The sequence below is a fragment of the Candidatus Omnitrophota bacterium genome, from assembly GCA_026387175.1.
Taxonomy (GTDB): Bacteria; Omnitrophota; Gorgyraeia; order 2-01-FULL-45-10; family 2-01-FULL-45-10; genus CAIMPC01.
Genome location: JAPLME010000010.1, coordinates 115,343 through 173,013, shown reverse-complemented (window position 1 = coordinate 173,013; position 57,671 = coordinate 115,343). Strand labels below are relative to the sequence as shown.

General features: G+C 48.1%; 55 protein-coding genes and 4 tRNA genes (2 of these 59 running past the window's edge). 4 read left to right on the top strand and 55 right to left on the bottom strand.

All coding sequences use genetic code 11. The features are described from left to right. The 16 genes from NTY76_06025 to NTY76_05950 all read right to left on the bottom strand — a co-directional run. On the bottom strand, positions 1-416 hold the 5' portion of the coding sequence (locus tag NTY76_06025; protein MCX5678648.1) for an aminotransferase class III-fold pyridoxal phosphate-dependent enzyme. 940 nt of this gene lie to the left of the window's left edge; only the first 416 of its 1,356 coding nucleotides appear in the window; its start codon is at positions 414-416; the stop codon falls past the left edge of the window. An 83-nt stretch (positions 417-499) separates the two neighbouring features. Beyond that, complete coding sequence (locus NTY76_06020; GenBank protein MCX5678647.1) at positions 500-1,168, bottom strand: MtnX-like HAD-IB family phosphatase; 669 nt, start codon at positions 1,166-1,168, stop codon at positions 500-502. Continuing rightward, positions 1,165-2,991, bottom strand: a complete 1,827-nt coding sequence (malQ, locus tag NTY76_06015) for a 4-alpha-glucanotransferase (protein MCX5678646.1) — start codon at positions 2,989-2,991, stop codon at positions 1,165-1,167. Before malQ ends, NTY76_06020 begins: the two co-directional genes overlap by 4 nt. Before the next feature lie 95 nt (positions 2,992-3,086). Further along, positions 3,087-3,668 (bottom strand): hypothetical protein, encoded by a 582-nt coding sequence (locus NTY76_06010; protein MCX5678645.1) that lies wholly within the window; start codon positions 3,666-3,668, stop codon positions 3,087-3,089. Between the two features lie 19 nt (positions 3,669-3,687). Next, the gene (locus NTY76_06005) at positions 3,688-4,281 is read right to left on the bottom strand and encodes a methyl-accepting chemotaxis protein (GenBank protein MCX5678644.1); all 594 of its coding nucleotides are present in this window, start codon (positions 4,279-4,281) and stop codon (positions 3,688-3,690) included. A 10-nt stretch (positions 4,282-4,291) separates the two neighbouring features. After that, a complete protein-coding gene (locus NTY76_06000) occupies positions 4,292-4,858 on the bottom strand; it encodes a SurA N-terminal domain-containing protein (protein ID MCX5678643.1) in 567 nt (188 codons plus the stop codon). A gap of 178 nt (positions 4,859-5,036) precedes the next feature. Beyond that, the gene (locus NTY76_05995; protein MCX5678642.1) at positions 5,037-5,693 is read right to left on the bottom strand and encodes a nucleotidyl transferase AbiEii/AbiGii toxin family protein; all 657 of its coding nucleotides are present in this window, start codon (positions 5,691-5,693) and stop codon (positions 5,037-5,039) included. After that, positions 5,671-6,264, bottom strand: a complete 594-nt coding sequence (locus tag NTY76_05990; protein ID MCX5678641.1) for a hypothetical protein — start codon at positions 6,262-6,264, stop codon at positions 5,671-5,673. Before NTY76_05990 ends, NTY76_05995 begins: the two co-directional genes overlap by 23 nt. Before the next feature lie 223 nt (positions 6,265-6,487). Further along, the gene (locus tag NTY76_05985; GenBank protein MCX5678640.1) at positions 6,488-6,889 is read right to left on the bottom strand and encodes a putative toxin-antitoxin system toxin component, PIN family; all 402 of its coding nucleotides are present in this window, start codon (positions 6,887-6,889) and stop codon (positions 6,488-6,490) included. Next, positions 6,886-7,176, bottom strand: coding sequence for a type II toxin-antitoxin system Phd/YefM family antitoxin (locus NTY76_05980; protein MCX5678639.1), 291 nt, complete (start codon positions 7,174-7,176; stop codon positions 6,886-6,888). The genes NTY76_05985 and NTY76_05980 overlap by 4 nt, the downstream gene beginning before the upstream one ends. Before the next feature lie 88 nt (positions 7,177-7,264). Continuing rightward, positions 7,265-8,302 carry a PDDEXK nuclease domain-containing protein gene (locus tag NTY76_05975; GenBank protein ID MCX5678638.1) on the bottom strand — a complete coding sequence of 346 codons (1,038 nt, stop codon included), beginning with the start codon at positions 8,300-8,302 and terminating at the stop codon, positions 7,265-7,267. 199 nt (positions 8,303-8,501) lie between these two features. Further along, positions 8,502-9,227, bottom strand: coding sequence for a hypothetical protein (locus NTY76_05970; protein MCX5678637.1), 726 nt, complete (start codon positions 9,225-9,227; stop codon positions 8,502-8,504). A gap of 25 nt (positions 9,228-9,252) precedes the next feature. Then, positions 9,253-15,264, bottom strand: coding sequence for an autotransporter-associated beta strand repeat-containing protein (locus NTY76_05965; protein MCX5678636.1), 6,012 nt, complete (start codon positions 15,262-15,264; stop codon positions 9,253-9,255). Between the two features lie 89 nt (positions 15,265-15,353). Continuing rightward, on the bottom strand, positions 15,354-17,075 hold the full coding sequence (locus tag NTY76_05960; GenBank protein MCX5678635.1) for a hypothetical protein: 1,722 nt from the start codon (positions 17,073-17,075) through the stop codon (positions 15,354-15,356). A 106-nt stretch (positions 17,076-17,181) separates the two neighbouring features. Then, on the bottom strand, positions 17,182-17,823 hold the full coding sequence (locus NTY76_05955; protein MCX5678634.1) for a hypothetical protein: 642 nt from the start codon (positions 17,821-17,823) through the stop codon (positions 17,182-17,184). Continuing rightward, entirely contained in the window at positions 17,816-18,601 is a 786-nt protein-coding gene (locus tag NTY76_05950; GenBank protein MCX5678633.1) for a nucleotidyl transferase AbiEii/AbiGii toxin family protein, read from the bottom strand. Before NTY76_05950 ends, NTY76_05955 begins: the two co-directional genes overlap by 8 nt. 145 nt (positions 18,602-18,746) lie before the next feature. Between NTY76_05950 and NTY76_05945 the strand changes: the two genes are divergently transcribed. Together NTY76_05945 and NTY76_05940 are read left to right on the top strand one after the other, a co-directional pair. Next, a complete protein-coding gene (locus NTY76_05945; protein MCX5678632.1) occupies positions 18,747-19,478 on the top strand; it encodes a ComF family protein in 732 nt (243 codons plus the stop codon). Continuing rightward, complete coding sequence (locus NTY76_05940; protein MCX5678631.1) at positions 19,479-20,570, top strand: LptF/LptG family permease; 1,092 nt, start codon at positions 19,479-19,481, stop codon at positions 20,568-20,570. A gap of 63 nt (positions 20,571-20,633) precedes the next feature. Here the strand turns inward: NTY76_05940 and NTY76_05935 are convergent, their stop codons facing one another. The 14 genes from NTY76_05935 to NTY76_05870 all read right to left on the bottom strand — a co-directional run bounded on the left by NTY76_05935 (position 20,634) and on the right by NTY76_05870 (position 33,033). Then, positions 20,634-21,962, bottom strand: coding sequence for a class II fructose-bisphosphate aldolase (locus NTY76_05935; protein ID MCX5678630.1), 1,329 nt, complete (start codon positions 21,960-21,962; stop codon positions 20,634-20,636). Between the two features lie 25 nt (positions 21,963-21,987). Continuing rightward, positions 21,988-23,244, bottom strand: a complete 1,257-nt coding sequence (gene ahcY / locus NTY76_05930) for an adenosylhomocysteinase (protein ID MCX5678629.1) — start codon at positions 23,242-23,244, stop codon at positions 21,988-21,990. A 24-nt stretch (positions 23,245-23,268) separates the two neighbouring features. After that, a complete protein-coding gene (gene metK, locus NTY76_05925) occupies positions 23,269-24,441 on the bottom strand; it encodes a methionine adenosyltransferase (protein MCX5678628.1) in 1,173 nt (390 codons plus the stop codon). Between the two features lie 3 nt (positions 24,442-24,444). Next, entirely contained in the window at positions 24,445-25,188 is a 744-nt protein-coding gene (locus NTY76_05920) for a nucleotidyltransferase family protein (protein MCX5678627.1), read from the bottom strand. After that, positions 25,185-26,255 carry a bifunctional phosphoglucose/phosphomannose isomerase gene (locus NTY76_05915; protein ID MCX5678626.1) on the bottom strand — a complete coding sequence of 357 codons (1,071 nt, stop codon included), beginning with the start codon at positions 26,253-26,255 and terminating at the stop codon, positions 25,185-25,187. Before NTY76_05915 ends, NTY76_05920 begins: the two co-directional genes overlap by 4 nt. Positions 26,256-26,260: 5 nt before the next feature. Next, entirely contained in the window at positions 26,261-28,006 is a 1,746-nt protein-coding gene (ptsP, locus tag NTY76_05910) for a phosphoenolpyruvate--protein phosphotransferase (protein MCX5678625.1), read from the bottom strand. A gap of 25 nt (positions 28,007-28,031) precedes the next feature. Further along, complete coding sequence (locus tag NTY76_05905; GenBank protein ID MCX5678624.1) at positions 28,032-28,310, bottom strand: HPr family phosphocarrier protein; 279 nt, start codon at positions 28,308-28,310, stop codon at positions 28,032-28,034. Positions 28,311-28,327: 17 nt separating this feature from the next. Further along, complete coding sequence (locus NTY76_05900; protein ID MCX5678623.1) at positions 28,328-29,572, bottom strand: YvcK family protein; 1,245 nt, start codon at positions 29,570-29,572, stop codon at positions 28,328-28,330. A 75-nt stretch (positions 29,573-29,647) separates the two neighbouring features. Beyond that, entirely contained in the window at positions 29,648-30,112 is a 465-nt protein-coding gene (locus tag NTY76_05895; GenBank protein MCX5678622.1) for a PTS sugar transporter subunit IIA, read from the bottom strand. A gap of 64 nt (positions 30,113-30,176) precedes the next feature. Beyond that, positions 30,177-30,251: transfer RNA gene (locus tag NTY76_05890), tRNA-Gly, on the bottom strand. Positions 30,252-30,281: 30 nt separating this feature from the next. Continuing rightward, positions 30,282-30,357, bottom strand: a tRNA-Lys gene (locus tag NTY76_05885). 107 nt (positions 30,358-30,464) lie between these two features. Further along, complete coding sequence (locus tag NTY76_05880; GenBank protein MCX5678621.1) at positions 30,465-32,627, bottom strand: hypothetical protein; 2,163 nt, start codon at positions 32,625-32,627, stop codon at positions 30,465-30,467. Positions 32,628-32,848: 221 nt separating this feature from the next. Beyond that, positions 32,849-32,933: transfer RNA gene (locus tag NTY76_05875), tRNA-Leu, on the bottom strand. Positions 32,934-32,956: 23 nt separating this feature from the next. Continuing rightward, positions 32,957-33,033: transfer RNA gene (locus tag NTY76_05870), tRNA-Arg, on the bottom strand. Between the two features lie 186 nt (positions 33,034-33,219). Between NTY76_05870 and NTY76_05865 the strand changes: the two genes are divergently transcribed. Beyond that, a complete protein-coding gene (locus NTY76_05865; protein MCX5678620.1) occupies positions 33,220-33,420 on the top strand; it encodes a cold-shock protein in 201 nt (66 codons plus the stop codon). Between the two features lie 85 nt (positions 33,421-33,505). Here NTY76_05865 and NTY76_05860 read toward each other — a convergent pair whose 3' ends face one another. From NTY76_05860 to NTY76_05755, 22 genes are all read right to left on the bottom strand, one after another. Further along, positions 33,506-33,667, bottom strand: coding sequence for a hypothetical protein (locus NTY76_05860; protein ID MCX5678619.1), 162 nt, complete (start codon positions 33,665-33,667; stop codon positions 33,506-33,508). A gap of 44 nt (positions 33,668-33,711) precedes the next feature. Beyond that, positions 33,712-34,200: a DUF2062 domain-containing protein gene (locus NTY76_05855; protein ID MCX5678618.1), complete on the bottom strand. Its 489-nt coding sequence runs from the start codon at positions 34,198-34,200 to the stop codon at positions 33,712-33,714. Then, the gene (gene phoU / locus NTY76_05850; GenBank protein ID MCX5678617.1) at positions 34,201-34,866 is read right to left on the bottom strand and encodes a phosphate signaling complex protein PhoU; all 666 of its coding nucleotides are present in this window, start codon (positions 34,864-34,866) and stop codon (positions 34,201-34,203) included. Positions 34,867-34,880: 14 nt separating this feature from the next. Then, positions 34,881-35,636, bottom strand: a complete 756-nt coding sequence (gene pstB / locus NTY76_05845; protein ID MCX5678616.1) for a phosphate ABC transporter ATP-binding protein PstB — start codon at positions 35,634-35,636, stop codon at positions 34,881-34,883. Beyond that, positions 35,636-36,382: a phosphate ABC transporter ATP-binding protein gene (locus NTY76_05840; GenBank protein MCX5678615.1), complete on the bottom strand. Its 747-nt coding sequence runs from the start codon at positions 36,380-36,382 to the stop codon at positions 35,636-35,638. The genes pstB and NTY76_05840 overlap by 1 nt, the downstream gene beginning before the upstream one ends. After that, the gene (pstA, locus tag NTY76_05835; GenBank protein MCX5678614.1) at positions 36,376-37,224 is read right to left on the bottom strand and encodes a phosphate ABC transporter permease PstA; all 849 of its coding nucleotides are present in this window, start codon (positions 37,222-37,224) and stop codon (positions 36,376-36,378) included. The genes NTY76_05840 and pstA overlap by 7 nt, the downstream gene beginning before the upstream one ends. 64 nt (positions 37,225-37,288) lie before the next feature. Then, positions 37,289-38,152, bottom strand: coding sequence for a phosphate ABC transporter permease subunit PstC (gene pstC / locus NTY76_05830; GenBank protein ID MCX5678613.1), 864 nt, complete (start codon positions 38,150-38,152; stop codon positions 37,289-37,291). A gap of 5 nt (positions 38,153-38,157) precedes the next feature. Next, positions 38,158-39,012, bottom strand: coding sequence for a phosphate ABC transporter substrate-binding protein (locus NTY76_05825; GenBank protein ID MCX5678612.1), 855 nt, complete (start codon positions 39,010-39,012; stop codon positions 38,158-38,160). A gap of 21 nt (positions 39,013-39,033) precedes the next feature. Further along, positions 39,034-39,690, bottom strand: coding sequence for a DUF2490 domain-containing protein (locus NTY76_05820; GenBank protein MCX5678611.1), 657 nt, complete (start codon positions 39,688-39,690; stop codon positions 39,034-39,036). Between the two features lie 107 nt (positions 39,691-39,797). Further along, positions 39,798-41,561 (bottom strand): ATP-binding protein, encoded by a 1,764-nt coding sequence (locus NTY76_05815; protein MCX5678610.1) that lies wholly within the window; start codon positions 41,559-41,561, stop codon positions 39,798-39,800. Positions 41,562-41,564: 3 nt separating this feature from the next. Next, on the bottom strand, positions 41,565-42,257 hold the full coding sequence (locus tag NTY76_05810; GenBank protein ID MCX5678609.1) for a response regulator transcription factor: 693 nt from the start codon (positions 42,255-42,257) through the stop codon (positions 41,565-41,567). 44 nt (positions 42,258-42,301) lie between these two features. Next, positions 42,302-42,811, bottom strand: a complete 510-nt coding sequence (locus NTY76_05805) for an NADH-quinone oxidoreductase subunit B family protein (protein MCX5678608.1) — start codon at positions 42,809-42,811, stop codon at positions 42,302-42,304. Between the two features lie 22 nt (positions 42,812-42,833). Then, positions 42,834-44,411, bottom strand: a complete 1,578-nt coding sequence (locus NTY76_05800; GenBank protein ID MCX5678607.1) for an NADH-quinone oxidoreductase subunit C — start codon at positions 44,409-44,411, stop codon at positions 42,834-42,836. Beyond that, positions 44,381-45,838 carry a hydrogenase 4 subunit F gene (locus tag NTY76_05795; GenBank protein ID MCX5678606.1) on the bottom strand — a complete coding sequence of 486 codons (1,458 nt, stop codon included), beginning with the start codon at positions 45,836-45,838 and terminating at the stop codon, positions 44,381-44,383. Before NTY76_05795 ends, NTY76_05800 begins: the two co-directional genes overlap by 31 nt. A gap of 8 nt (positions 45,839-45,846) precedes the next feature. Continuing rightward, positions 45,847-46,482: a hypothetical protein gene (locus NTY76_05790; GenBank protein MCX5678605.1), complete on the bottom strand. Its 636-nt coding sequence runs from the start codon at positions 46,480-46,482 to the stop codon at positions 45,847-45,849. 1 nt (position 46,483) lies between these two features. Continuing rightward, positions 46,484-47,404 carry an NADH-quinone oxidoreductase subunit H gene (locus NTY76_05785; GenBank protein MCX5678604.1) on the bottom strand — a complete coding sequence of 307 codons (921 nt, stop codon included), beginning with the start codon at positions 47,402-47,404 and terminating at the stop codon, positions 46,484-46,486. A gap of 1 nt (position 47,405) precedes the next feature. Beyond that, positions 47,406-49,229: a proton-conducting transporter membrane subunit gene (locus NTY76_05780; GenBank protein MCX5678603.1), complete on the bottom strand. Its 1,824-nt coding sequence runs from the start codon at positions 49,227-49,229 to the stop codon at positions 47,406-47,408. Between the two features lie 5 nt (positions 49,230-49,234). Beyond that, positions 49,235-49,528: a metalloregulator ArsR/SmtB family transcription factor gene (locus NTY76_05775; protein MCX5678602.1), complete on the bottom strand. Its 294-nt coding sequence runs from the start codon at positions 49,526-49,528 to the stop codon at positions 49,235-49,237. Positions 49,529-49,604: 76 nt separating this feature from the next. Continuing rightward, positions 49,605-49,874, bottom strand: a complete 270-nt coding sequence (locus NTY76_05770; GenBank protein MCX5678601.1) for a hypothetical protein — start codon at positions 49,872-49,874, stop codon at positions 49,605-49,607. Between the two features lie 88 nt (positions 49,875-49,962). After that, positions 49,963-51,180 carry a patatin-like phospholipase family protein gene (locus NTY76_05765; protein MCX5678600.1) on the bottom strand — a complete coding sequence of 406 codons (1,218 nt, stop codon included), beginning with the start codon at positions 51,178-51,180 and terminating at the stop codon, positions 49,963-49,965. Further along, positions 51,177-51,443, bottom strand: a complete 267-nt coding sequence (locus NTY76_05760) for a hypothetical protein (protein ID MCX5678599.1) — start codon at positions 51,441-51,443, stop codon at positions 51,177-51,179. Before NTY76_05760 ends, NTY76_05765 begins: the two co-directional genes overlap by 4 nt. Positions 51,444-51,453: 10 nt before the next feature. Then, positions 51,454-52,689, bottom strand: a complete 1,236-nt coding sequence (locus NTY76_05755) for a patatin-like phospholipase family protein (GenBank protein ID MCX5678598.1) — start codon at positions 52,687-52,689, stop codon at positions 51,454-51,456. A gap of 167 nt (positions 52,690-52,856) precedes the next feature. Between NTY76_05755 and NTY76_05750 the strand changes: the two genes are divergently transcribed. Then, a complete protein-coding gene (locus NTY76_05750) occupies positions 52,857-53,057 on the top strand; it encodes a cold-shock protein (GenBank protein ID MCX5678597.1) in 201 nt (66 codons plus the stop codon). 136 nt (positions 53,058-53,193) lie between these two features. On the opposite strand, the gene NTY76_05745 is transcribed toward NTY76_05750, so the two are convergent. The 3 genes in view from NTY76_05745 to NTY76_05735 are tightly spaced (at most 60 nt apart) and all read right to left on the bottom strand, a layout consistent with a single transcriptional unit that may run on beyond the window. Next, entirely contained in the window at positions 53,194-53,841 is a 648-nt protein-coding gene (locus NTY76_05745; GenBank protein ID MCX5678596.1) for a hypothetical protein, read from the bottom strand. Beyond that, the gene (locus tag NTY76_05740; GenBank protein MCX5678595.1) at positions 53,838-54,614 is read right to left on the bottom strand and encodes a prolipoprotein diacylglyceryl transferase; all 777 of its coding nucleotides are present in this window, start codon (positions 54,612-54,614) and stop codon (positions 53,838-53,840) included. Before NTY76_05740 ends, NTY76_05745 begins: the two co-directional genes overlap by 4 nt. 60 nt (positions 54,615-54,674) lie before the next feature. Then, positions 54,675-57,671 carry the 3' end of a hypothetical protein gene (locus tag NTY76_05735; GenBank protein ID MCX5678594.1) on the bottom strand. The gene runs 62,592 nt beyond the window's last position, so the window shows 2,997 of its 65,589 coding nt (coding positions 62,593-65,589); its start codon lies beyond the right edge, outside the window; it ends in the stop codon at positions 54,675-54,677.

Here is a 57,671-nt window from a genome sequence, read left to right as displayed (position 1 = left end):
GTCCTGCCGTGGTAGCCTCCCATAAAAGCGAATACGAGATTTTTCCCCGTATGGTTACGGACAAGTTTCAGTGAGTCCTCTACCGCGGATGCCCCTCCGACATTGAAATGGATACGCCCGTCTTCTCCGAACGTCTTCTCGGCCCTCCGGGCAAGCTTAGTCGCCAGCAGGATCTTCTCCTCATGCAGGTATTGGCACGCCAGGTGCGGCAACGCGTCTATCTGGCGCTTCAGAGCGTTACTGACGCGCCCATTGCTGTACCCGAAGTTAACGGCGGAATAGAGCATCTGGAGGTCCAGAAATTCCACTCCCTCTCTGTCGTATAGAAACGAGCCGTGGCAGCTTTTAAATATATTGGGCTCATGGACATAATGGACCGTGTCGCCCCATGAACAATATTTGCTTTCCAGCTTCATCAGCTCCTGGTGGGTGAGCCGGCTGCTGAGGTCTTTAACATCTCTCTTCTCTTTGCTTTTCGTCATAACCTTTACTTTCTGGTTCACGCTAGTCTCCTTTTAAGATATTCGTAAACATCCTTCATATCGTCAAACGGAACGTGAGGCACCTTCTCCGCTTTCAGGTGTTCCTTAAGCGAGCTCTTCGCGAATACCAGCTTCGCTTTTCTGGAAGGACATAGATCGGATAAACCATCCCCTATATATATCGATGTGAAGCCGGCTTTGACATTAGCCAGCATATTCTTACTCTTGCAATGGGCGCACCCGCCGCACTTCTTATCGCTATGCGGAAATGACGGGATCATCACATCCTCAAGCATCTTTAACGAGTTGCAATAAACGTCCAGGCCTTCTATATCGTTATTCTTCAGTATGCCCTTCAGTATGTACTCGAAATTATCGCTTAATATCACCGTCTTTATCTTCTTGGAGCCGCATAATTTTAAGATTTTCTTAAAAAAAGGGTCTATCTTTATCGTAGTGAGATACTTATCGAGCCGTTCACGGGCCAGGCGAATGCCCCTCATCTGACCGTCCAGGCACTCTCTGGAGCCTATCTTGCCGAGCCTCCACTCCTCCTCAAGCTGCATCCATTTATCGTCGCGCGAGAAACGTTCCAGCATGTCGTCCAACACGTCGATCTCGGTGATCGTATTGTCGAAATCGAAGAATACAACGCAGTTTTTTATCTTCTTATCGTTTTTACTCATAATGCTTTTCTGCCGGAGGCATCCACCAGTTCCTTTATATCATCGACTACCCCGTGCTTCAGCAGCTCTTCGAGCGCAAGGGGTATCGTCAGGGACCAGTTGGTCTTTGCGATCGTGCCCGGCACATTTATCCTGTACTGGTAAGGGTCTCCGATAAATATGCCGCCAACGTAGAGGTAATCTATAAGAAGCTCTATCGAGAATACCGCGCGCGAGCTTAAAGTTATATTGAGAGCCGAGCGCATGATCCGGGCATCGCACTTTTCCTTCATTGCGCCATTAAGCTTAAACCGCGCCCATAGCTTTTCCTTCTCCATGTACGTATTTTCGTACATATCGAGAAAGTCCTTCAGCTCTTCCTCGCGCTTACCCAGAATTCCAATGTAAATCTCTTTCGTCTTTACCTCATCGTTCCAGCGCAGGCGCCCGCGCCCGGAACGTTCGGGATCGAAGAGCTCTCCCTTAACGCGTTCGTAATTTATGCCCCGTTCGCCGCACTTCCTGATGAATAACGCCTCGTCAACGGTGCCGGCCTCATTCTCCCACCATGCCGCCCAGTTAGTCGTATCGTGCGTGGAGAGCATCGCGACCGCTGCGGCGCGGTATTCCTTAGGCGCGAGGAAATCGTGGCTCACCGACCAGTCCTTTACCCATCTCTGAACCTCATTTCCCGGTATGCCGAACTCCTTCAACATCTCCGGGCAGGCCTTCGGTATCATACCGAGATCCTCCGCCGAGAGCAGCATCTTAGTATTGTCCGTCAGGACCGACAATATCCGTCTGCCGTGATCGCTCCATACATTTTCATCCGCCGGGTCGAAAGATCCTTTTAGCCCCTCGTTCTCGAGCGGCTCATTATAAGGTATGCTCCATATACGGAACAAGCCGACGACGTGATCGATCCTCAGGATGTCGTAAAAGTTCTCTGCATATTTTAATTTCTCCTTAAAATATTTATACTTATCGGCGGCTATCTTTTCCCAGTCGTATGTGGGCATGCCCCATCTCTGCCCTTTGGAGCAATACATATCAGGCGGAGCCCCTGCCGCGAAATCGAGCTTGAAGTATTCGGGATGTGCCCAGACATCGGCGCTGTCGCGCGATATCAATATCGGCAGGTCCCCCTTTATCAGGACATGCTTCGAAACGGCGTATTCTTTTGCCGCCTTGAATTGTTTATACAGCACCCATTGGATCCACTTCTGGAATGTGATATCTTTTTTATGGTCTTCTTCAAAGAGCGAGAGCGCATCCTCGTCGCGGTATGCATATCCTTCTTCCCAGTCATACCACGGCTTCCCCAAGTGGCGGTTCTTAAGGACCTTATAGAGGGCCAGATCGTCCAGCCAGTATTTATTTGCTCCTGTAAATTTCTTGAATTCAGGCGAGGCGACGGCCTCCGCGGCAAATATATCCCATAGCATCTGGCGCTTCTCTTCCCGTATGGCATAATCGACATGTCCGCTTCCCGCGGGAAAGAACTTCCGTATCCTGTCTATCTTCGTTTTTATCGCCTTGTTACAGGTTAAAGGGGCCGCGTTGAAAGATATATAAGACGGCTCAAGAGCAAACGAGCTTATGGCGTCGTAGGGACAAAATGTCACCCCTATCTCGTTCATCGGCAAGAGCTGCAGGATAGAGACTCCTGTCTTTTCGCATAGGTCCACCAGAAGTTTCAGATCGTCCAGGTCGCCTATTCCCGCGCTATTCTTCGAATATACCGAAAATAACGGGACCAAGAGGCCCGCGCGCTTGTGGGTCCCTATCGCCTTCCACTTATCGGATGAGAGCGTCTTAAGCAGATCTACTTTTTCCTGAGCCATAAATTGCCTTTATTTATCCTAATATACTATATAATAGCCCTTATCAGGTCAATAAAAATAGTGAGCGAAAACGGGAAATGACGGCTATTTCACATCTACTGTTCTGCTCTGCGAAGATTATACTCGACATACATCGCAAGGACTTCCTGGATCTTAATCGGGGCGGGCACCACAAAATAATGGCTTATAATGGCATGGGCCATTTCGTGGCCCACGATCTCGCGCTTAAATCCCTCTTCGGATGTATAAATGGTATTTAAACTGTAAAAATAAAAAGACTGCTTATCCTGAAGATCCGCATTAAACATACGCTTATAGACATCTTTCAGGAGGCCGTTATTCCGGCATATCTTGATATTTATCTTAAGGCTATAGATATGCATATCGAGAACATCGGAGACCTGGCCGAATAGAGCGTCGATCATAAGCCCGAGTTCATCCTCATATGAAGAGGCGCCGCCCAGTGTCAGGCCGGACAGCACCTTATCCGCCTGCCGCACATTAAGACTTCGGATAAGGTTTGTAACATCGGCTTCCGGCGGGTAATAAAGTACGGCGTATTTGCTCTCGATCTTCTTCGCTGAGCCGAAACCATCGTCAAACGCATATGCGGCGCCGGCGCTCAAAAATAGAGCGATCAGCACGATATATACGCGGATTATTTTATGACGACGCATTGTCAGGGTCATTGAAGCTCTAAAATTTAAAATGGTGCAACGCCTCGTCAAGTTCCGAGGCTTCCTTCTTCAGCTCTCTCAGCTCCGAGTCGTCCACGCTTTTACTCTTTTGCACATCCCCAAGCTTATTTTTCAATTTGGTGAGCGAGCTATTGACCGCTGTAAGGCCCTTACGCACATTGGACATCATATCGTTGAGGGCTTTCGCGACATCCTGCAGTGAATCTTTTCTGCGCAGATGGCAATTTTCGGAGAAATTCCCGCCGCTCAGATCGGCGAGCGTCTTCTTAAACCTGTAGGCCGGGCCCGCTATGCGGTGTGAAATAAATAGAGTAATAAATATGGTAGCGATACCTACAAATACCGTGGCGATGACAAATGTCTGTATGAGCAGCGGGAAGAGAAAGTCGGCCGTGGTCTGGACGACTACACGAGAATTAATGAAAGAGACTGTGGTGGCCTTATTCGACAATGAATACAATACCACCATTATGAACAGGCCCGTGGCGGCCACAAGCATACAGAATTTAAGGATGAAGGTCCCCTGGAACTTCTTATCGATAAAATAATTCTTTCGCCTTATCCGGCGAGGAGGCGTTCCGGCGTTTGTCATATATGCTCCCTTATTTTTTCTCTTTCAGGATATCGTTATTTACGGTTATATGCGACTTTTTCCGCATTCCGGCGATCCAGTCGTTAATGATCTTTGTCTCTTTCGACCTGGCAAGGTCCCATTTTATGCGTTTATAAGCGTTCGCGTACGATTCACTTATGTTGCCTTCCTTCAGTATGTTATCGTATGCCCTTCTGACCTCATCATCGGTCACGAATGACGACTCCTTTATCTTCTTTGTCTCTTGATCCAGCGCTATCTTTAACAGGGACTGCTCCCAGAATTTTTCGATCATCCTTAAGAAACCCTTCTCCTTATCGAGCCCCTCCTTCTGCGCATATTGCAGTATCAGTTTTCGGTCGATCAGGGTGGTCAGGAAATTCTGGCGGGACTCAAGGCTGTCTATCTTGCCATAGGCGGAATCCTTAAATTCCTGCTCGAACTCGTCGCGTGTAATGGTGTAGCTGTTTATCTTTACAACCGTGTCTTTGTCAGCAACTTTGCATGGCTTCTGACAGCAGCCGCTTACGAAGAAAAATGCCAATAATAAGAATAATAGATATCTTTTCCTTATCATATAACCCTCCTGGTCGCTAATTGTAAGTAACGATCTTTTCTAGTATTATACCTTCTAAAAAAAGAAAGGGCAAGTTATTCACTTACCCTTCACTACCTTAGAATTATGAGCTCCATCCTGCTCCCAGGGTGTCCCCTTCCAGGATGGCCCCGGGCTCTAGTGAGGATGGCCCCGGGCTCTAGGAGGCGGCTATCTTTTCCTGCAGATAAGTGAACTTGTGTGTTATGTAATATTCCCTGACATCCTTCTTTACCAGTGAACCTAGGGCAACCCTGAAGTCGCTTTCTTTAAACCTGTTTGACACGCGCAATAACCCATTTAAATCTTCCCGGGACGCTTTTAGCGCTATCCCCTTTCTGAGTAAAAACTCTATGTCATAGAAATCCCTTATCTCATGGCGCTCCAAAGCCGCCTCGATCTTATTCTTCATCATCTGCTCTAAAGACATGACCTTTAAGATAACCTGCTTTGAGCTAAAGGTAGAGAACGCTATCCGCTCCTCAAAATCGCACTTTTTTACCTCTTTGCGTATTTCAAGTTTAAGCCTTTTGGGATAGCCTTTGGCGCGCAACTCCAGCAAAATCGTATAATGTTTTATCCAGGCGTCGGTCAATTCATATTGTTCGGCAAGGTATTTTTTTAATTTAGTAAAATATAATTCAGGGTCGGTCTTTTTCACAAACCAAAAGTCGAGATCTACAGAGTACCTGTTCAGCTCGTAACACAGCCTGAGCATTGTGCCGCCGCCAAATACCAGCGGTTCAAGGAATCTGCCGCTATTCATCCTTTCCAGGGCTTCGATCTCCAGTACTTCATGTCTTTCGAATGTATCCATATTCCTTTAAAACCTCTTTTGTTTTTTCAGGAAATTTTTCGGAGATCGCCTTGATCTCGCCTATATTTAATTTACCGCGGTCTATTGAACTTAAATCGAGATTATATCGTTTAATGCTCATAAAGTACACGGCGTCAAGAAACGCTTTTTCGGGAGTCGCTATAAAAAAACCTTTCTTTTTCGCAAATCCAAAATACAGGCCTTTGTTTATCTTAGTAAAATTAAAGGCCGTGTCCGATACATCCGCCTTTTTCGTGCGTTTTACAGCTACGGACTCTATAAAATCTCTCTGCATTTGCGTCGTTATCTCATAATAGTCCAGAGCGGTCATTAAAGATATATAGGAAGGCACCTGAATAATATTGGCTATCGTGAACTTTTCTTCTTTTGTCAAGGCATCCCACCTGTCTCTCAGGACATAGGTATTCCTCTTAACCCTTAACAATATCCCCTGATTTACATACCTGTTGGCTGAAACCATAGCGGATCCTGGGGTTATACCTAGAGTCTTAGATATCTCCTCATATCCGAAATAAAGCTTCTCTATACTCTTCAATTTTGTGTAATTCATGAAATACACCTAATTAACATATTTGTTAATTAAGTATACTTGATAAAAGTGGGTTTGTCAAGTGGCGCAAAAACAAAAAAAATCCCCGACCATATAGCTATGTCCGGGGATAAAAAGAAAAGGCAAGCTAATCGCTTGCCCTTAACGGCCTTAGAATTATAAGCTCCACCCTGCACCCTTCCAGGATGGCTCCGGAGTATTGCTTCGCCGTTTTGGCAAATAACTAGAAAAACCTGTTGAGGAACTGACGCGGCGTGAGGACTTTGAGCTTACGTCTTGCCCTGGCAGGATAATGGGCCACATTGCCGGTGATCAGGCATTCTGCCTTTCCGGAAATAGCGACTTCCAGAAACGGCTCATCATCCAGATCCGGTAAATGTCTTGAAAGCGGCAGGGATGCTACCGGAACACCGAAATGCGTAATAAAGTCGATCAATTGCTCAATTCGGGTTTTATCAAAAGAAAATTTCGGTCGCAGTAATACTTCCTCATACTCTGAAACTATGCGCGCGTCATATAACAGATCAAACGCTCCGGAGGCAACCATTCTTATTATCTCCGCGCTCACGCCATAAGGCGATAATAGGCCCGATACGAGAACATTGGTATCGATGACAACCTTCATCCCTTAACTCTTCTGCTGCGGACGATCCCGATTTCAGAGTCGATTTCGCTATCTTTTATCATGAATTTTTTGGATTTCGCCCCCTGAAGCTGAAGAGCGGTAACAGCGCTTATCGCGCGCGCTCTCCTTATAGCGGCAAGCGAATCCTCCAGCGACTCTTCCGAGATCGCGGTCATGATGGCGATAGGCTTTCCGTTCGACGTCAAAACCATCTCCATACACTTCGGAAGCTCGACCTGTATCTGGTGCGATTTAGACCTGAGATCTCTTATTGTGACAAATTTCATACATCCCTCCTGTCACCCATAAGTATACACTATTGTGACACTATTGTCAATCTACATTTAAAAGAAAGGGCAAGCTATTCACTCGCCCTTAATAGTTATCCATATTGCCGTGGTATTTGTTGTTGGTATGAGTGCCATCCTGCAGCTCGCTTTTAAGCTCTTGCTTGGAAGGTAAGTATAGTTTATATTTCGATGCGAACATCTGTTTGCTTCCGGAAAGAAGGGTATATTTGACCATGGTATTGTTCTTATTAGAACACAGGATCAGGCCTATCGTAGGGTTGTCTCCCTGTTTCTTTTCCTCTCCCTCGAAATACCGCATATAAAAGTCCATCTGCCCGATGTCACCGTGAGTAAGCTTACCTATTTTGAGATCGATCAAAACAAAGCATTTCAGTAAATAGTTGTAAAATACAAGGTCAATATAGAAATGGTCTCCATCAACAGTGATACGCTTCTGTCTCGCTATAAAAGCAAACCCCCGGCCAAGCTCAAGAAGAAATTTATGAAGCTTATTGATAAGATTGCTTTCAAGGTCCTTCTCCAAAAGAGACGTATTCTCTTTGATATTAAGAAATTCCAGAACATATGGATCTTTAATAAGGTCTCTAGGGTCTGAAACAGCCTGCCCCTCCCTGGCCATCCTTAAGATCTGTTTCTTGTCTTTACTTAAAGCCAGTCGTTCAAATAATAGAGAATTTATCTGCCGATCCAGCTCACGGGAACTCCACCGGCTCTTAATGGATTCAACCTCATAAAATCCGCGGGCCTCTATATTTTCAACCTTAAGAAGCAAGCGATAATGAGTCCAACCCAAAAGTGAACGCAGCGCGTTCACTTTTGGAAAAGCGAGATAAAAATTCTTCATATACCACAAATTTCTAGGGGTAAACCCTTTCCCGAAATCTACGGTCAACCTTTCGGATAATCCCTTTATAAGAAAATCGCCATAGCCGGCTCGAGTTTTGCCTTTCTGTTCGTGCTCAACGATCAAGCGGCCGATCTCCCAGTAAGCTCGCACCATAGTTGAATTGACTGTTTGTAAAACACGGCTTCGCGCCTCATTTAATATTAAGGCGACCCGCTTATACAAAGCTTCCGTAGATTGTTTTGATATTTTACTCATCTTATCAGCTCCTTTTAAGACTAATGGTTTTTGGCATATGCATCCCCTACATATAAAGACGCTAAAAAGGCCAAAATTGTTGCAGATTATTTTAAAATAAATGCAAAAAATCCCCGGACACAGTTATGTGGCCGGGGATAAAAAGAAAGGGCAAGTTATTCACTTGCCCTTCACTGTATCTACGTTGCGGTAGTATTTGTTATCGGGAGAGCCCCTGATTTCCGGAGTTCTCGAACAACGACCTGAGTCCTTCATGGCCTACCAGGTTTATCGAGCCATTCAAGAAGCTGTAAGAGTTCGCGTCAAGGATCATCGCGTTAAAGGCCGCCATATCGTAAGACGTCAGCGGCTGGTAGAAGTACACCCCGCCCACGCTCGGATTGACTATATTTATCTGATATGTGGTCATCTGCCCCATATCCGGAGACGGGTATCTGGGGTTTTCCAGGGTCGAGAGCTGGGTGGTTATAGTCGTTGTATTTGTAAGCGTAGGAGAAGGAGGCGGTGGATTTGTTGCCCAACCTATACAATTAAAGAATACACTATTCGCATTATATATGGCCGGGCCTACATTATTAGAATCGTGCACCTCAAGGAAATCCACAGCTACAGTTCCTTGCGGATCTATCTTCCACTGCGTGGGAGAAGCGCTACTCTGTAATATAAGGCGGTTTATGATAGACGTACCTTTCAAAGTGAGGGTGCCTGTTATTGTCTGGGTCGAGCCCGCTGTAAATTGTAGAGTCTTTCCGGCAATATCGCAATAGAGGTTATTAAAGGTGGTATCGCCTGATATGTTTGATTGGCCGGCGCCTGTAAATTTAACGGTTCCCGTGCCGGGAGTGAATGTTCCATTGTTAGTCCAGTTACCGGAGATAGTAATAGTTTTATTACTGCAATTTAATGTGCTACCCACACCTATCATTAAATCACCTGTTATAGTAAGGTCGCTATCTAATGTGTATGTGCCTGTCTGTGCCGGAGAACGTGAGGTTCGTGTAAGAGTTGCCGGCCTTCAGCGCTGTGCCTGTGCCCGTATATTCTACACTGCCTGCTATATTAGGCACTGACTGTGTGGAGAGACCTTGTAATTTTACGAGACCGTTATTCGTGACGCTTGCACCACCTGTTAAGTTATAGCTTACCAGGTCCAATATGTCATTTACCCCGACTATGACCGAACTTGATACTGACAGGTTGCTGGCGAGGGTGTATGTGCCTGTGCCGGAGAACGTGAGGTTCGTGTAAGAGTTGCCGGCCTTCAGCGCTGTGCCTGTGCCCGTATATTCTACTGTGCCGGAGAACGTGAGGTTCGTGTAAGAGTTGCCGGCCTTCAGCGCTGTGCCTGTGCCCGTATATTCTACACTGCCTGCTATATTAGGCACTGACTGTGTGGAGAGACCTTGTAATTTTACGAGACCGTTATTCGTGAAACTAGTTCCACCGGCGGAAAAATTATAGCCAACTATGTCGAGTGTTGCTCCTGAAGATACCATAACAGTGGATGAAGAGAAAGCATTATTAACACCGCAAGTTATGGTGCCAGCATTCACCGTAGTGGTGCCGGTATATAGGTTGGTCCCCGACAGTGTCAGGGTGCCGGATCCTACCTTAGTGAGAGCGCCCGTCGTGTTAGTGCTAGCTCCCGAGATCGTAAGATCAGTCCCGGCGGTTGTGATATCGATGGTGGAAGTGGTGCCTGTCGTTAAGGTGAAGTTCCGATTAGTCGATGCTGTTGCACCAGTATACTGCAAAGTACCGCCGCCCAGCACCAAGTTGGCCGCGGCATTAGTAGCTTGACCAAGGTTGCCCGCTACGCCTCCGTCTCCAATGGTCGCTACGCTCAACGTTCCCATGCTGATTTTCGTTATACCTGTATAGGTATTAACACCACTTAAGATAAGGGTGCCGGAGCCATCTTTGGTGAGACCATCACCTGCGCCTCCGGTTATAACACCGCCGACAGTGAGATTGCCAGCATCTACAGTCACTGTACGGGTAGCGTTTATAGTCACTCCTCCTGTGCCTAGGTTCAAGTTATTAGTGCCGGTGAAGGTGAAGTTACTGCTCCATGTTTGAAGATTGTTATTTGTAAGGGTGATAGGGCCGCCGCTGGTATTGTCTATGTCTCCGCCTGAGATATCAAAAGTACCTGTGCCGAGTGCCGTAGAATTGTTGATGTTAAGCTTGCCTGCATTTAGAGTCGTGGCGCCGATATAGGTGTTGGCGCCGCTTAAGGTAAGGGTGCCTAAGCCGGCCTTGTTAATTCCGAATGCGCCGGATGCGCTTCTAATCACCGCGGAGATTAACATATCATCGGCAGCCGCTCCGTTAGCGATGGTGAAAACGCGAGTGGCCGCACCAAGGTCTAATTTACCACTGATAGTGGAGCTCGTAGCGCTAGCATTGCCGGTGACATTACCGCCTAATGTAAGGGTGCCTGAGCCTGTGCTGATACTGCCACCGGTCATCTTCAGGGTTGAAGTCAAGGTAAGGTTGCCACCGCTAGTAGTGACGCTACTACCGGTCACAGTGAGCGCACCGAAGCTGTCAGAATAGCCGGCAAGATCCAATGTCGCTCCGCTACTTACGGTTACGTCTCCTGTAGAGATCACGTTATTTGCTCCATAAGCTAATGTACCGGCGCTTACTGTAGTCAAACCAGTATAGGTGTTGGCACCTGAAAGCGTCCAGGTGCCGGTACCGGTCTTGATAACCGATGTAATGCGGGTACCATCGTAATTTACGATCTTGCCGGCGATTTCTCCGGTACCTGTCGTGGAGCCTTGCAGCGTAAGCGTCTTGTCACCGGCACCCGTGGCTGTAAAATCACTGGTGAACTTCAACAAGCCTGTACCTGATTGATCGATAACACCGTCACCTGTGGTGCCAGCCAAATTTATGACACGATCTGATGTAGCCGCGCCGCCTGTGTAGGTTAATTGTCCTGTTGTGTTGGTCGCGCCCAAATCAATTGTACCATTTGAGACGGTGGTCGGCATACCCAAGCTGCTGGCTGCGCCGCCAACGCTATTGATTGACGTCGCGCTAAGAATACCGTTTTGGATCGAGGTCTTGCCTGTGTAGGTGTTGGCGCCGCTTAAAGTGAAAGTGCCTGTGCCGATCTTGGTTATGGCACCCGCGCCGGAGATCACGCCGGCATATGCCGCCGGGCTGGTATTGTCGCCGCCAACCGTTAGGGTCGCGGCACCAAGCGTCACATTGCCGCCTGCCGCGCCACCGCCAGTGATAGAACCAATCTGCGTATTGAAGCCCGTGATGTCCAAAATTGCGGACGCAACATCCGCCATCGTCACAGCCGAGTTTTTGCCGAACGCACCGCTAGTATTCGCCACTGAGGCCACGCCCGCTTTTAGCGTTCCGGCGTTTACTGTAGTGGCTCCTGTGTAGGTGTTGGCGCCTGAGAGCGTCCAGGTGCCGATTCCATTTTTGGTTAAGGTACCTGATGTGGTTTTAATCACTCCGCTTTCAACGCCAGCTCCATTTCCAGTCAGCACTAGATTGAATTTATTTCCAGTAACGCCGCCGGTTAAAGTCAATGTACCACTACCGGAGGCATCAATTGTTCCGCCATCTGCTGTCAAATTGATAACACGATCCGAAGAATGACCAGAGCCAGTATATTGTAATATTCCCGTTGCGCCGAGGGCAATTGTTCCATTTAGGGATGTTGTCGGAGCGCCTAAAGAACTGGCACCACCACTTACGTTCGCGAGGGTATTAATGCTTAATGTGCCCGCGCTGATTGTCGTTACACCTGTATATGTATTAGCGCCGCTTAAGGTAAGGGTGCCTGTGCCTGACTTGGTAAGATCGCCAGAACCCGAGATAACTCCTGAAAACGTGGTGGAAGTGTCATCGGCACCTGTAGTCAGAGTGCCTGAACCCAGTGTGATATTTCCGAAGCCGGCAACGGAACCAACGGTACCAAGAAAATTATTGAGATCAAGCGTTGCGCCGCCATTGATTGTTACGGCGGTGCTATTAGAGAGCACATTATTAGCGCCGTATTGCAGTGTCCCTGCACTTATCGTAGTGGCGCCGGTATAGGTATTGGTTTTTGTAAGGATCACGGTACCCGCTGTGTTTTTTGTTAAGGCTACACCCGCACCGCCCAAGATAGCATTGACTGTTCCGCTCTCGAGCGTATACGAAGTGCCAGTTAGAACTCCTGTTGTACCTGTGATAGTTCCACTCGTAAGAGTAACTGCTCCCACTGTATCTGAGCGGCCAGCTATATCTAACGTACCGCCTGACACGGTTACATCACCCACAATAGCATCGACTCCTGCTCCATAGGCTAGCGTACCTGCATTGATCGTGGTTAAACCAGTATAAGTATTGGCGGCACTATATGTGAGCGTGCCTGCACCATCTTTAGTAACAGTGGTACCCGCACCTGCAATAGCAGCGGCGGTAAATGTAACATTGCCAGCGCCTCCCACGGTCAGGGCATAACCGCTACCTACAATTCCTCCGGAAATAGTAAGTGTGTTCGCATTTGAATTTATACGTGTAGCGCTTTCTAAGGTAATAGCTCCAGTTATGGAATTGGTGCCGCTTATACTCTTTAAAGCACCACTGCTTGAGATGCCGCTTCCGTTCAAGGTAATAGGTTCAGCGACCCCCGTAATGCCTCCTTGAATCTCAAGGGCAGCACCGCTTGACACTACAGTACCTGCGGCAGTAGAGCCAAGAGCATTTTTATGCTGGATATTTAATATTCCGATATTGACATTTGTGATGCCAGTATAGGTGTTGGCTTTTGTAAGAATAAGGATGCCAGAACCGTCTTTGGTGATACCACCAGCACCACTTATAATATCGCTAATGGTCAAGGTGCCTCCTGTAGCAACCGTAACTGTCCGGTCCGCGGCCATTGAGATTTCCAAATTTATCGTATTCGTTCCTGAAGTATTGCTGGAAGTTATACCGCCTGTACCCAAAGTAATTCGATTACCATTTAAAGTATAACCGCCGCTTGTCCCTGTAAATTGGATAGAAGCAAAGCCTGTACCCGCAGCAAAATCATTATTATTTGACATACGCGCAGCCCCATCTGGGAATTGGAGGTAATCATTCACGCCGGGGGCTGATCCGCCTACCCAGTTCGCCCCAGTGCTCCAGTTGCTGTTAGCTCCAGACAGTCCTGACCATGTAACCGTAGGATCCCAGTTATAACAGCCGCCGTGGCTAGTGGAAAGGATGGCTATTATCTCCTGGGGGTTAATATTATAGGAGTCCTGCACCCAGGCATAGTAGATATCCTGGGAGCTTTTAGAGTCGATATACCAAGGGCTACCCCATACAGAGGAGATAAGCCTTACGGGCTTAGCGTAGGATCCCTGTATTTCAAGAGACCCTAAGATGGTATACGTCTTCCCCGCCTCAAAATATATCTCTTTGTCGGGAACTGTACAGATGAAATCGCTGAATGTAATATTTCCGTAGAAATGAGTTGGAGTGGTCCCCACAACTGTTACATGGGCCGCATCTAAGGTGAGATTTGTATCTTTAGAGTAGATAATCGAGAAGTTGCTCTCAGGCGGGCCGCGCATCAATATGCTCGTGCCTAAACCTAAGCTATCTGAAATATCGATATCGCCTTCCTTCCTATATATATAGGTCGTGGGCGCTTTAATCTGTATAGGCTGATCCGTGGAGCCTAGCTTCCTAAAGGTTATCCTTACCTCATTACCCTGGATAACCGCGGTCGGTAGAGAAGCGGCGTTAGGATCTTGAGCCAGGCTGGACGGATCATATATAATCACCTGGGTGGTGTTCATATTGTCAATATCGATGGCCACGACTCCATTGGATGAAATCAGGCCATCCTGCAGCATATTTACAGCGTTTATATAGATACTGCCCTTATCCGGCAGTTCAGCCACATTCTGGGATATTATCTCGCCAAAATTGAATAGATCGGTATTAACGGCATTAATGGTGACCTTGCCTGCCTCTATCCTGCCTGTATTGACGATCGGAGCGCCTTCTACTACAAACTCGATAATTCCGTTATTCTTGACTACGCTGTTAGCCTGGATAATTCCCGTATTATTGATAGCGTAATCGAATACCTTATTCATGCTCTTTGCCGTAAGGGTGATCCTGCCGCCGTCCGCTAAGAGCGAGCCGCTATTCTTAATGGCGGACTTCATCTGAGCGCCATCAGGCCCGAATATAGCGCTCTTCACGCCATCTTCTATGGCCACCGATATCAGGCTCCTGTCATCCATCGCGACTGTCATCCGTTCTCCTGAAGCGAGAACTATTCTTCCAACCTTCGCGTCGATACTGCTCACCGTGATGGTCCCGCTGTTATCGATGGCCTGTGAGAGAAGCACTATATATCCACCAGGCTGGGCCGCGATGCGGCCGGCGTTAATAATGAACCCGTTACCGCCGTCTTTATAGAATTTATACTGGCCGTTAACGGGGTTCAGGAAATTATCGTAATCGATCTTCAAGGTCGATGCTATCATGGAGGCGCAATTAACACGCGAGCTTTCGCCGAATACTATTCCGTTAGAGTTGACAAGAAGCACGTTGCCGTTCGAATTCATGGCGCCGTTAATAACGGACATGTTAGGGCCGGTAACGTTATTTAAGATACTGCCTAAGGATGGCTGGGCGATATTGAAATTAAAGTTCGTCGTGTAACCGGAAGCTATTGAGAAGCTGGTCCATTCTACGATGGCATTCTGGGAGGCTATATTTACATTAAGGGTGTTCGCGATCGAGCGATCTACGGTGACATTACCTGAAACTACTTTCTCTCCTGAAGGTAAATTGTTAGAAGCATCTTGCGGGTCGGCAAATAAAGCAACGGGAGATATTATTAATGAGAATAATATCAATGATAAGCAGATTATTGGCCATTTCTTCGTCATCACAATCCTTCTGAGGTTAGTTTTCATGGCGTTCTCACCGCCTCTCATCTTCCCTCATCTTCATCTTACACCCTGGGGAAACGAAAGTCAATCAGAAAAGCTTACTTTTTTATATTTTACATGAATTCAAATTACACTTAAAAATTCGACGAGATCTGCATCCAGGTGCGGTTAGTTTTGCCATCGGAAGCGCCTTTATCAATGGGATAGGCGAAATCCACTTTGAAAGAAAAATGTTTCGGCAGGTTAAATCTGATTCCCCATCCGAAATCGCTTAATTGGCCGAATTTACTCGCGTTGCCTCCCGGTTTTCTTAAGCGGACGTTGCCGTAATCATAAAAAGTGACAAATCTTACGGTATCATACCAATTGATCTGCGTCGACGGGATCTTCGCGTCTTTAGGCAGTAAATATACCGGGAAGGACCACTCGGTCGTGCTGGAAAAACCCTGATCGCCTACGAGTTCAGCCGGAGGATACCCCCTCGTATTGATGATGCCGCCTATCTGAAACTGTTCAGTAGACGTAAGCGGCTTGTTCGAAACCTGCAGTTGGTTTTTGAAAAGGATCGATGATTCGAACGGCATCGGCTGTAACCGGTAAAAGTTCATAACATACTTTACAAACTCGCCGCCTGAACCGACAGTGGAAGCTCGCGGGTCCTTGTATTTAAGGCCGCCCATGAAGCCCGGTATGCCTATCTCTACTCCGTTTGTAAATATACTTCGCCCGAGCGGATCGGTGAGATCGGCGTCTATTCCTATCTTAGCTACGCGCATCCTGTCGCGGCTCGTCTCCTGGTCGTTTTGAAAGTTAAAGACGTCTTTTATATCGAATCCGGCATTCAAATTCACGCTGTATTTTTCTTCATCCAGGATAGATTGCGTGGCGAAGATGCTGTATAGCTCGCTCTTGCCGCGCACATCGAGCGGCTTATAGTCATTCAATAGATGCAGTTTTGCCCAGAGAGCGGAGAATCCCACTTTAAGTTTCTCTGTCAGCGGGAGAACGTAGCTTCCGCCTATAAGACGATACGTCTCAGCCTGCGTCATAGTATACTGGAATTGAAACAGGTCCTCGAAACCCAAAAGATTATTGTGTGAAACGTTGAACTGATAGCGGTCGTTCAGGATGTAGCGCGAGCCGTAATTGTCGTAATTAACTCCCGCATGAGCGGGCAGGTCGTCTTTCACTTCCAGCACGACATCCGTGGCGCCAGGCTCTTTACCGGGAACCAGGACCGCCTTTGCGAACCTGTCCGGCTGCTCATTTATCTTGCGCAGGGTCCTGGCGAGGACATAGTAGTTAAAGGCCTCGCCCTTTTTCAGCAGGAATTTTTTTTTAAAGAGAAAGTTCTTATAGTAGCGGTTACCCGTTACGTCGAGATCTCCCATCTTTCCCTCGATGACCCTTATCTCAAACCTGTTATTTTCGATCTTCTGGGGAGGGATATAAGCGCGCGACGTTATATACCCTTTTTTGCGGTAGGCATCCGTTATCAGGTCCACCGCCTTCTGCATCTCCGCAATAGAAAGCTCTTTATTTTCGAAAGGATCGACTATGGCCCTGATGTCTTTTTCCGGTATCAGCGTGGCACCGATAACCACTACATTCTTGATCAGGATCTTTTCGTTGGGGAGGGCCGGAGCTATTTCGGACGGTAATTTCTCTTCTTCTATCTTAGGCTTCTGTTTCTTCGCTTGAACTTCCGATGTTAATTTCTTCGCCCTCTCTTCCATCTCGCGAGTCCTCTGGATACCGCCGATCTCCTGGCTAGGATTGGGCGGCTGGGCGAAAGCTCGCGGCGGCGCTAAAAGTAGCGTCATTACCAGTAATATTATAAGGCGGGTGGTCTTCATGGCCGGTTAAATATTACTACTTTAACCTCATATCGTCAACAAAAATAACCCTTGTAGAACGAAAAGAACCGGTCACAAACTGTAACCGGTTCGATGCCTTATGTATTTACGAGGATATTGGCGCGATCTTTGATTGCGCTCTAATAGCTTCGAGTTTACTCTTAACGTAAATACGCGTGGCGGGACTATTAATTTTACCCACCCACTCCTTAGCGCGTTTAAAACTGAATGAACCCGGAAAATGAAGCTCGGGGAAATGGCCAAACTGCCTCTTCTTATGGGCCGAGAGATACAGGCTGTCTACCAACGCTTTTTCAGGCTCGGCGATCAGAAAACCCGCATTCCCTTTATACCATCCGAACCCGGCAAAGAACGAAGGCGCTATATGATGCGTATAAAAAACTCCGGCTTTAGTGCGAATGATCCTGGAGTGGTCTGTTGAGGCGAGCGTCGTTACCTGCGGAATCTGCTCGATAATGCCATAAAGATGAAGCGCCGTTATAAATGAGATGTAAGCGCGATGTCTGGGAAATAAATATGGGATAACAGCGTATGGGCTCACCGCTTCACTCCCCTCTTTCATCCACACGCCTCTACATATCTTAGTTACAACCCCATTCCGCACCAGATTATTAAGAGATTGGGTGACCACCGACAATGATTTCCCGGAGGACATAGCGATTTCACGGGTAGTAAATATCCGGTTACTGAGTTTATTAATAGTCAGAAGTATCGATCTTCTACGCATAGGACTTGCGCACCTCTTCGATAAAATGAGCGACTTTCAGCCGAATCTCTTCCCATGTTTGCGGGTTATCATACACCGGCTGGTCTTCGACGGATAGATATGAGACCACGGTATCCCTGAACTGTTCAAATTCGACTTCAAAGACACGTTCATACGCTTTCGAAAGGACGCCGAACTTAATATTGTCGATCCATGCCCCGGCGCCGGCGATATATTGAGAGCTGAGAAGGTAAATATCGAAAATGTCTCTTGCTTGTACAGCTGTTCTATCGGCAAGGGCACTCATCTTTTGCGCGATAGCGGAGCGCACGTCATAATGCGGTACCAGTAATGGCGCCAGCTTATAAGTTCGCAAAATAGCATCGTCAACCGCCCCTGTAACAATTTTTCCGGCAAAGCCTCTTCGAGAAAACTCAACCTTTGTAAAGAGGTCCTCCCCTGAAGACGCGATAAGGTGTATCTTAAAACGCTGCGTCGTTTCGGTCTGTTTTGCTTTGCGGATATCCGGCGGCATTATACTCATTATGCCGAACGGTTTCAGATTATTTTGAAACGCGGAAGCGTTAAGTATCTTCATCACTATCTCTTTGAGCTCAATAACTTTGACACCGCGCGCATCCAGATCCATATCCTCGGAGTAACGGAAGCTTTTAAAGAAGAGGCGCAAATTCACGCCTCCCTTAACAGCATAATCTCCCGCCTTTACCTTCCTGCCAAACCATCTCAGGAATTCAAGATGAAAAACTTCCCGTAATTGTAAGTGAGTATATTGATCCATAAATAGTAAGTAATATAGTTTAGTTATAACTAAACTATATTACTTTTCATAATTAAGTATATACCATCTTCCGCTTATTTGCAAATAAAAATCAGGACTTTTGGATGTTTGACAAGCTTCCGTAAGGCATGTTATCATATGCGCTGTGAATAGAGTAGCTGCGCTGGCTAAGAGCCTCATTAACCTGGTCTATCCCCTGCATTGCGCTTCTTGCGGAAAACATCTCGAGAGCGCGAATGAAGACGGCGTGTGCGGTTTCTGCCTGAAACAGATAAAGCGTAACCCTCTGCCCTATTGCGCTTCTTGTGGGAGATCGATGCAGGGCCCTGAAGATATCTGTCAGGAATGCCGGAAGATGCGCCCCTATTTCAGCGCCGCATATTCAGCATGCCTGTATGAGGGCCCTTTAAAAGAATTGATACATAAGTTCAAATATAATAATAGACGGATGCTCTCCGGAGTATTCACCGGGATAATGCTGGATTTCATCAAAGACGTTCCCGAGATCATAGAAGGTGCAGGCGCCATCACATTCGTGCCTTTGCATAAGAAGAGAGCGCTCACGCGCGCCTTTAACCAGTCCGAGTTATTGGCCGAACTCGTAGGAAGAGAACTGGGCATACCGGTAATAAGCTGCCTCGAGAAGACGCGCGTCACAAAAAACCAGAATGAACTCTCGAGAGAAGAGAGGCTCGTTAATCTCGAAAATGTGTTCAGAATTAAGCCGAATATTGAATCGGAAGCCGTCGAAGGCGCCGATATGCTGATAATAGACGATGTGATGACGACAGGCGCCACGCTGAATGAAGCGAGCCGCGCGCTTATTGACCGCGGCGCTAAGTCCGTGCGCTGCCTTACGCTGGCGAGAGGTATTTAAATGAAACTTATCGACAAATACATGGCTAAGGGGTTCCTGGCGCCGTTCTCCTGGTGCATGATATTATTCGTCGTGATGGCCATAATAATCGACATATTCTCTTTTATCGATGAAATAATCAAGTTCAAGATACCTTTCACCTCAATCGCGGCTTTCTACTTCTATTATACTCCCACGATACTTTTGCAGGTGGCGCCGATGGCCGCTCTTCTCTCCACTGTATATTTCCTGTCTAACCTCAACAAGAACAGCGAGATCACCGCGATGAAATCGAGCGGAATATGCATGTGGAGGATACTCACGCCGCTATTAGCACTGGGCCTCCTGGTAAGCAGTTTCGTATTTATCATAAGCGACAAGATCAACCCGATATTTTCCAAGACCGCCAATTACATCAGGCGCGAAGAGCTGGAGAGCCATAAATTTAAAGAAGGTAAGTCCAGGATACTTAAGAACATCGCGATCTACGGCGTCGGCAACCGCATCATATTCGCCCGTGACTATGACACCGAAAACAAGACTCTCTCCGACATAATAATACATAAGCATGATACCAAAGAGAACCTGACATCAAAGATCACCGCCCAGAGAGGCGCCTGGACAAAAGACGGCTGGAAATTCAGTAAGGTGATACTTTACACTATCGACAACTCCGGGAGGATACTTAAACCGCCCGAGTTCTTCGATGAAAAGATCGTGGAGCTTAAAGAACGGCCGAGCGACTTTGCCGCAAATGAATGGCGCGCCGATTATATGAGTTACAATGAGCTTAAAGGCTATATAGATAATTTCCAGAATGCCGGGTCAAGGCTGATCAGAGGGCTTCTCGTGGATCTCCACTATAAGATCGCTTTTCCGTTTATAAGCTTTATCATAATCCTGATAGGCGCGCCGTTTGCCATCGTAAATACGAGAGGCGGGGTGCTTATGGGAATAGGTATGAGTATAGCGATAGGCCTGCTATATTATGCTTCTATAGCGATATTTCTGGCCTTCGGCAAGGCCGGATTGCTTCCGCCTATAGCGGCCGCATGGCTGGGCAATGTCCTATTCGGTATCTGGGGAATATATCTGGTCCGTAAGCGGGCGTAAAAAAAGGGACAGGCATATTTTTATTCTAGTCATACTATGTAAAAATATGCCTGTCCCTTTTTTTTAATCCGCGCCTTCTCCGCTCATGTCCACCGCGCCGTGCGCTTTAGGCTTCCTGTGTATAACACGCTTCAGGGCAGTATGCTTCAATACCGCGTCTTTGGTGTTCTTCACGTTAAGCTTCTCGAACAGGAATTCGAATCTCGCCTCTATATCTTTGGCTATCGCGTCCCTGGTCGCCTGCGGGAGACCCATGATCTCTTTCTTGAAGGGCCCGAGAGCTTTCTTGCGCGCGCCGTATATGAACTGTTCGTCGGTCTGGCCCGCCTTGCGCTCGCCGGCTAAGTTCTTATTGATCCATTCATACATCTTGCTTTTCAGCTCTTTCGGGAAGTGTTGGTTCTCATATACCATATTCTGAAACTCGGTTGCCAGATGCACCTCAGCCGTGCCGACTTCGGGGAACTTGCCGAAAGCGTCCGATGGAAGAGTCGAGGCTCCGTGCTGTACCGCGCCCGACATGCCATACTTCTCGCGCGCTTCTTTCGAGAGGGTCCTGAGTGTCTCGAAATCGAGTTTCACTTTGGCCATGGTCCCGTCAGGCAATACGATGCCCCCGTGAGATGTCCCGGTCTGTACGCTGACCTTGCTGATCCCTACGCGGCCTTTCCTGAGTTTTTTGTTAAATCCGCTCATGAAAGCCTCGAGATCCTCGACGGTAGAATTCTTCTCGCCGACTTCGCCTATTTCGCCGCCCACCGACACCTCGATACCCCTCGGCTGGTGCTGGCGGATGAAATTGGTCAGCCTGGCGCATGACTCGTAGTTCGCCCTCTGCTGTTTCTTTACATCTTTCTTCTCAAGATCCACCACCGTGGAGGAGTCTATATCTATATTGTAGAACCCGGCCTCGATGGCCTGCAGAATGATCGTCTGTATATTGCCGAGTTCCTTCTCGGGGTCCTGCTTGAAATTTTTAGCGTTGATCTGGAAGTGATCACCCTGGACGAATACCGGCCCGGACCATCCTTCCTTAATAGCGGCGGCAAGTATAACAGCCGTATACTCGACCGGCGGCTGGTTCGTATATCCCATCTCAGACTTCGCTATCTCGAATATAAAACATCCGGCGGTGATCTTCTTAGCGGACCTGAATATGGCCCTGGCCAGATCATAGGTAAGCACCCTCAGGTTCATCGCGGGCACCGTGAAATCGGTAGCGGTCTCTCCCCTTCCGCGGGCCATGTAGAACCCGTTAATGCTCGCCAGGAAGATGCCTTTTTTATACGCGATGCTCTTAATCTTATCGGCTATCGCCTTCTTCTCGTCCGTATTATCGTTCAATATCAAATCAAGCGCCAGAGCGTCTATATCAATCCCTTTTCTGCCCATCTTAAAGCCAGCTCCTTTCAGTCTTTTAAGTTCCAGCTTCCCAGCTCTCGAGATACTTCCTCTGTTCTTTCGTAAGAGTATCTATCCTGACGCCGAGCGATGCCAGTTTCAGTTTCGCTATGTTCTTATCGATAAATTCCGGTACCTTATATACCTTTTTGGCGAGCTTCTTATAGTTCTTGGCCACATACTCGCTGCAGAGCGCCTGGTTGGCAAAGCTCATATCCATTACGCTGGCCGGATGGCCCTCGGCCGCGGCCAGGTTGATCAGCCTTCCTTCGCCCAGAAGATTGATCCTGCGCCCGTCCTTTAAGGTATATTCGTCCACGAATTCTCTGATCTTGCGTACTTTCGTCGCCATCTTCGCGAGCGCCGGTATATCTATCTCTACGTTGAAATGCCCGGAATTGGAGATTATGGCTCCGTCCTTCATGGCTTCGAAGTGCTCTTTCCTTAATATATGGATGTCGCCGGTCACGGTCACGAATACATCCGCCTTGCGGCAAGCATCCTTAATGGGCATCACATTATAACCGTCCATTACGGCCTCAAGCGCCTTTGTGGGATCCACTTCGGCGATGATGACATTCGCTCCCAGACCCCTGGCCCTCATTGCCACGCCTCTGCCGCACCAACCGTAGCCCACCACCACAACATTGGCTCCGGCAATGAGCACATTGGTGGCACGTATCACTCCGTCGATCGTCGATTGCCCCGTGCCGTAACGGTTATCGAAGAGATGTTTGGTGTCGGCGTCGTTAACCGCTATGATGGGATATAAGAGGAGGCCCTGTTTCTCCAGGCTGCGCAGCCGGATCACGCCGGTCGTCGTCTCCTCGGTCCCTCCAAGGATATCGCCCACCAGATGCTTCTTCTCCTTATGTATCAGCGATACTACGTCCGCGCCGTCATCCATCGTGATATTCGGGCCGCACGAAATAGCGTCCACTATATGGCGGTAATAAGTCTTATTATCTTCGCCCTTGATGGCAAAGGTCGGTATGCCGTAGTCTTTGACCAGCGACGCCGCGACGTCGTCCTGCGTGCTCAGCGGGTTCGACGCGCATATGTAAACCTGAGCGCCTCCTGCCTTCAGCGTGATCGCGAGGTTTGCCGTCTCGGTGGTGACGTGCAGGCAGCATGCGACTTTAAGGCCCTTGAGCGGTTTCTCTTTCGAGAAGTGCTTTCTTATAAGGGTGAGGACGTTCATATACTCATTCGCCCATTCGATGCGAAGCTTGCCCTTGGGAGCCAGCTTTATATTCTTAATGTCATATTTCATCTCTTATCCTTTATTTGCTGTGGACTATTTAACGTATTTCTTCAGATCCTTAACCTTGTCCGTCCTCTCCCATGTGAAGCCCGCTTCTTCTCTTCCGAAATGGCCGTACGCCGCTGTCTTCGTGAAACGTTTGCCGTCGGAATTGCGCAGGTCGAGCTCAGCAATTATCCCGTGAGGCGTCAACTCAAAGTGATCCCTGATAATACCGACTATCTTTTCGTCACTGACCCTGCCGGTGCCGTATGTATCTACCATTATAGAGAGGGGCTCAGCCTTGCCTATGACATAAGCCAGCTGTATCATCAGCCTGTCGGCTATACCCGCGCCAACGAGGTTCTTCGCGATGTATCTGCACATATAGGCCGCCGAACGGTCGACCTTTGTGGGATCCTTGCCGGAGAACGCTCCTCCACCGTGGGCTATTGATCCGCCGTAGGTGTCGACGACTATCTTTCTGCCCGTCATGCCCGTATCCGACTGGGGCCCGCCGATCAGGAACTTGCCGGTCTGATTGATATAAAACTTCGTATCTTTATCGATGTAGTTTTTCAATACGGGTTTGGCGATCTTCTCTATTATCTCGCGCCTGGCGTCGTCCGACATCAGGTCGGTCTTCTTGTCCACGGCTTCCTCTGTATGCTGAGTCGCCACTACGACCGATGTAACACGGCCGGGTTTTCCGTCATGGTATTCCACAGTGACCTGGGCCTTACCGTCGGGCCCGAGATATTTCAGGATATTCTTCTTTCTCACATCGGCAAGCTTCCTGCAGAGCCCGTGCGAAAGCATTATCGGCAGAGGCATAAGCTCCGGCGTCTCGCGGCAAGCGTAACCCATCATCATGCCCTGGTCCCCCGCTCCTCCGGCGTCCACTCCCATAGCGATATCGGGCGACTGGGTGTGTATAGCGTTAAGTATAGCGCAGGTATGGTAATCGAAACCGTATTTCGGATGGGTGTAACCTATGTTTTTCAGAAGATCGCGGCAGAGTTTATGTATATCCACATACGCGGTCGTCGTTATCTCTCCCCCTATTATAAGGAGCCCCATGGTAACGTACGTTTCGCACGCGACCCTTCCCCTCTCGTCCTGCGTTAAGACAGTATCCAGCACCGCGTCCGATACCTGGTCGCAGACCTTATCGGGATGGCCCTCGGTCACGCTTTCGGAAGTGAAAAGAAATTTCTTCTTCGACATATCCTATTTCTCCTTTTCTGTATATTTACGATCGGCCTTGTTATAAGATTCGATATTTCCTATATCGTGCCAGTCTTCAAGAAACCTGAACCCGTAAACCTTATCTTCTTTGCTCAGCCAGCCTATATAGTAGCCCGGCGCATCTAAATTAGAGTGCATTTTAACATATTTCTGAATAAATGGAAGTTTATTTTTCGGAAAATAATATATGCCGGTCGATACAAGGGACGATTTCGGCGCTGGCGGTTTCTCCTCAAAATCAACGATCACATTGCGCTCATCGATCTTAACGACCCCGAAATTTTTAGCGAGAGTCACGCTTCCTATATCATACAATGCCACCGAAACACCGTTATTGGCCCTTGCGAATTTCATGAAGCGCGCCAGGTCCAGTTCGAAGAGGTTATCTCCCGCGACAACGAGTACGTCGTCATCTATAGCATTATCCTTTATGACAAGAGCCATATCCTTTATGGCGCCCAGGCGGTTATCATTAGTGGTAGAGCCGTCGTTTATAATCGATATCTTGTCTTTGATAGAGACGGTCCCGAGCCATTCATCGAACTTACCGGTGAACCTGTCATTTGTAACGACGTAAATTCTGTCCCAACCCTCAATACGGCGGGCATTATCGAGTATGCGGTCGATAATGGTTCTGCCACCGACCGGCAGAAGCGATTTCGGCATATTCAGGGTGAGCGGCTGTAATCTTACGGCATAGCCTGCGGCTAAGATTATAATTTTCATCTCTTCGCCATCTCTTTCTTTAAATAAGCTATCCTCTCTACCGGTGTCGGATCGCGTTTATTTAATATCGCAAGATAGTAACTTACGTAATCGCCTATATATATTAAGGAGAAGATCCTGGCCAGTAAGCCCGTCCCACGGGAATTGACCTCGATAACCTTAACGCCCAGGCCGGATACTATCTTCTTAACGATCTCCATCCTCTTCGCGACCCTGGGATTATCATCCCGGTCTTTCAGCATAATGACCGCTAAATCCTTCAGCGCCTTTTCAGGACATTCCCAGCCGACGATCTCGTTGTGCGTCATCTCAGGGAATAGATTGCTGGAGGCGATCGTTTTCGCGTTCTCCGCCAGCTGGCCCCTCCACCGGGTGGTGACCGCGTCCAGATGGTCCGCTTCCGAATATATAACAGGGATCTTTGAATGGATATTCCGCGCTATATCTTTAGCCAGGTTCTTAGGCGCGCGCACAGCTAACCCGATGCTCGTCTTCTCAAGCTCTTCCAAGCCTTTTATAGCCTCTCTTATATCCTTTCGCTTGTCACTGATCACACCTATTTTAGAAAGCACGGTTATAAGAGTAAAAAAAGAGTACCCTATCGCGGCACGCGGCTGAAGGCCCGGAGGCACTATAATGACCGGGATCGACCGGCGCTCGGCGAGGCCCTTCAGAGCGCCGCCGGATGTTATCATTATTATACGAGCGCCTTTAGTTACGGCGTCTTTAAACGCGCTTATAGTCTCCTCCGTATTTCCGGAATAGCTGGAGACTATTACGAGCGAGTCCCTGCCCACGAAAGCGGGCAGTTTATAATTCCTGTTAACGAATATCGGCGTCCGGGACTCATCCGCGGTATATGACCTGGCTATATCGGCGCCTATCGCGGATCCGCCCATGCCCGTGCATACTATATTCCGGTATTTTATTTTAAATGAATCGGGGATATTCGAAAGGAGACCTATCTTTTCCGCGTCGCGGCACTGCTTTGGGAAGCCCTCGATGACGGAAACCATGCCGGAGCGGTCATACTTCTTTACAGCGCTTAAACTGTCCAGGCCTATCATGAAATCTACCCTAGTTCCGCCGCTATATCCGGCACTATCTCCATGAGCTTCTTCTTCGCGTAGGCCTCAACCTCTTTACCGGTAGAAAGGGCAAGAGCCCCTTCCGCCACCTCTTTGGCCTGGCTGATAGTTACGGACCTTACTACGCGTTTTATCTCAGGCGTCGCTATAGGCGAGGTGCTAAACTCATCGAGCCCCAGGCCGAGAAGTATTATGGTCATGATTATATCGCCTGCCATCTCTCCGCACATTCCCACCCATATCCCGGCCTCATGGCCGTTCTCGACAACTTTTTTTATCAGGCGCAGTATCGCCGGGTGAGTGGGCTCGTAAAGATAAGCGATCTTCTCATTAACGCGGTCCACGGCCAGAGAATATTGTATAAGGTCATTGGTGCCTATAGAGAAGAAATCGGCCTCTTTGGCTAATATATCGCTCGTTAAAGCGGCGGACGGCACCTCTATCATGGCGCCCACCTCTATATTTTCGTCGTATGCCAGGCCCTCTTTCTTAAGCTCTTTCTTCGAGCTTTCCAGAAATGCGTTGGCCTGTTTCAATTCTTCGATACCGGATATCATCGGATACATGACCCTGAGCTTCCCGTATGCGGAGGCCCTGAGTATCGCCCTTAGCTGAGCATTGAATATATCCGGCCGCGCCAGGCAGAACCTGATGGCCCTCCACCCGAGAAACGGGTTCATCTGCTGCGGGACATCGAGCTGTGAAAGGAACTTGTCGCCGCCGAGGTCCATCGTCCTTATGGTCACGGGGTGGGGTTTCATCTTTTTCGCTACGGACGAATATGCCCTGAATTGTTCTTCCTCGGTCGGCAGATCCTTGCGGTTCATATAGAAATACTCTGTCCTGTAAAGGCCTATACCTTCAGCGCCATGGGCCATTACCGAAGGCACGTCTTCCGGGACCTCGATATTCGCGGCCAGCCCTATCTTCTTTTCGTCCAGAGTGACGCATGGCAGGTCCTTCAGTTCCAGCAGGTGCTTCGCGAAAGTGGCGAATTTTTCCCTATCCTGCTCATACTTCTTCATCGTCCTGGGAGCGGGGTTCACCACCACGATACCGTGAGTGCCGTCGATTATAATCTCATCGCCCGACTCCACCTTCTTCGTCAATACTTCGAGGCCGACGACGGCCGGTATCTCAAGAGATTTCGCCATAATGGCGGTATGGGAGGTCCTGCCGCCTATATCGGTGGCAAAACCTTTCACATTCTTCTTATGCATCGTGGCGGTATCGGAAGGCGAAAGGTCATATGCTATCACTATGACTTTTTCCTTAAGGTTGCCCAATACGTCTTCCTTGGCGCCTATAAGATTGCGCAGTATGCGCCTTCCGACGTCATTTATATCGCTTATGCGCTCTTTGAGGTATTCGTCATCCATCTCCGAGAAGACTTTTATGTAGCGGCGAAGGACATCCTGGAAGATATACTCTATCGAGAGCTTGTCTTTTTTAAGCTTGGAGACGACCTCCTCTATCAGCATGCTGTCGTCTATTACAAGGAGGTGGGCGCTGAATATCTGGGCATGTTTCGCGCTCATCTCTTCGGAGATACGCTTCTTTATATCGAGGATCTCGTTCTTCGTCTGGATGAGAGCGTCTTTAAAACGCTTTAACTCGTTCGGTATCTGCTCTTCTTTTACGGCGCGCCGGGCAATGGTGTACTGTTCCCTTCCATAAAGAAAGGCCTTGCCGCTCACTATGCCGGGAGAGGCCGGAATACCTTTAAGTATAGTCTCTTTCTTTTTCATAAAGTCTTTATACCACCAATTCGTCGATATCGTCCGAAACGAGCAGGATCTCCAGCTCTTTCATGGCCGCTTCCGCGTCATCGCCGTTTATGATCATAGTCACCTTGGAGCCGCTTCCCGCCTCGAGCATCATTATCCCCATTATGGACTTGCCGTTCACTTTATGCCTGCCCTTGGAGATCGTGATCTCGCTATTGAACTTATTGGCTATCTGCACAAATAGCGCGGCAGGGCGAGCGTGCAAACCCTGTTTATTTTTTATGGTAATCACTTTTTCTATGATCATGCTTATAGAACCTTATTTCAATTTTTCTCTTTTTTCAAACTGCCTACGAGATCCACTATGATCTTAGCAAGCCTTACCGAATCATGCCTGACGTAATCCTTAGTGCTTATTATATGAGCCTCTACAGCCTTGACCTTCAGTTTCTTCAGGTTTTCGATATCGGCTGCCACAGGATAAGAAAATTCGCCCTCATATTTTTTCAACATCTCCTGCGATATCCTCGCCGTATTGACTATGCAGTAATTAATAATGCCCGGAGCCGTATGGTCTATTATCGCCCTCAGGTGATCGCTGGCTTTATAGCCGTCGGTTTCGCCTTTCTGGGTCATTACATTGCAGACATATACCTTTATGGCCTTCGACGACATCAGCTCTCTATATATATTGCCGACCAACAGGTTAGGTATTATGCTCGTATACAAGCTGCCCGGCCCGAGCACAACGGCATCGGCCTTGCGTATGGCGTCTATCGCCTCAGACGTGGCGCGGCAATTGCCCGGCCTTAACGATATCCGCTTTATGGGCCTGTTCGCTTTGGGGATATCGCTCTCTCCGATCGTCTCATGCCCATCGGCATGCTCGGCTACCAGCACCGCCTTATCCAGCGTGGACGGAACCACGCTTCCGCGTATCGCAAGCACCCTGCTCGATTCTTTGATGGCCGCGTCGAAACTGCCGGCGACCTTTGTCATGGCCGCTATGAAGAGATTCCCGAAACTGTGCCCTTTAAGGCCGTCGCCCTCTTCGAAACGAAACTGAAAGAGCTGGCCCATCAGCGGCTCGGAGTCCGCCAGCGCTACCAGGCAGTTGCGAATATCGCCGGGCGGCAGCATATTAAAATCTTTTCTGAGGCGTCCCGATGATCCGCCGTCATCGGCTACCGTAACTATCGCGGTGATGTTCGACGTATATTCCTTAAGGCCGTGGAGCATGGTCGAGAGCCCTGTGCCGCCGCCTATCACCGTAATGCGCGGCCCTCTCTCGAGCACCCTCTTCAGGTAGATCCTGTCAACGAGCTCACCTTCGCGCTCCGGCAAAAATACGGTTATGAAAGATTTGATTATCCTCTTTATCCCGGTCACTACCGTAACGATACCGATAAGTATGATGGTCGTGGCGTATAGTTTGCTTTTGGGGTTCTGCTCCAGGAGCATTACGACAAACCCCATCGATATCATGATGATGCCGAATACGGAGAGGAGTATCCATCTCTTTACCCACATGCCGGGGTAGAGCCACTTAAAAGCTTTTAATATCCTCACCGGACAACTCTCCCTATCGCAATACCCAGGTTAAATATCCAACTATCTCTAGATTTAAAAAATTCCGTAACCGACTTAATACTTCTTGGAATCTTCTTCCTGGATTATGCGAAGTATATCTTTTTCGTCTTTTGATTTCTTAAGAAGCTCCCTGAAGTACTTATCCTTAAGCATCCTGGAGATCCTGGCAAGCGCTTTCAGGTGAGGGCCGGCCGACTCTTCCGGCGCTATAAGCAGGAAGAATATATAGACCGGCTCGCCGTCGAGAGAATCGAAGCTGACCCCCTTACGGGAGAGCCCGAACGCGGCGACGAGGCTTTTAACGCTCTGGGTCTTAGCGTGAGGTATTCCTATACCCTGGCCTATTCCCGTGGAGCCGAGCGACTCTCTGGTGAGCAGAGCCTTTACAAGCTCTTCTTTATTTTTAATATTTTCTGCCTTGGCGAGAGAATCGACGAGTTCCCTTACTACCCCATCTTTATCCGTCGCCTTAAGATCGGCAATAACCGCTTTTGTGCTCAAAAAATCCATTATCTTCATTCGTGCACTTCCTCCTTAGCTTTCTTAAATATCAAGCGCAAAACCGAATTTCTGCGCTGTAAAATGGAGCGGCGGAAGGGGTTCGAACCCTCGACATCGACCTTGGCAAGGTCGCATTCTACCACTGAATTACCGCCGCATTAAAGCCAAAACTTAAATTACACCTTTTTGGTGCCCGCACCAAGAATCGAACTTGGAACCTTGACATTAAGAGTGTCCTGCTCTGCCAATTGAGCTATGCGGGCAAAGCCTGCTGCATTTAGGGGTTGATTATATCAAAATAGGTAATCAAAAGCAAGTAAAAGGGCTCGCTATATTTAGCGAGCCCTTTTGTCTTGCGATCGCGGAGGGTTTACTGCTTTTTCTGAACTGGAATAGCTCCCTTCGGCGCACTTGCCATCTGCCCGGAGACTGTGTAATTCTCCCCATTCCCTTTTAGCTCAATTTGAGTTTCTAAAGTTTTCTGCTGGCTAATTTCTGTATTATTCGGTTGAAGCGTTACAGTCGGAGCTGATGCGGTCGGCCCGGGAGACGAATTGAGGTAGGGCCCGATTGGCGCCGATGGGCTTTGAGGCGAATCAGGATTCTTCGTACTCAGCGGCGAATTAATAGTCAGCTTATCCTGGTTAAGATAAGGTCCGGGAGAACGTATAAGCTGGGGTTCACCAGTTCCTATGACAACCCTTATTTTTATTGTTTCGCCGTTGGCCAACTTGAAGTCGAAAAGTACACTTGCACCATTCTTCTCGATGTTCCAATTTGTAAGATTCGGATCTTCGCCGTAGTTTTGATGCAAATAATTGACGGCATTAGCATACAGGTCTATACCGTTAGCGTTGTTTTTGCAGGAAGCCAGCTTTGTAACGCTGGTTTCTCTGTTGTATTCATATTTAAGGGTAAACTGCGACGTGCTAATATTAAAGCAATATATGTTTGTGTTCCACCCGCCAGCCTTGCCTTCATATTTATATTGTATGAAGTTTATGTGCACGTCCGCGATATCCGTACTTAGCTTCTTAGATACATCGTTACGCACCGCCATCACTAAATCAACCATAGTCCGATCAATCGCAATATACCCTGTGCTTAAGTTAACGGTTACTGACATAATAATATCGCTGCTGATCGTGCTGTCAAAAATATTAAGTTGAAGCTCGCCATCCTTTATAATCCAGTCTTTTACCATAAATTTGGATGAATCGCCCCACTTTATATTAAACAGATTGCCTAATTGCTCTCTAGCCTTTTCCACATAATCTCTTCCCGTGTTATTATCAATGAAGGACCTCAAGGAGATACCTTGCCAGCCCGGCAGCCCGGCATAGTGATAATCATATTGCATTTTAATCGTGTAATTATCGACCCTGAACGTCAAGCTCATCACGACTTCATAGGAGGCGGCATACAGGATCGCGAAATCATTTGTATACACTTTTCCTATATCATCCAAGCCCATGTGCGACGCTACGTTCTGTCTTGTTTCGAGGACAATGGTGGCGCAGCGCCAGTCGCCCATCGTTCCAAAGTATGCTACACCGGTATCCCGGTTAACATGGAAGCCGATCTCTTTTCCCATAATTGAGTAGCCAATATAAAAAAGAGGCGCTCCATCCGCCGCAATGCCATCAACGTTAATCATATCGACAATATGCACTGTCTCAGCGTTAAAATATTCTTTCATCATTTCGTTTGCGGACATAACCCATTCCTTGAGTTTTGGGAACGTTGTGCTAACAACACCGGTAACCGAATTAACCGTTACCAGTATTATATAGTCCGGTTTATAAAACTGTTCCCGATTGAGCGCGAATTTGAAAGATATGTTGCCGCTAGTAGAAACTGCCCAGCTAGCTATCGGAAAATCACTTGGATTCAAGAATCCCGATAGGTAATCAACGGCCTTCTTGAGAACATCGACACCGGTAGTCCGATCCACAATGGATAAGGGCTGCATATGCGTGGTAAGGGATTTCTGTGAGTACATAAATGCTATGTCAAAATTATTAACCCTTAATGATATACGGTATGCGATACCTGCGAGATTATTGGAAACATCTTCTATCCCATTTACATGGACCGTTCCTATTTCCACGCCCGTATGGAGTGCAGCGTTCGCCCGGGCAGCGGTCAATGCATCCTGTATACGTTGATCTATTGATGCTTTAAACGTAAGTTTATTTACATACACATTAATTACGGAACCATTCGGGATTTTGAATACATACATGATAGTATCTGTACCCATAGGTTTTGTGCCTACAAGTTTGTATGAATCGGGATTTACCATACTGGCAAGATACTGTGTTGCCACAGCGTAAGGATCGATACTCTTGATCGGTGTGATGATAGCACCTTTAACTCCAATTTTAGCACCCTGCAATTTTATATCCGGCGCTACCTTCACAATCGACGTTTGCTGTTTCTTCACAATGTCACTACTGTTCGCGGCAAAAGCCGGCATTCCTACCAACACCACAATTGCAAGGCATATCAAGATCGCTATTAGCTTTTTCATTTTATTATCCCCTTATACTTTTTAAAACTATAATATAACAACCGAAAAAATATCTGCCTGAAAATACCTGAATTCCAGACAGTATCTATAGAATCTCTTCTACCTACATATAAGTATACATGAAAAAAGAAGTGATGTCAAACATACATGATAAACTTTTTTATATGCTAACAGGGCTGGCAAGTGCAGACATTTCTGATAGCGAATCTGTTAAATCTAAATGGTGCGGACGGAGAGAGTTGAACTCTCAAGCCCGAAGGCACACGGTCCTAAGCCGTGCGCGTCTGCCAATTCCGCCACGTCCGCCTGCAAATTTTCTATATCTAATATGGCGTGCCTGGCAGGACTTGAACCTGCAACCAACGGGTTCGAAGCCCGCTACTCTATCCAGTTGAGCTACAGGCACGCGAAAATCGGATTTCGTATATTATATAAAATAATTCTTGACAATACTACATAATAATGGTATCTTTACACACGTGGTAAATGGTTATTCAGGTATCTTACACCGGGAGGATGCACTACTAACCTCGCGGTTTTTTTATTAATATCTGACATTTACCTCAATTTGAACGGAAGGAGGTAGTTAGCAATGGTAAAAGGGAAAGTGAAGTGGTTCAACGACGCAAAAGGTTACGGCTTTATCACTCCCGAGAATGGCAAGGATGTATTCGTACATCACAGCGCAATTCAGGGTGAGGGCTTTAAGACGTTAGCCGAAGGTCAGGAAGTCGAGTTCGAAATAACTCAGGGACCAAAAGGCAAACAAGCCACGAACGTAACAAAGCTGTAATTGCTGTAATATAGCGGCAAAAAACAGAAAAACAGAGCAGGCGTAAACCTGCTCTGTTTTTTTATATTAATTTCTATTTCTATTCTTATTTACTGCTGCAGACGACGGGGTGCGAAAGGGCGGTCTGAAAGCTCATGCCCTTCAGATGGGCATGGCAATAGACCTCATGATTATAAATGCTCAATATCTGTTCGCACTGACGGACCCTGCATTTCCTTCTCCTGGATGAAGTTCTGATCGTTTTCATATTAAACATTGTATCACGCTTTACCGCAATAAGATACATAATATTTAAATGATTTTGATCTTTTTACGCCTGCCGTATACTACTACAATAAGCGTCAGGGCGTAAGCGATTATTCCTATAGATAGGGAGATCAGCGCATATCCGGCAAGGATGGGCATTAAAATTTTATACACCCCCAGGTCCAGGAGAGTTGCCCAGTGAAAATCTTTTATCAGGAGGGACCAGTCATTCTTAAGCGCCTGATAGCTTACGCCGGTGATAACAGCGCCGGTTCGCAGGGATAACAGGAATACGGGTATGCTCAGCCAGGTATTGGTGAGTATGCTTCCTAATAGAGCGCTAGCGCGGTTTACCCTGAATAGAAGAGCGAGAGCCAGCGCCGCGATCGGGCCGGTGCCCGGAAGGACCCCCATAAATACGCCCAACCCCAGGCCCAACGCTATCTTTTGCGGAGTGTCATTTATCCTGAATATCTTGAGATATACGGCCTTTAAGAACCTCGATATCACGATCATCACCGGCTTATTTACCATCTATAATTTCTCCGGATGGTGCCTCATCACTTCAGCCTGGACCAGATATATCACATCCTCGGCGATATTGGTCGTATGGTCGCATATCCTCTCCAGGAAGCGCGCTATCAATAGAAGCTGTACCGCCCTCGGAGCCGTGGAGCCGTCTTTTGACAGATATCCCTCAACCAGCTCCTTCTGTATCTCGTTACGGAGCCGATCCGCTTCGGGATCGGAGAGAAGGACCTGCCTGGCCAATTCGATATCGCTCTTTACGAATGAATCTATAGCTGTCTTGACCATATTTTGGGCTATTGCCGCGAGTTTGGGTATATCGATCAAAGGTTTTAGGAGCGGCTTGTCGACGATCTCCAGCGTACGCTGCGCTATATCCACGGCTATGTCGGCTATCCTTTCCAGCTCGGAGTTTATCTTCATCCCTGTGGTGATAAAGCGCAGGTCCTTGGCCATCGGCTGATACCGGGCTATCAGGTCGATGCACTTTTCGTCTATAGCCAGCTCCAACTCATCGACTATCCTGTCATTGTCTATAACGCCCCTGGCCAGAGACTTATCCCTGTTTTTCAAGGCTTCGACCGATTTATAGATGGCTCCCTCCGCGAAAGAGCCCATCTTTAGCAGCTCCTGCTTCAGCTCTTTCAATTCCTGATCAAAATGCCTTTCCATACACCCTCCTATCCTTATCCATATCGTCCCGTTATATAATCTTCCGTGCGCTTGTCCTTAGGCGCCGTAAATATGTCTTCCGTCCTCCCGAATTCAATCAGCTCTCCCAGCAGCATGAAACCGGTATCATCGGAAACGCGCGCCGCCTGCTGCATGTTATGCGTGACTATTATAATAGTATACCTTGTTTTCAGCTCGCGCATCAACTCTTCTACTCTGGCGGTCGCCTGCGGATCGAGCGTAGAGCATGGCTCATCCATTAAGAGCACGTCCGGTTTGACAGCTATGAGCCTGGCGATGCAGAGCCTCTGCTTCTGCTCCAGCGATAATCCGAGCGCCGGATATCCAAGTTTATCCTTTAATTCATTCCATAACAGCACACTCTTCAAACTCGTCTCCACGATCTCATCCAGCTCGTCGCGCTTGACGCGCTCGGCATGGATCTTTTCGCCGAACGCTATATTCTCATACACCGATAGCGGAAACGGGTTCGGACGCTGAAAGACCATTCCTACCTTTTTGCGCAATTGCACGAGGTCGGTGCCGGGGCTTATTATATTTTCATTGTCTATCGATACTTCACCTGATACGCGAACGCCCTCGATCAAATCGTTCATCCTGTTGAAAACCCTTAGGAGCGTGGACTTGCCGCATCCGGACGGGCCGATTATCGCGGTAATCTTCTTCTCGTCGAACGAGGAGGCGATATCCTTCAGGGCGTGGAAAGACCCATACCACAGGTTCAGTTTGTTTGTCGTTATCTTTGCCATTAACCGAATTTCCCTCTGATATAGTCGTCCGTGCGCTTATCTCTCGGTACGGTAAAGATCCTGTCTGTCGTATCAAGCTCTATAAGTTCACCGCTTAAGAAGAATGCCGTCCTGTCCCCCACCCTCGCCGCCTGTTTGACATTATTGGTCACGAGCACTATCGTGTAACGCTCTTTGAGCTTAACCATAGCATCCTCTACCTTGGCGGTGGATATGGGATCGAGACCCGAGCATGGTTCATCGAACAATATGACCTCCGGCTCGACGGCAAGCGTCCTGGCGATACACAGGCGCTGCTGCTGGCCGCCCGATAATTTAAAGGCCGACTCATCGAGCCTCTCCCTCACCTCTTCCCAGAGATACGCTTCCGCCAGCGCCTTCTCCGCCCTTTCCAGCAATTCTTTTTTATTATTTATTCCATGCATCCTCATCCCATAAGCGACATTTTCGAATATAGATAATGGGAGCGCCAGCGGCAGCGCGAATACCATGCCCACCTTTCGCCTCACCAGACCTGCGTCCATCTTCTTTATATCTTTGCCTTCGAATATTATTTCACCGCCGCGCTTAAAATCGGACTCCATGTCGCTGAGACGGTTCAGCGTCCTTAAGAATGTGGTCTTACCGCTATTGGAAGGCCCTATGATGCTCAGGATCTCATTGGACCGGATCTCCATCGTCACCTGCCGCAAGACATGGGCGGAACCGAACCATATATTAAGATCTTTTATATTGAACTTTACCATTTCTTCAACTTTCTGAAGCGGTAACGTATGATAATAGCTATCAGGTTCATGAAGAGAACCATCGCTAAAAGGACGAGCGCTGTCCCGTACCTTATCTTCTCGTCCACATTTGGCACCTGCGTCGATATGACGTAGAGATGATAAGGCAGAGCCATCGCCTGGTCAAATATCGAGTCCGGAAGCTGAGGGAGATAGAACGCCGCTACTGTGAACAGGATGGGCGCCGTCTCGCCCGCGGCCCTTCCCAGGCCGAGTATAGTGCCCGTCAATATGCCCGGAATAGCATTCGGCAGGACTATGTGCCTGATGGTCTGCCACTTGCTCACGCCCAGAGAAAGGCTCACTTCCCTGAAAGACTGAGGAACGCTCTCCAGCGCCTCGCGGGAAGTGGTGATTATAATAGGTAATATCATTATGCCCAATGTTAGCGAACCCGAAAGGATCGATGCTCCGAATTTGAAGAATACGACGAAGAGCGCAAGACCGAATAGCCCGTATACTACCGATGGCACGCCGGCCAGGTTAACGATGGCCAGCCTTATGAGCCGGTTGAGAATATTATCCTTCGAGTATTCGCTTAAATATACGGCCGCCAGAAGCCCTATCGGTAGAGCAAAGAGAATGGCGCCGGTGACTAAATAGAGTGTGCCGACTATAGCAGGAAATATTCCGCCCGCGCGCATGCCCTGCCGCGGTATGTCGGTGAGGAACTGCCAGCTCATAGCAGGCAGGCCCTTCTGGATAATGATAACCACTATAATGCCGACGGGCACCACTATTAAAAGCGTCGCCAGGAATAGCAGGGAAAAAGCTATCTTCTGTGTTCTGTGAGGGTTTCTCATTCTGTAACCTTTATTATCTTCCGGATGTAGGGGAGGTTTAAACCTCCCCTACATAATATTGTGGCTATTGCCGTTTATGTAAAAATAGATCCGCGGTCGCATTGATCGCGAAGCTGATAACAAATAGCACTATGCCGATAGCAAATAGCGCAAAGTAATGTTCGCTTCCTACCACCGCCTCACCCATCTCAGCCGCGATCGTGGCTGTAAGGGTCCTAACGGGAGCCAGGATACTATTTGGGATCACCGCGGCATTGCCCGTGATCATCATGACGGCCATGGTCTCCCCTATCACCCTGCCGATGCCCAGCATGACGGCCGCGACTATGCCGCTCGACGCCGCCGGAAGCATCACCCGCCATATGGTCTGCCAATGTGTCGCTCCGAGGGCAAAAGCGCCTTCTTTATAATTTTTGGGTACAGAATATAACGCGTCTTCGGCTATCGAAACGATCGTCGGCATCGCCATAAAGGCAAGCATAATTGAGCCCGATAAAGCGGTAAGTCCGGTCGGTAAATGGAAAACATTCTTTACCAGAGGAACAAGCGTCACGATGCCTATGAACCCCAGGACGACACTCGGTATAGCGGCTAACAATTCTATTCCCGCCTTAAGCACCTCTTTGATCTTCAAGGGCGCGATCTCAGCAATATAGATAGCACAGCCTATTCCTATAGGAATAGAGATAATAGCGGCACCGAAAGTTACGAGGAGAGATCCAAGTATGAGGGGCAATATCCCGAGCTGGGGAGGTTCCGAGATGGGATACCAGCTCTTGCCGAACAGAAATTTCAAAGGCCCCACGATATTAAATAACGCGAGGCCTTCTTTTAAGAGGAAGAGAAATATCAATACGACAAAGAATATCGAGGCCAGCCCGCAGACGAGGATAAGTTTCTCGATAATGAATTCTTTGGTTTTACGCATAGCCATTATTTTTTGACAGGCACAAAATCGGTGGCAAGGACGATCGCCTGGCCTTCCGCGGAAAGCGAATAATCTACAAATTTTTTAACGAGCCCACTGGGAACCCCATTAGTGTAGAGGAATAGCGGCCTCGATATGGGATATTTTCCGTTCAGGACATTTTCTATTACAGGCTCGACATATTCCCCACCTGCGTCTTTGGCAATAGCTACCGGCACCTGCTTCTTAGATATATACCCCATACCATAATACCCTATAGCATCGGGGTTACCTGCAACCTCATCGGCTATCGCTTGTGAAGACGAAAGCATCAGAGCGCTGGATGAGAATTCTTCTTTTGATTCAGGATCGTTCTTCCTTAATACATGCTCTTTGAAGTAGACATGTGTCCCGGAATTCACTTCACGCGAGAGCACGACTATCTTCTTATCTCTGCCGCCAAGCTCTTTCCAATTAGTTATCCTTCCGCTGAATACTCCGGCAAGCTGGTCCAGCGTAAGCTTGTTAACCGTGTTAGACGGGTTTACCACGACCGCGAGGCCGTCTAACGCGACTTTTATCTCAGTGGGATTTATCCCTTTTTTTTGCGCTATCGCGACCTCTTTCTCCTTAATGTTCCTGGAACTCATGGCTATATCGCATGTGCCGCTTATAAGGCTCGAAAGCCCAGTGCCTGAGCCTCCTCCGGTAACCGCCACGAAGTCGCCGGGGTTCTTCTCCATATACTTTTCCGCCCATGCCTGGCCGAGATTTACCATCGTATCCGATCCTTTTATCTGTATCGAATTTTTATTCGACGCGGCAAAGGCAGAAGACACAAATATAAAGACCGTTAATATCGTAATCATTCTTTTGAACATGTTATCTCCTCTTATTGATAATCAGAATGTCGCTTTAATATTAAAACCGAGTATATTGGCGTCTGTCCAGAGTCCTGACTTCTTGGTACTCTGCAGCATGTAGTAAATATCCCCTCTTACGTTCTTTATTAAGTCCATCGAGACTCCGGCGGCAAACCTGTTCCTGCGAAATTTGATGTCATTCAGGGGGACAAATATTTCGTCGGAAACATACGGCTGGATCCCGAGCGGCGTAAATTTCCACGGAGCTTTTACGGCCAGTTTGTTTCTATACTCGATAATATCTTCCCTGTAATCATAGTACAGTTTAAACTCAAAGCGATTTCTATCTTCAATTTTGAATCCGTAAAGCTCGTATTTTGGGGTAATGCATAAGTTCGGCTGGTACTCCGGCTTGAACTTCCCCTTCTCTCCTTCATACACCTGACGATAACCGATGCTCGTGGTCAGGTACTTATTGAAATCATATGCCAGACCGGCATCGTAATGCTGATAATAGAGTTCGCTCGCGTTCTTACCGTAGCGGAACTCTTCTTCGAAAATTAACTTTGTCCCCTGCTTCAGATTTACGTCCTGGGCCTCGTTGTGCCATATCTGAAAATCGCCGTCCTTATAAGCGTAGGCGCGGCTTGCGACGAACAGCATAAGAGCTGCCGCTAAAAACTTAAACTTCTTCATACTCTCTTCCTTTCTTTTGTTTTCGAAAAGAAGTATACAACATGGATGTTAAATCCGCTTCAAGGGAAAGTAAAATGTAAGTAAAGCTTTTATGATGCGCTAAAGGTTCATTTCGGAAGCGTAAACCAGAATTTTGAGCCGAGGCCTTCGATACTATCCACTCCGACGGCGCCGCCGTGCAATTCCACTATATGTTTAACTATCGACAGGCCCAGCCCTGTTCCGCCCAACTGGCGCGAGCGCGCCTTATCTACGCGATAAAACCGCTCAAATACCCGAGCAATATCTTTTTCCGGTATACCCATTCCCGAATCCTCTATAATGATCTTTATACCTCCTGACGTATCCCGGCTGAATAATCTGATAGCCCCCTTCTCTTTATTGAATTTTATCGCGTTATCGATGAGGTTGGTCAGGACCTGATCTATCATCTTCCTGTCGGCATTGACCACTAGCCCGGGCGGCAAATCATTCTCTATCTTTATATCCTTCCTCTTAGCCTGGGCGGCAAATCCGAATATTATCTGGTCCGTCTGCTTCTTCAGCTGAATATCTTTCTTCTCCGGCGCAGCCCCTTCCGACTCGAGATGTGCCAGGGAAAGAAGATCGTCTACGAGGCCTTCGAGCCGCAGAGCATGCTCCTGGATTATCTTAAGGAAACTACGGGCATTCTCTCTATCATCCAAAGCGCCGTCGAGGAGCGTCTCTACAAACCCTTTGATGGACGTAAGAGGCGTCTTCAGCTCATGCGAGACGTTCGCGACAAAGTCGCTGCGCACCGTCTCCATCCTCTTCATCTCGGTTATATCATGCGTAACGATCAGGCACCCCGCCACACCGAGCGCATCGAAGATAGGGGCGGCATTCGCTCGGAATACCTTATTTACAGGGTAGACGATGCTCGCCTCTTTTGACACAGCCCTGCCTGTTTTTAACACACCGCTCACAATCTCCCACATCTCATTATTACGGATGGCTTCCAGGAAAAGAGCGCCTTCTACCTTCTCTCTCGTAATGCCAAATATCTTCTCTATGGCGGGGTTGATCGATATAATATGTCCGGACTTATCCACTACGACCACCCCTTCTACCATGCTATTGAATATCGCCGAAAGCCTCTGGTTCTGGGTCCCTATCTGGCGCATCTTGTCCTCTATGTCCTGGGCCATCTTGTTCAAAGTATTCGCAAGCTGTCCGAGTTCATCCCTGGAGATATAGATCACTCTGCGGCTAAAGTCTCCCTCGGAGTATTTACGGGAGATACGGATCATGTCATTGATCGGCCTGATAATATGGGCTGCCACCAACAACCCGAGAACTATCGAAAATATTAAAGCGAATAAGAACCCGGTTACAATAACTTTCCTGATCGCAAACAGCGTCATATCGATACTTTCAAGGGAGAGCGCCAGCCGTATCGCCCCTGCTATATCGTTTTTATCTTTTAGGGGAAAAGCGATATACAGCATATCCATCTTCAGTGTTTTCGAATAATGCGTATCCATACCTATATTACCGCTTAAGGCCTCCCTGACTTCGGGACGGCTCATATGGTTTTCCATATGGAGCACGCCTTCACGATCCTTCCCTGAGTCGGCAAGGACTTTACCGTTGGTATCGATAACTGTCAGACGAGCTTCGGCTTTCCGGCTTAGTTCAACGATGAGATTTTGAAGATCGGGGCCATCTTCTTTTCTAAGGTTCTCGAGGAGGATCTGATCGACGATCAGGTTGGCCTGATTGATAAGAGACGATTTAATGCCGCTGAGCGATCTGGCTTCCAGATTTTTGTCGATAAAGAAAGCTATCAGAATAAAAGAGACCGATATTACGATAATATAGGACAGTATCAGCTTTATCTTAAAGCTCAATATCTACTCCTCGGGTTCGAATCTGTAGCCGTAGTTCTTTACCGTGATGATACGTTTTGCCTCGCTCTTCAACTTTTTACGCAGTGTCCTGATGTGGACATCCACTGTGCGGGTCTGGATCTCCAACGACTGGTCGAGGCCCCATATGGAGTCCAGCAGGTAATCGCGCGACAGCACTCTGCCTCCGGACCTGACAAGCGTCTTTAACAGCTCGAACTCTTTGGCGGTCAGCTCTACGGGCCTGTCTTTCAGCATCACCCGGATCTTTGAGAAATCAACCGTCAATTCTCCGGTCCTGAAGATCTCGGGCAGGGTCTCTTTACCCTTGCCCCGCCGCAGCACGGCCTTAATGCGCGCGACGAGCTCACGCGGACTGAATGGCTTGGTGACATAGTCATCCGCTCCGAGCTCAAGGCCTACCACTTTATCGGATTCCCGTGATTTTGCTGTAAGCATGATGATAGGTATGGACCTGGTATTGACGTTACTTTTCAGTTCTTTGCATACTTCTAAGCCGTCAGTTCCCGGAAGCATCAGGTCCAGCAAGATAAGGTCAGGGCGTTCTTTGTTCACGGCGTCCAACGCTTTATTGCCGTCATTACTGGAGGCGGTCTTAAATCCTTCTTTCTTAAGATTGTACTCCAGCATCCTGACTATATCTTTTTCGTCTTCTACGATCAGTATCAACTCTTTCATATTAATCGCAATTATATACGGTAAAACAACGGACGGCAAGGATTTTATCTTCCGAGGAATCCCAGTAGGGCATTGAGGATATCCAGGGGCTTCGGAGGACATCCCGGAATGTGCAATACGACCGGCAGAATCTCTTTAACAGCGTCTTTTACATAGTATGAGCCTTTAAAAATTCCTCCGTCCAGCGCGCAATCTCCTAAAGTGATGACGAATTTCGGCTCAGGCATCGCCTCGTAAGTCTTCTTAAGCGCAATTACCATATTTTTTGATAGAGGCCCGATCACCAGAAGCGCATCGGCATGCCGGGGAGAGGCGACGAAACTTACTCCGAACCTCTGCAGATCATAAATGGGGTTATTTGCGGAGATCAACTCCGATTCGCAGGCGCCGCATGAGCCCGTGTCCACTTCGCGGATATGAAGCGACCTGCCGAACTTTTTATGTATCAGCTCTTTCAGCTCGAGGCCCATCGATTCCACCTGAATATTCAGGTCCCTGTCGAAATGCCTGGTCACCACGCCCTTTAACATCCTGTTCTTCAGCACATTCATCATAATTTATCCCGTCCTGGTAACTTCACAGGTCGTTCCCCGGATACGACAGGTTAAAGCTCTTATTACAAAGCGGAAAATCCGGGATTATGTTTTCCAGCACCGCATATGACAGGCCCTGCCAGTTATGAAAAGACGGATCGACTATCTTACATCTCTCGATGAGCCCCGAAGCGTCCGTCTTAACGCTATATAACACCGGCCCGCGCCAGCCTTCCGCGTATCCCAGGGCCTCCCCCGCCTTTCCTTTGGATTCGATAAAGCTCTTTTCGAGCGGATTAATTTTATCCAAAAATTCTTTTATCAAGCGCGCGGATCCTTCGAATTCCGAGACTCTTATCCTGAAACGGGCCAGGACATCCCCTCTCTCGCGTAGGGCCATATTGAACTTCGCTTCGCGATAGACCCCGGGGAAATGCTCTCTTAAGTCGATCGCTATGCCGGACGCGCGCGCCGGAAGCCCCACTATGCCCAGGTCCTCGGCCGTCTTTCTCCTTAAAACGCCGGCAGAGTCGACCCTATCCATAAAAGAATCGCTCGAGCTCAGCATCTTATCCAGCTCTTTAAAGTCCGCCATGACTTTTTCGAGCGTATCCAGAAGCAGATCTTTCTTGTTCTTTTCAATGACCGTCGAAACACCGCCTATATTATTTACACCCTTAAGGTATCTGGAGCCGGTCAGTTTTTCGTTTAGTTGCAAGATCGCCTCTTTTATGATCGACGCGAATGCCGCCGGAAAACTGAACCCCACATCGGTGGCCATGCCGCCGATATCGTTTACATGGTTATACATCCGCTCGAGCTCCAGGAATATGGCCCTTAAATAGAGGGCCTGTCTCGGAAGCGTAAGGCCCATGATCTTCTCCGCGGCATTGATAAATGCCAGGCTGTGCGCGAAATTTGAGTCTCCGGAAACGGACGCCGCAATGCGCACCGCCTCGGGGCAGGATCTTCCCTCAAAAAGTTTCTCCACTCCCCTGTGAATGAACCCTAACCTGATCTCCAGGTTTATGATCGGTTCCCCGGCAACGCTGAAACGAAAATGCCCCGGTGGTATGATCCCGGCATGCACCGGGCCGACCGGCACCTCGAAGACTCCCTCGCCTTCCACTCTATTGAATTTATAATCGTTTAATTTTCCGCCCTCTATCTTTACGAAATCTTTGCGTAACGGATAATTCCCCTGCGGACAGACCTCGTCATGCAGGCGCAATCTCCTTAAGTCCGGGTTGCCTTTCGGTTCGATGCCGAACATCTCCCATATCTCCCGCTCGAAGAGGCTGGCCGAATGGATATCCCTTGCCAACGATTCGAAACGCGGATCATCTTTCGGGATATCCATCTTCACGGTGACCCACAGGCCGTCTTTACTATTTAAAAAGACGCAGTTTACGGCAAACTTATTTTCCCTTTTACGTTCGTCGAGGGCGTATAGCATCATGACGGGCGAAGAGAAGGCTTTGTGCAGCGCCAGGCAAGCATCCTTGAAATCCCGCGGCGCCGTCTTTATGCGGACCTCGTCCGGATAACTTTGCTCGCTCGAGAGCGCGCAAAATCGAGGCGATATCTTTTTTATCTCTGAAATAATCCCTGCGCAATCCATATCAGATCCTTATTAATAAACGGCAATAGAATGCCTGCCGCGCATATCAGAACGAATAAAAATAGAAGAGCGATCTTTCCGCTCATCGGCTCTTCCTGACGCGCCATATCCTTAGGAGGATGGCCGAAAAGCATCTTTCCGAAATGGTATATGAAACCCGCGAAGATGATCGCCAGGGCCATCAGCAGCAACCCCGCCACCGGGTATGACCCTTTCAAGAAAGCCGAGATCATGATCATGATCTCGCTCACAAATATCGAAAATGGAGGAAAGCCGGTAAGGGCAAATACGCCGGCAAGCGTGATTATGCCCGTGAACGGCAATACCCCTATCACGCCCTGTATATCGTTCATGTTATGTTTTTTATAGGCGCCTACGATGTTTCCAGCGCCGAAAAAGAGCAATGATTTTGCCGCCGCATGATTAAAGATATGAAACAGCGCTCCCGCTACAGCCAAAGGGGTGCCCAGACCGAAACCTATGGAAATTATCCCCACATGCTCTATACTGCTATAGGCAAGAAGACGTTTCAAGTCTTTCTGCACCAGGATAAATCCGCAGGATATGATGAGCGAAATAGAACCCAAGAGAATCATTAAATTACTGAAATATTGGAACCCCACACCGTTGATTACTATAACGCCGAATCTCAGGATCGCGTAGATCGACGTCTTTAACAGGACCCCTGAAAGGAGAGCGCTTATCGGCCCTACCGCCTGGCTGTGCGCGTCGGGCAACCACGTATGCATAGGCGCAAGTCCCGCCTTTGTGCCGTATCCCGCCAGGATGAATATAAAGGCGATCTTCAGGATATTCTTGTCCATCCTGCCGGAAGCGATAACCATATCGGACCAGTTCAGGCTCTTCGGAGCCCCGGACATCGATAGCGCATAAGAAAATAGGATCGTGCCCAAAAGAGCGAATATTATGCCTACTGAACAGATGATTATATACTTCCAGGCGGCTTCTACGGATTTTTTGGTGTTGTAGAACCCTACAAGAAACGCCGAGATAAGCGTGGTCATCTCGATAGCGACCCATAGCATACCCAGGTTATTCAGCGCCGGCACAAGGAACATCGAAAAACAGAAGAGATTAAAGAGAAGGTAGTAGATTCCGGCTTTCCTCTTCGATATCGCCGCATCCTCTACGCCTGTATTGATATATCCAACCGAATACAGGGCCGATGCGAAGGCGACTACCGAGGTAACGAATATAAAGAACGCGCTTAAGGCATCCAGGTATATGAATCCGAAATAGGTATGCGCGCACCCGGACGATATGGTTCTCTTCAATAGCATTGCGCAGGCGACGAGTACCGCCAGGTATCCGAAAGAGTTAACTATCCCGAATTTCCTGTTATCCTTAAGGATAACAGCTCCCAATCCGAGCAGAAGCGGTATGGCAAGAATAAAAAATATCTGCATAAGCTACTCTACCCTCTCAGCCGCGAAAGCTTACTCACATCAATATGAGTAAAAAGCTTATTGATCCTGTAAACAAAAAGCCCCATGATCACGACGCTGACAAATACGTCAAAAAATATGGCGATCTCCACGAAAAACGGCATCCCGCCTGAAATGAATGAAGCTAAAAGAAAAATTCCGTTCTCCATAACAAGAAGCCCTATTACCTGCGTAAGCGCCATCATGCGGGATATCATCAGAAACGCGCCGATAAATACTACGGAAAGCGCTACTGTGATGGCGGCGCCCATCGAATGGTTCCAGCTGAAACCGAGCACATTAGAAAGCGTCCATGAGCAATAAGTAAGCATAAGCGCGAAGATAAGCGAAAGCTGGGCATTGATAAAGGATCCCAAATTCTCATTGAGCTTTATCTTTTTTAAAATGAAAAACAGGAAATGCGGTATTATAAAAACTTTCAGGCTGATAATTAACGCGGCAACTATATAGAGATCGATACGGGCCTCCTTAAACGCGATAACCGAAGTTATCAGGAAAAGAAACGCCGATTGGTATCGGAAGCTTCGGATTAAAGCCGGCATCCTCTTGGCGATGACCATTAAATATGTCGAAGCCAGAATCCCGAATAATATTATTACATGCATGTCACACTCCCAGGATCGCGCATACCGTAGATATGATCGCCAGCACAAAAGCAAACCCAAGAAAATCCGCCACTCTGAACAGCCGCATCTTCGCCACCGAGACTTCCACGAGGGCCACTACGGCGGCGATGATGCTTATTCTGGCCATGTACCACAATAGCCAGAAAAAAAGCTGTATTAAATTGAGGCTCATGGGCGCAGGAATAGGAAAGATGATCTGGGCGATCAGGTAAAACCATATCATCTGTTTTATATGGGACGATAACTCTATCAAGGCAAGGGACCTCCCCGAATACTCCAAAATCATCGCTTCATGTATCATGGTCAGCTCGAGATGCGTCTCCTGATTGTCGACCGGAATGCGCGAGGTCTCCGCGATCACCACAAGAAACAGGCTGGCGGCTGCTACGATGGAAGAGACGGAAACGGTATGCATGCCGCTGAACGCCGAAATATTTGTCGAGCCGAACTGCAGCGATATAGACAGGACCACCAGGCAGGCCACGGGCTCGACCAGGCTCGAGATGAACATCTCCCTGGATGAGCCCATGCCGCCGAAAGAGCTTCCGGCATCCAGCGCCGCAAGTGCCAGGAAGAAACGCCCCAGGGCGAAGATGAATATAAGCGCCAGAAAGTCCCCCATGCGGCACATGGGATTAGGCATGATAAATACGGGTATCAATAAAGCCGCCGCAAGTGAAGAGGCTAAGACTACGAAAGGAGCGGTCCTGAATATCCAGGACGCGGTTTCCGAGACCACCTCTCCCTTGGAAAATAATTTCGAAAGATTGAAATACGGCTGAAAAATGCTTTGCCCCTGGCGCATCCTGATATTATTCTTTATCCTGGCGATCAGGCCGCTTATAAGCGGAGATACCGCAATAAATAAAACCGGATTCAGTAAAATAAATATCTTTCTCATCTTAAAATTTCCGCATAAAAAATAACAGCAATAATACCGTAACAAATATATAGGATAGGTAGAGATGTATGCTGCCCGGCTGGATCTTTCTCATGAACCTGGCGGACCTGAAGATCAAGGTGAGGACAGGTATATAAACATATTTTTTAAAAACCTTCGTTGTGTGCGTTTCATATGTAAAGGATTTTATGTGATAGAACGAATCTCTTATCTTCACCGTTTTACGATAAGGCTGAAGAAAGAAACTGAAGACGACCCTGAAAGGCTTAGAAAAGGCCGTCGCGGTATATTCATTCCGCGAATCCAGGGTGTAATAACCGCAGTCCCAGGTTTTGTAGATAACTGCCTTTCCCCTGCCGAAGAACCTGTAAATGACAAAAGCCGTTATACCCAAAACTATCAATACGAACGCCAGCAAAGGCGTGGAGAGATAGATACCTTTTCCGTGATGAACGTCAAGCGTGCCGAAATTGTTTAAAGCGAAATTCATGCCGAGCGTATTGATGCCGGTCGCGGCTCCCGCGACTTTTGCCAGTAATTTTATAATAAAGGAGGCTCCCAGACCAAAAACGGCTGTCAGGATGGCCAGAAAAAACATACCCGCCCTCATAGAGAAAGAGGCCTCTTTCGCGTTCTGCGCGTAATGGCTCCGCGGACGCGCCAAAAATGTTATGCCGAACGCTTTAACGAAACAGGCAGCCGCCAAACCGCTTGTCAGGGCTAACATCGCCGCGCAGATACCCAGGAAGAGTTTGGCGCCTCCGACGGCAGTTAAAATACCCATAAAGAACGCCTGGAAAGTCAGCCATTCGCTCACAAAGCCGTTTAAAGGAGGGAGAGCGGAGATCGCCATCGCTCCGATCAAAAAACAGGCGGCAGTCTGCGGCATATTTTTAATAAGGCCTCCCAATTTTTCGATATCGCGCGTCCCTGTGGCTTTATATACGCTACCGGCGCACAAAAATAAGAGCCCCTTGAAGATCGCGTGATTGATCAAGTGATATAATCCGGCGGCCATGGAAAATACAGCTAAATACGGCATATTCATACTGAGGAAAAACATCGCCATTCCAACTCCTAATAAAATGATCCCGATATTTTCAACACTATGATACGCGAGAAGCCTTTTAATATCATGCTCCATAAGCGCGTAAATGACACCTACAAGACAGGAGATGACCGCCAGAATTAGAATTAATACGCCCCACCATGAAGAATTAACGCCAAGTATGAATATTACAAACCGGATTATTCCATATATCGCGGTCTTGATCATCACGCCTGACATGATACTTGAAATATGGCTCGGCGCCTGCGGATGGGCGTACGGAAGCCATATGTGTAAAGGCACTATGCCGGCTTTGGTGCCGAATCCTATCAAGAGAAGCAGGAAGACGATATTTCGCTCCTGGAGCGGCATCGTCGTACAGGCGTTTTTTATAGCGGCGAGATCAAACGAATTGGCGTGCTTATACATGATCAGGAATGCCGCGACCAGAAAAGCTGTCCCTATGTGCGTCATCACTATGTAGATGGTGCCCGCGCGGACGGATTCTTTGTTCTTTGTATCGAATACTACGAGAAGGTACGAGACCAGGGACATTATCTCCCAGGCGACAAGGAAGACAAGGAGGTTGCCTGCGGTCACCACGAGGGCCATCGATATCACGAAAAAGAAAAGCAGCGACCATGCCAGGACGGCCTTCAGGGCGGCGCATTCCCCTCTTAGATAACCTATCGAGTAAACGGCCGAGGGCAGCGAAACGATGGAGATCACCACAAGAAAGAATAACGAAAGCGGATCGAATATCAATATTCCGGACAAAGCTTCTATTTTTCCTTCCCCAAACTGTCCAATACCTTTTCTGTTCTCTTTAATTTCCGGCGCAGCATCTCCGCGACAGGCCTCAGGACATTGAATATATCACGGCTCTCGATATCGTAGAAGATTATCGTCCCCACCTGTCTCGATTTTAATACACCGCCTTCTCTTAAAATCGTAAGGTGGCGCGAAAGGCTGGACTGCGGGATACCTAGCCTCTTCGCGATGACCCCCACTTTCTGCTCTCCGCTTTTCAGGAATTCTATAATCGTCAGGCGCAACGGATGCGCTAACGCTTTCAAAAAATCCGCCTTAATTTTATAAGCCAGGTCGTCCATAGTATTATTCTATTTAATTTATTGCGATCCGGGGAAAGATCTATTTTTTGCGGAGTGCTCTGCCCTTCTCTTTTTTCTCTTCCAATATACGTACAGGATTATCTTTAAGCCAGAGGCTACAAATGCCCGCACCGTCCCTTAAAGTCAGCACAATATCATCGTTCTCACCGTCATACTTGACCTGTTCGATAAACTTACCGGTGGATATCACCCTTATCTTCTCAATCACCGCTTTATCGTTACTATGATACCCGATCGCGTCGCCTACCTTCAGCACTATCGTCTCAGCCACTATACGCTCTTCTTTCATATACATAACCGCAGATTTTTTATTTCCTTATTATTCAATATTCGGATATTCGATATTATAACCTAAACCGATAACTATGTCCATATATTTATTGGACCGGCTCTTTCTCCGTCAACCCGGGCGGGCACTTGCTCCAGTTGTATCCTTTGACGGCGTCCTGATACCCCCTGTCGAAGAGCCGCTTCATATCCTGGGGGTCGAACATCTCTTTAGACTCCTGCTTAAAATCGGGCGGTATGAACGCGAGATTGTAATCGCTCCCTCGCTGTTTCATAAATACGTATATCCTGTATACGTCGCCGATCCCCTGTGCATTGATTATCGTATCGAAACACCTGTCGGCAAGCGACGGGAGGCTGTCTTCCACTTTCTTATAGTTTGGCGACATATAACCGTTACGTAATATGTAGAGTTTCGCCTTTACCTTCGACGGATCGATACCCAGGTTTTTAGCGGCCCCCTGCATGCCCTCGAGAAGCTTGTAGGTGGTGAAGACCTGCGTCAGGGTCCCGCCGTCAACGTGCATCTCGTCGTAAGGCTTACCGTCGACTTTGACATGAAAGATCGAGGGAGGGAATACCACCGGTATCGCGGCGGAGGCAATGATCACCCTGCGAAATAGATCGGCGTCGCCTCTGGCGGCGATGGCGCCCATATCCCATATCACAAAGCGCTGGGCGTCAAGATTAACGGTGCCGACTAATAGCCTGCGGCCATGTTTGTGTTCAGTGGCTATCTTATCCAACAGGTCCTGGTTTAATATTCCCGCTATCTTTTTGTCGAGAGGACGATTATTGGCCAGCGAATTTCCGAAAAGAGCCCCGAAGGGGCCCTTCGACGACATCACATCTTTGGTCGACATCGTCGTGTAAAGCTTTTCGAGATCGGCATCATATTTACTGCCAAGGAACGCGTATGGAGCTATTAACGCTCCCGTGCTGACGCCTGTAATCACCTTAAATACCGGCCTGGAACCTTCCGCCGACCACCCTTTCAAAAGGCCCGCTCCGTATGCGCCATTAGCCCCGCCGCCGGATATGGCAAGGACGGGATACACTTTTATGCCATCCTGCCCTATCGGAAAGTCTTCGGGGCGCTCCTCTTTGACCGATTGCACCAGATTCTCCTGCAGTTTGGTATTGGATTCTCCTACTACGGCCCGTATATCGTCCATATTTCCGATACGGGCCTTATCAACCAGATTAAGCGGCACCGGATGGCGTGTCGTGGCGCATCCTGAAATAACCGCGGACATGCAAAGTATTAACAGAAAAACAAAAAGCCTGAATCTCAATATGCGCCTCATGAAGGTCTCCCTCCCTGTTTATAAAATGATTTTATTATATTTACACCGGCTATGACGATAAGCGCCAAGCCCACCATAAAAATTAACATTATAAGGGCCATCGCAACGGCGCTTTCGACAACGGTGTTATTCGGCCGAAGCTTAGAGCCCATTAAGATGATGGGCCGGGCCAACATGATAAAATCGTTCATCAAGGCTACCGAAAACGCCGAAACGGCCATACCCGCGATCATTAATAAAATTGCCCATATTTTACGCATCATCCTCACCCTTTCATTCTTCCCCGGCCAATGTCTTCTCCCATCCCGGAGGGGTTTTATGCCAGGAATACCCTTTAAGGGCGTCCTGATAACCGCGCTCGAAGAGCCGGCGCATTTCGTACTTATCAAAAAATTCCTTCTTGCCCGAAACATAATTGTCCGGTATATACGCGAGGTTGAAATCATTGCCCTTTTCCACGGAGATGGCATATAGCCTGTAGATATCGCCTACAGTCTGCGCTCCGGTCATGGCATCGATGGACCTTTCAGCTATCGCGCCCAGCCAGCTCTTCATCTCCTTATATCCGGGTGTTACTTTGCCATTACGGATCACGTAAAGTTTCGCCTTTACCTTGGAGATATCTACACCGGCCTTCCCGGCCATTTTCCGCAGGTTATGCGCCAGGCCGTATATAAAGAAGACCTGGGAGAGCGTGCCGCCGTCGACATGCATCTCCTTATACATCTTCCCGTCCGCTTCCACGTCTATCAGTACCGGGGAAAATGTGACGGGTATAGACGCTGAGGCAAGCAGCACTTTCTTAAAGAGTTCCCTGGCCTGAAGATTTCCGCGCGATGCCAGCACCGCGATCGCTCCCATATCCCATATGATCAGCTTGCAGGCATCCAGATTCACCGTGCCGACAAAGAGGCGCCTGCCGCGGCCATATTCACGGGCAATGTCGCTCAATAGACGATCGTTCACAGAGGCCGATATCAGTCTTGCCAGAGGTTCCGAGCTTGTGAGTGAGTTTCCGAAGACCCCGCTTAAGAAGCCTTTACGTTTTACTATGTCATCAGTGGATATATTCGTAAATAGAGTCTCTACTTCTTTATCGTATTCACTGCCTAAGAAAGCATAGGGGGCAATGAGTGCCCCGGTGCTGACCCCCGTGACAACTTTAAAGACGGGCCGGGAACCTGCTTCCGACCAGCCCTTTAATACTCCGGCGCCATAAGCGCCATTATCGGCGCCTCCGGATATGGCGAGCGAAGAGTATGTTTTCACTCCATCAGCGTCTGACGGGAAATAGGTGGGATATTCGTATTTAAATGATTCGAGAAGGCTCTTTTCCATTAAAGGGTTAGTAGAATCACAATTGGAGCGGACTCCGGGCATTCCCGGAACTTCCGCTTTATCGGCAAGGGCCTGAGGAACGGCACGCCTTCCTTCCGAGCATCCGGAGAGAATAAATGCCGATATCAATAATATTGCCAGCGGTATTTTTATGCGGGATATCTTTATCATATGTTTATCAACCAGATTATAGCCTCTTAAGGGGCATTATATCAAGAGTTTTTTAAAAAAGTGCTGGCCGGCATCTAAGGAAAATGGTAAAATGCGCCCGGTAGTAAATAGGGCCTCATATAATGCCATTATTTACTATTAATTCCACCGGAAGGAGGTAGTGAATAATGGTAAAAGGTAAAGTAAAATGGTTCAACGACGCTAAGGGATACGGTTTCATCACGCCGGAAAACGGTAAGGATGTATTCGTGCATCACAGCGTTATCCAGGGGGATGGCTTTAAATCTTTAAAAGAAGGCCAGGATGTAGAGTTCGATGTTACTCAGGGCCCTAAAGGCGAACAGGCGGCAAACGTAGTAAAACTATAGCAATGACTTAGGATGAAGAAGCCCGGCATATCCTGCCGGGCTTCTTTTTTTCGAGTTATTATCTATTCTTAATGAAGTGTACCATCAATGTCGTAGCCGACATTTAAATGTCGGCTACGATGGAGACTATTACTTTTTAATAGTGTGTCCTGGGTACCTTAGGGGGCGTATAGACCTTAGGCGCCGCGGGCTTTGAAAGCGCCTGCTGTTGTTGCAGCATACGCTGAGTCTTATTTATTTGGTCTATCTGCTGAAGATTCTTGAGTTGTCTCTGCTGGCGTTCTAGTTTCTGAAGATTATCCAGCGAAATCTGCTGATTTATTTGGGAGAGGATCTTGAAGAGCGTATCCTCATCGAGATCCGCCAACTTTTTACCATTATATGTATAGATTGTAACGCCGTCCTCTCCTGGCGTCGCCACAAGCCCCTGGACAACGGAGACCAGGTTCGGACGACTCTTCAGCACCTCAGTAATGCGGGTTATCATCTCCTCCTTGGTGAGTTTTTTCTGGGGCGCTACTACCGGAGCGGGCTGGGTCGCATTCGCCGGGGCTGCGGGAGCCACAACAGCGGCCTTTGCCGGCTGAACCGGCGCGGCAGCAACTGCTTTTACAGGAGCCGCAGGAACAACCGGCTTAGCAACAACCGCTTTTGCCGGAGCTGCCGGCTTAGCCGTATCCGCAGCGGCATCTTTTTTCTGGGGCGGCTTGGACCATGGAAAATCGATCGCATAGGCATTTGTGCATATAAATACCACCGCTACAACGAATGCGTATTTCTTCATCCCTTCCTCCTTGATTTTATAAGACCGTTTCGTACCATGATCGCATATAAACAGGCGCCGCTGATAACGGCGAGCGTAAATGTCGTGACCTGCGCGAGCGTGACAGGCCCCAGGATATGAGGACTATCGACCCTCCATGACTCAAGTATACACCTGAAAAGGCCGTAGGTAAAGAGCGTTGTGAAGAAAACTATGCCTTTGGGCAGCTTCATTTTATAGAGATGTCTCGTATAAAAGAATATTATCACGAGGGCTATGGCGAAATATATCTGCGTGGGATGACGTTTGACCGTTTCATCCACAAAAACGCATCCCCATGGCAGGTTTGTTACCGGGCCATAACAACAGCCGTTTAAAAAACAGCCAATGCGGGTAAACGCCTGCTGTAACAGAAGAAATGGCATTAAGAAGTCCGCAAAGACAAGAAAACTGATCGGTTTTAATCTGATCTTTGTAAATGCCCACATCGTAATGAGCTCAGCGACAAGGGTACCTAAAAAGGCATATCCGGATGATAGGAAGGCGTCACTGAATGACAAGTGCATAGCGCCGAATAGCTCTTCGCGGTGAAGGAAGATATAGAGAAGCTTGGCCCCGAGTGAACCGGTAAATAAGGTAATGAAGGTGAAAGCTATGATACCGCGGCGCGTAACCGGAAAATCTTTGGGTTTTACAATAAGCGCTATTGTCAAGGCGATAAAAAATCCGGCAAATAAAATAACATCCCAGCTCGGCGTCTCGTAAGGCGTGCCTTGGAATAGGAATGGATGCATGGAGTAATTATACCGTAGGGTGGCATGTATTGCAAGAGATGCGCGAATCAAACTACGGCGTTAGGCACTGATGGCAGCGGCGTGCATGGCCCTCAGCATGTTATTGAGCGCTGCGGATATATCCCTGAATATCTTGAAGAAACCGAAATAGCCAGCTAAACTCTGTATACTCTTCATACTCTTGTCGCCCTGGTTGTAACCTATGGCAACGAATGCGCCCTTCATAGCGATTGAGGCAAGGAGGTTGGCCAGATTGATCTTCTCAGCCGAAACCTGCTCCTTAGTTCCAATAACCGTGCCGTTAAGGAGCGCATAGGCAAGCGTCCCTTCCCTGCCTGCCTTACGAGCGCCTTCAGCATCAGTGCGTATCATACCTATCTCTTTAGCGCTGCCTTCAGAAGTAGTTTCCAGGAGGATAGCAATATTACCCACCCTCACGCCCTTGGCTTCCATGGCGCTCCTTATGACCTCTGACGGCTTATCGCCATCATTCACCACCACTACATTCACCCCCGGTATACTGGTTTCGAGAGAGACTTGTTCCGCGGCTGTTCTCGCTATTAGTATAACCCTGGCGATATCCCCATTCTCTTTAGCTTTAGTGAGGAAATCCTGGAATTCCGGGCTGCGCAGTTGACCCGTAACGCTCTTACCATCGAATGCAAGTATTACCGTATCATTACTTATACCCGCCTCATGAAGCTTTCGAATGGCATCAAAGAAACTGGCAACGCTTACTGAACTGATATCCTGCCTGAGAATGCCTTCGATAAGCGTATATGCATTGGCTATCTCCAGACGCTCGCTGGAATAGGTACGATTGGCATATGTGAATGTGCAAGTCGCGGCAGACAGCCCGGTCCTCTTCTGGAACGCGGCAAGCGGCATGGTCGGCATCTTAAGTATCTTAACGCTCCCGTTAGGTAATAATACCATGGATCCAGCATTGCCCAGCATCGCGAGATTAGCTCTATCCATAGCGAACTCCCCTTCGTCGGCAGGCATCACAGGGTGAGAGTGGACCAACCAACGGGTATTATTCGCGTCGAACTTGTTCGAAGATTTAAAATCATAGCCTTTGCCTTCTGCATCAAAGGCCATCACTGATCTATCCGCATAGTATTGGATCTTTCCGTCGAGGCCTATTGCGAATGCAACTTCATATCTTAACGCGCCAGTGTATCCGGAGATAGTATTAATAACCTCTTTCCGTACTTCAGGGGCAACGTCTTTCATCTGGTTTTGGTCACTCACGAAATTGATCAGCGCTTCCTTAATATTAGCTCCCTTCGCCAGAGGCAAGTTATACCGGACTCCGTTCAGCTCTATAGCAAACGGCATATTGTCTTTAAACGCAATGCCGTTATTGGCCATTCCATAAATATTTCCCATCTCCGATATCGCGGCTGCATCTATACCTTTACCCTGTAAGTTAGCGGCAAGCGTTTTCGCGGCATTGGATACGGCATCAACAGCGACCGTTCTACCTTCAGGCCCCTTGCCCTTAACAATTGTCATGCCGCCGCTGAACGCCAGTACCGAGCTGGCTGCCGCGGCCAGAGGAACTGCTTGCAGAGCATACAAGACGATAGCGCTTACTATAATGATTGTAGCGACCCTAGCCGGTGTTCCCATATCGTTCCAGGCCTGCCGTAGTATACCCAACGGTCGCTGTATGACGGTAAGCGCCGCGAGCTTTGCCGCCGCCTCTGCCTCTCTCGCCTTCTTAATCTGTCTGGCAAGTCTCGCCTTCTTAAGGTTTCCTATATTCCTCACCTTAGTTATACTCTTTATTTCACTGCTAATGTCTTTGGCAAGTGTTTCATTCTTGTTAACTTTCAGCGCGAGACGCAGATTCTTTATTATATCGGCATTAGACAGCCCCTCGGTCTTCATAAGTTGTGCCAGCATATCGGCTCTTAAGGCATCCAATTCCCTATTAGCCGCGACACCTATAACCACTCCTTTTGCAGTCATCGCGTCGATCTTTCGTATGATCTGGGCGGCCTTGTCAAATTCTTTAATATATATGGCTATCTTTAACTCTTCCATCTTTTCTATAGCAACATCTATAGTCAATAGGCCCTTGGCCTCCACTATCGCTCTATTAATTGAATCTTTCAGCGATTTGGCCTCTCTTCTGAAGTCTTTATCGGAACTTGTCTTCAGCGCCACGTTAACCGCGAATAAGGCCGAATCGAAATCGCCATCATTAAGGCATTCTCCGGCCAAATCGAACCACTTTATGGCCTCTTCAAGACGTTCGCCTCTATTCTCTCCGAGGAGCCGCGTGATTTCACCGCGCGCGACAATAACCTCAGCCGCACGGCTTCCGAGTATATCTTTCGCCTCTTTCAGGGCCGCCCTGGCATACTTATCTTTGCCACTAGAGGCATATTCAATAGCAATAGCTATCCAGTTATTCGCATCCTGTTCCTTGGCCATCTTCTGCCAATCAGCGTTAGCGACTATCCTGGCATCCAATGCCGCCGCCTGTTCAAGCGCCTCTACGGCCATGATGTAATCGCCAATGCCCGCAAATTCTGTGGCCATATCGCTCAATACCTTAGCGCTCGCTATTCGCTTTTCTTTATCTTGTAACAAGGACTGCATCGTCCATTCTTTCGTTAAGCCGCTTACGCTGTCATTCCCGAGCACATCGGAGCGACTCTGCAAGATCCCTTCGTTCAGGGCACCAAGCGCCGAGCTAAAGTCTTTCTCTTTAGCATAATCCTTTGCAATATCAACCCATTCGAGCGCCGCCAGATAATTATCTCTGCGGATGGTAAGCTGCGCCGTATCCACTTCGGGATTCCATATTAAACTTGCGTCAACAAACGCTTTTTCAAATTCTTTCCGCTTCTCCTCTGATAACCCTTTTATCACAACGGGAGTTACCATCGCTCCGGGAATAACGCTTTCTAAGGCAATGCTGGCTAAGTCGGCTATATACAGCCTGCCATCCCTAGCTTGAAACACTTTTGCAATGCTATCCGTCAGCGCCGGCTGATCAGCCACCAAGCGCGCTTGTAACGTGGGCGACAATATAAACTCAAC

Bases quoted from the DNA above. Each gene is read 5' to 3' on its own strand.
- NTY76_05880 (MCX5678621.1), bottom strand. From the start codon at position 32,627: ATGAAAAAGCTAATAGCGATCTTGATATGCCTTGCAATTGTGGTGTTG.
- NTY76_05905 (MCX5678624.1), bottom strand. From the start codon at position 28,310: ATGATCATAGAAAAAGTGATTACCATAAAAAATAAACAGGGTTTGCAC.
- NTY76_05970 (MCX5678637.1), bottom strand. From the start codon at position 9,227: ATGATAGGTGTGGGTAGCACATTAAATTGCAGTAATAAAACTATTACT.
- NTY76_05960 (MCX5678635.1), bottom strand. From the start codon at position 17,075: ATGAAGACCACCCGCCTTATAATATTACTGGTAATGACGCTACTTTTA.
- NTY76_05855 (MCX5678618.1), bottom strand. From the start codon at position 34,200: ATGGTAAATAAGCCGGTGATGATCGTGATATCGAGGTTCTTAAAGGCC.
- malQ (MCX5678646.1), bottom strand. From the start codon at position 2,991: ATGGCTCAGGAAAAAGTAGATCTGCTTAAGACGCTCTCATCCGATAAG.
- NTY76_05825 (MCX5678612.1), bottom strand. From the start codon at position 39,012: ATGTTCAAAAGAATGATTACGATATTAACGGTCTTTATATTTGTGTCT.
- ahcY (MCX5678629.1), bottom strand. From the start codon at position 23,244: ATGAAATATGACATTAAGAATATAAAGCTGGCTCCCAAGGGCAAGCTT.
- NTY76_05915 (MCX5678626.1), bottom strand. From the start codon at position 26,255: ATGATAGGCCTGGACAGTTTAAGCGCTGTAAAGAAGTATGACCGCTCC.
- NTY76_05795 (MCX5678606.1), bottom strand. From the start codon at position 45,838: ATGCAGATATTTTTTATTCTTGCCATACCGCTTCTGCTCGGATTGGGA.
- NTY76_05920 (MCX5678627.1), bottom strand. From the start codon at position 25,188: ATGAAAATTATAATCTTAGCCGCAGGCTATGCCGTAAGATTACAGCCG.
- NTY76_06005 (MCX5678644.1), bottom strand. From the start codon at position 4,281: ATGACAAACGCCGGAACGCCTCCTCGCCGGATAAGGCGAAAGAATTAT.
- NTY76_05975 (MCX5678638.1), bottom strand. From the start codon at position 8,302: ATGAGTAAAATATCAAAACAATCTACGGAAGCTTTGTATAAGCGGGTC.
- NTY76_05785 (MCX5678604.1), bottom strand. From the start codon at position 47,404: ATGAGAAAGATATTTATTTTACTGAATCCGGTTTTATTTATTGCGGTA.
- NTY76_05990 (MCX5678641.1), bottom strand. From the start codon at position 6,264: ATGAATTACACAAAATTGAAGAGTATAGAGAAGCTTTATTTCGGATAT.
- NTY76_05805 (MCX5678608.1), bottom strand. From the start codon at position 42,811: ATGATGAATGTGCTGAAGAACAGGATGTTAAAGGGCGTGGTGACCAGG.
- NTY76_05820 (MCX5678611.1), bottom strand. From the start codon at position 39,690: ATGAAGAAGTTTAAGTTTTTAGCGGCAGCTCTTATGCTGTTCGTCGCA.
- NTY76_05755 (MCX5678598.1), bottom strand. From the start codon at position 52,689: ATGATAAAGATATCCCGCATAAAAATACCGCTGGCAATATTATTGATA.
- phoU (MCX5678617.1), bottom strand. From the start codon at position 34,866: ATGGAAAGGCATTTTGATCAGGAATTGAAAGAGCTGAAGCAGGAGCTG.
- NTY76_05790 (MCX5678605.1), bottom strand. From the start codon at position 46,482: ATGCATGTAATAATATTATTCGGGATTCTGGCTTCGACATATTTAATG.
- NTY76_05860 (MCX5678619.1), bottom strand. From the start codon at position 33,667: ATGAAAACGATCAGAACTTCATCCAGGAGAAGGAAATGCAGGGTCCGT.
- NTY76_05765 (MCX5678600.1), bottom strand. From the start codon at position 51,180: ATGAGGCGCATATTGAGATTCAGGCTTTTTGTTTTTCTGTTAATACTT.
- NTY76_05750 (MCX5678597.1), top strand. From the start codon at position 52,857: ATGGTAAAAGGTAAAGTAAAATGGTTCAACGACGCTAAGGGATACGGT.
- NTY76_06020 (MCX5678647.1), bottom strand. From the start codon at position 1,168: ATGAGTAAAAACGATAAGAAGATAAAAAACTGCGTTGTATTCTTCGAT.
- NTY76_05950 (MCX5678633.1), bottom strand. From the start codon at position 18,601: ATGGATCAATATACTCACTTACAATTACGGGAAGTTTTTCATCTTGAA.
- NTY76_05895 (MCX5678622.1), bottom strand. From the start codon at position 30,112: ATGAAGATAATGGATTTTTTGAGCACAAAAGCGGTTATTGCCGATCTT.
- NTY76_05865 (MCX5678620.1), top strand. From the start codon at position 33,220: ATGGTAAAAGGGAAAGTGAAGTGGTTCAACGACGCAAAAGGTTACGGC.
- metK (MCX5678628.1), bottom strand. From the start codon at position 24,441: ATGTCGAAGAAGAAATTTCTTTTCACTTCCGAAAGCGTGACCGAGGGC.
- NTY76_05995 (MCX5678642.1), bottom strand. From the start codon at position 5,693: ATGGATACATTCGAAAGACATGAAGTACTGGAGATCGAAGCCCTGGAA.
- NTY76_05760 (MCX5678599.1), bottom strand. From the start codon at position 51,443: ATGATGCGTAAAATATGGGCAATTTTATTAATGATCGCGGGTATGGCC.
- pstA (MCX5678614.1), bottom strand. From the start codon at position 37,224: ATGAGAAACCCTCACAGAACACAGAAGATAGCTTTTTCCCTGCTATTC.
- NTY76_05955 (MCX5678634.1), bottom strand. From the start codon at position 17,823: ATGCGTAGAAGATCGATACTTCTGACTATTAATAAACTCAGTAACCGG.
- NTY76_05980 (MCX5678639.1), bottom strand. From the start codon at position 7,176: ATGAAATTTGTCACAATAAGAGATCTCAGGTCTAAATCGCACCAGATA.
- NTY76_05770 (MCX5678601.1), bottom strand. From the start codon at position 49,874: ATGAAAGAAGAGCGTATAGTGGCTGAGACGATAGTGCTGAAGGTAGGC.
- NTY76_06010 (MCX5678645.1), bottom strand. From the start codon at position 3,668: ATGCGTCGTCATAAAATAATCCGCGTATATATCGTGCTGATCGCTCTA.
- NTY76_05840 (MCX5678615.1), bottom strand. From the start codon at position 36,382: ATGGTAAAGTTCAATATAAAAGATCTTAATATATGGTTCGGTTCCGCC.
- NTY76_05965 (MCX5678636.1), bottom strand. From the start codon at position 15,264: ATGAGAGGCGGTGAGAACGCCATGAAAACTAACCTCAGAAGGATTGTG.
- NTY76_05745 (MCX5678596.1), bottom strand. From the start codon at position 53,841: ATGAAGAAATACGCATTCGTTGTAGCGGTGGTATTTATATGCACAAAT.
- NTY76_05800 (MCX5678607.1), bottom strand. From the start codon at position 44,411: ATGGATTGCGCAGGGATTATTTCAGAGATAAAAAAGATATCGCCTCGA.
- pstC (MCX5678613.1), bottom strand. From the start codon at position 38,152: ATGCGTAAAACCAAAGAATTCATTATCGAGAAACTTATCCTCGTCTGC.
- pstB (MCX5678616.1), bottom strand. From the start codon at position 35,636: ATGGCAAAGATAACGACAAACAAACTGAACCTGTGGTATGGGTCTTTC.
- NTY76_05810 (MCX5678609.1), bottom strand. From the start codon at position 42,257: ATGAAAGAGTTGATACTGATCGTAGAAGACGAAAAAGATATAGTCAGG.
- NTY76_06000 (MCX5678643.1), bottom strand. From the start codon at position 4,858: ATGATAAGGAAAAGATATCTATTATTCTTATTATTGGCATTTTTCTTC.
- NTY76_05985 (MCX5678640.1), bottom strand. From the start codon at position 6,889: ATGAAGGTTGTCATCGATACCAATGTTCTCGTATCGGGCCTATTATCG.
- NTY76_05940 (MCX5678631.1), top strand. From the start codon at position 19,479: ATGAAACTTATCGACAAATACATGGCTAAGGGGTTCCTGGCGCCGTTC.
- NTY76_05935 (MCX5678630.1), bottom strand. From the start codon at position 21,962: ATGGGCAGAAAAGGGATTGATATAGACGCTCTGGCGCTTGATTTGATA.
- NTY76_05740 (MCX5678595.1), bottom strand. From the start codon at position 54,614: ATGCATCCATTCCTATTCCAAGGCACGCCTTACGAGACGCCGAGCTGG.